Genomic DNA, 54864 nt, shown 5'->3' on the forward strand with positions numbered 1-54864 from the left:
CCGCATCGCCGCGGCCGATCCGAGTGTGGACTTCGCCCTGCTGTTGGTGTGCGCGTTCGTGCCGATGGCGGCAATGGAGGCGTGGTTCATGATCGGGATGGAACTGTTCTTCACCCCCGACTGAACCTGCTATTCGGGTTGTTCGAGGGCGTCGGTGATGCGGTCGTGGACCGGAGGTTTCGAGGTTCTGGCCGGCGATGCGGGCGGCGGCGTGGGCGCGGGTGTATTCGTCGTCGCTGAGCTGAATGTGGTGCGGTGGGGTCTGGTGTGGGCCTGTGGGCGAGTTCCGTCGGGGGTGCTCGCGCATCTCGCTGATGAACCGCGGGTGTTCGTGCCGGCCGAGGCCCGGTCGCAAGCATCGGCTCCCCGGAGCCTGGTGGGGGCAGGTCAGGTTCGGCGACGCTCGGCTGGCGTGGGTGGCGTGCTCGGTGCTTCGGCGGGAACATTATGCGGCACACCGCATGTCGGTGGCGGTGCGCTTGGGTGCGGGGGTGGGGGTTCGTGTCAGGGGGCGAGGGTGTGTCCGCTTCCGGTGGTTTTGGCTTCATACATGGCGGCGTCCGCGCGACGGATGAGCGTTACCCGGGTGTCTTCCGGTCCGGCGAGTGCGATGCCGACGCTGGCGGTGTACCGCAGTTCGCGTCCGGTCGAGTCGGGTCCGATGTGTAGTTCGGTGATGCGGGTGGCAAGGGCGATGGCCTCGGTGGTGGTGGTGTCGGGGCAGACGATGAGGAATTCGTCGCCGCCGATCCGGGCCACGGTGTCGGTGGGGCGTATGACCGATTGCAGTTGTTCGGCCAGCCGGATGAGGGCGTCGTCGCCGACGGCGTGGCCGAGCCGGTCGTTGAGGGTTTTGAACTCGTCGAGGTCGATCAGCAACGCGGCCACCGTGCACCCGCTTCCGCGTGCGGTGTCCAGGGCGGCGTCGATTTGCTGGTGCGCCAGGGCACGGTTGGGTAGCCCGGTCAGTGAATCGTGCAGGCTCAGATGCCGCAGTGCCTGCTCTGCCTCGATGCGCCGGATCGCCGCGGCCAGCACCGCGGTCACCGAGCGCAGGAACATCACCTCCCGGTCGGAGTAGTCGCGGGGGCGGGCACTGTGTGCGGTGAGCACTCCCCACACCGTCTCGGCGCCGATGGGAACGCAGACCCCGCTCCGTAGCCCCCGGGAATTCATGGCTTCGGTGGCGAACCGGTGCTCGCCGTACCGGTCGGGGCAGATGATGATCTGATCGGTGGCGGCCGCGTATCCGGGCTGCGAATCGGTACCGGGGGCGAAGGTTTCGGGAACGGGTGGTTGACCGCGGTAGGCGAGCACCCGCAACGTGCCGCCCGGTTCCTCGGCCCGGGCCACCGAGGCGCAGTTGACTCCGACCAACGCGGCGGCTGCGTCCGCCGCGGCGACGAGGACGTGGTCGAGGTCGCCGTCGACGGCGAGCTGACTCAGGTCGGCGAGGGCGCGTTGTTCGCGGACCCGGTACGCGGCCGCCTCCAATGCGGTGTGCAGGCGCTGTTCGTGCTCCTGGGCGGTGCGCAGGTCCTGGGCGATGCAGGCGATCACCGCCGGGCGCTGGTCCTCGGTGCGCTCGATCACGTAGGTGGACAAGGTGACCGGGATCGGTTCACCGGTGAGGAAGTGCCGGAACTCCGACCGGCCCTCCCATCGGCCCTGTTCGAGCAGGGCTGATTCCATGTCGGGGGCCTGGATGAATCCGACGTCGGTGAAGAATTCCGGTGCCCAGCGGGCGGCGACGGCGGCCTCGTCGGTCAGTCCCATCAGCTGCATCCCGGCGGGGTTGAGGTAGCGCAGGCGTCCGGTGTCGTAGTCGGCGAGTGCGACCATGTTCTGGGCTTCCTCGATCGCCGACAGCAACATGCGGGCTTCCGCTGTTTCCGGTTTCATCCTGGCCGTTCCTCCCAGCCTCGATGTGCGTTGCCGCCATGGTGTCCACCCTTGCAGGTCGAGCCTTCGCATTGCTTGTGCTGATTCGAGTGAACACCGTCGAGGTTCGATCAGTCGATGGGCGATGCGTCCAGATCGCGGGTGCACCGTCCCTCGCTTGCATCGTGACGGTGCCGGTGGTCGGGTCCAGTTACGTTTTCGGGTTCGGCGCCTCTTTTGACCTGGAGCGAACTCAACGAAGATCAGCGTCTTGCCCACCGGACCCGTACGGGTTCATCGTGGTGTATGACCGAGAATCCGGGAACTCGCCGCTTTTTGACAACTGGCGACACGGTGATGCTCCAACCTCAAGGGGTCTCGAAGTTCAAAATCCTCAGCATCGATGAGGACGGCCATGCACACGGTGAAGAATCAATCCCACTGAGTGATCCCCTTGCGGTGTCTCATGAGGTCAGCTCCCGATACGGTCGTTTCTGACGCACTGATCCGTGATCCACATCAATTCGAATGCAAACAGTGCTGGTATTGCCTGCATTGCAGGTGTGAATCCTCTTGGGGCCGTGCGCGGGCAGATCATCTCGGCATGGCAGGGTCAGATGTCTCGAGCAAGTCTTAGTCGATGGCCGGTGCCTATCTCCCTGATGCAGCGCCTCAGCACTGGTGCGGTGCCTCAAAACTGCTCGAATGAGAGACAATCCGAAGAAGTGTATAACTATGCAAAATTCATGCCGATACGCTCGGACCTGCTGTCAAACAGGACCAACCGGTCTTGACCTTTCGCCGATCAGCAGCGGACGATGAAGGTTCCAAGATTTCCACCCATCTACCCGCCGGAATCCGCGGCCCCACCGCACTACGTCAGCAAGACCACAGCTTCACGACGGCCGGCGTGTACGTCGGTTGAAGAGTCAATTCGAAAGGCAACCTGCCATGGGCAGCACGGACCTCATCACCTACTTGAACTACATGTCTACCTGGGAGACCGAATCAGATGAAAACATCGACGGCATTATTTCTGAGCAGGCTCTCTTTGTAAATCTTGGAGAATTCGATTCAGACACGGCGGTCAACGCCGAATTCTCGACGCTGTACGATTTGTCGTGCGAGGTGCGTGACCTGACCGTTGCGAAGGACGCTACCCAGATTGCCGCCGACGGAGCCGCGGTAGCTGCAATCTGGTCTTTCGGACTTGGGATGGCAGCGTTCGCCGCTCTCCAAGCTGCCGAGATAATTCAGGAAAAAGTTATTTCATCGAAGTCAACCGATCTCAACAATAAGTTGACATCGGTCGACGCTGACATCTCCGCTCAAATCAACTCGCCGGTGAGTGATTACGTCGCTAAATACAAGCAAAACAACAATCTGATTGCGAGCAAGGCTCCGGTGGGCCTCGACACGCGAACATGTCGCGGCCTTCTACTGCAATTCTTAGCGCAGGTGCAGAGAAATACGACGTTGGATGTTGGGACTTTCAAGCAGTACGCTGAGTCCGCGCGGCGTCTATACAACAGCGACGAGATAAACGCGGTCTACGATGCTTTGGATACGCTGAATCTCAGTCAAAAGACTGATGCCGACGTCAAGAAGTTCATGGACTTTCTGGCGGGTTTTAATTTCCCTGGTGAGACTGAGATATCCATGGTTCAAAATGCGTGCATAGCGATTATGTTTTATAAATTGAAAATTGCGAACGCCACCATTAGGGAACAAGCAGAAGCTGCCGGCCTTCCTGTGGAGGAAGTAGACGCCACTGCTTTTGGCGCCATGGATGCTGTCGGCAAGTTCATCGCTGTTGTCGCAGTCGTCATGTCGGTAGCGGACGTTGTGTTTGAAATCCTGGACATTGAGAACGTAGTCACACAGTGTGAAAAGATGTGCGATCAACTGAACGGGCCCATTAAGCAAAGCTACCTCGACTATTTTAACGGAATAAAAACGTCAGCGCGTGCATACAAGGCGGCAATCCAGCCCGACTCTGGCAATAGTGCCGGACGCGACATCCAGCAGATGCAGAGTCAAATACAGCAGTGGGGCTCGATCACCCAATTCGGGGTCCAGATCGCAGAGATCACGGGTACGGCAGATAATCCCGATCAGAAAAGCGGAACAGCAACCAAGACGGACCACGGGTTCTCGGGCTACAACGGGAGCTGGGAAATCGGAAACTGGGGAGACACGCTCAGATTCACCACAGCCCCAGCACTAGCCGATCGGGTGTCTGGGTCTTAATTCTGCCGATCGAGAATCATATGAGTCGCCCGGTTTCCCTCACCGGCGGCGAAGGTGCCGGGTCTCCACCGCGACGATACTCCCAGACCTTGGCATGGCGTGGTTGTCTCACGGATCCGCGTCTCGGAAATGGCCGTTATTGGGAGCTGTCGCATGAGACACCACAAGGAGAGCGCCGCCGATTCAGATCGTCGTGTCTCCGGATAGATAGTGTGCCGGTGATTGTCGCTGTCGAAGGGCCCAGTGCCGCCGGAATGCGCAGCGGTGGACACAGGCGCTGACTTTGGAGGACGCCACCGGTGTGGCGGTGTGCGACAGTGACCCGCTGAAATTGCATTACAGCTGGTGCCTGGCAGCAGTGGGTGCCGAACCGGTCACGCGGTTCGAGCACGAACTGGCCGCTGTCCGGCAGATGTTCGCTCAGCGTCGTCTCGGATCGGAGAAATGATCAGAACTTGTGGATCGGGGAGGGCGTACCTTCCCGGAAGATGATCTGCAAGGTATCCGAACTCTGATCAAGACCAGCGCGGCAACGCTGGCGGGAAGGTACGCCCGTGCTCACGGTAGTACACGACGACGACCGGACCAACGACGACGACGGGCGGTCGTTACTCGACGAGATCGTCCGCGACGGTGCCCGGCAGATGCTCGCAGCCGCCCTGCAGGCGGAGGTCGCCGCCTATATCGAACAGTTCGCTGACCAGGTCGACCAGAACGGTCGCCGCCTGGTGGTGCGCAACGGCTACCACCACGAACGCGGTGTACTGACCGCCGCCGGTGCGGTCACCGTGAAAGCCCCTCGGGTCAACGACAAACGCATCGACCCGGACACCGGAGAGCGGCAGCGATTTTCGTCGGCGATCCTGCCGGCCTGGGTGCGCAAGTCCCCGCAGATGAACGAGGTACTGCCCTTGCTGTATCTGCACGGGCTCTCCACCAGCGACTTCGGGCCGGCGCTCGAGCAGTTCCTCGGATCCGGTGCCGGGCTGTCGGCGGCCTCGATCACCCGGTTGACGACCCAGTGGCAGGACGAGGCCAAGGCCTTCCAGGGTCGGGACCTCTCGGGCACCGACTTCGTCTATCTGTGGGTCGACGGTATCCACCTCAAGGTGCGGCTCGAGCAGGACAAACTGTGCCTGCTGGTGATGATCGGGGTCCGCGCGGACGGCCGGAAGGAGCTCGTCGCCCTCACCGACGGGTATCGCGAGTCCACCGAGTCGTGGGCGGACCTGCTGCGCGGCTGCCGACGCCGCGGTATGACCGCTCCCGTTCTCGCGGTCGGTGACGGCGCTCTGGGGTTCTGGAGGGCGTTGCGGGAGGTGTTCCCGGAAACCCGGGAGCAGCGGTGCTGGTTCCACAAGCAGGCCAATGTTCTTGCTGCGCTACCGAAGTCGGCGCATCCGGGGGCGCTCGCGGCGATGAAGGAAATCTACAACGCCGAGGACATCGACAAGGCCCAGGTGGCGATCAAGGCCTTCGAGCTCGACTACGGCGCGAAGTATCCGAAGGCGGTCGCGAAGATCACCGACGACATGGATGTGTTGCTCGAGTTCTACAAGTATCCGGCCGAGCACTGGGTACATCTCCGCACCACAAATCCCATCGAGTCAACTTTCGCGACGGTGCGGCTCCGGACGAAGGTCACCAAGGGGCCGGGTTCGCGTGCGGCGGGACTTGCCATGGCTTACAAGCTGATCGACGCCGCCCAGGCGCGCTGGCGTGCGGTCAACGCACCACATCTGGTCGCGCTCGTTCGTGCGGGCGCGGTGTTCCACAAGGGCAAACTGCTCGAACGACCCACCGATATCAGCCCCAACGCCGGGGCGATCGAGCCCGCAAGCACCGGATCGGAGGTCGCTTGAAACAACCTCATCCACAGGATTTGACAATATCTCCTCGGATCGCCGAGCTGCCCGCACTGTGACGCATTAACACCCTCTAAGCCCTTTGGATCGATCGCGGTTCTGCGAGGGGAGTTCACCGATAGACGATCCCCTGTTGGAGGGATTGCTGGGTCTGCCGGTTATGGCCTCAATTGCCGTCTCGCTCTGGCAAATAGGGAACAGTTATAGGCACGCGAGAGCTAGCCTATTTAGGCGGTCGGGACAACCGGATGGAGACGATTGTCGATGTTCACGTCCGTAGGAGATAACTGGATCCTCAACTGGAGTCCTTTCCCCCAGGATGTTCGGGTATGGCTGTGGACGATCGCGGCGCAGCTCTACGACATGGGAATCAGGTTCTGAGATCTCGCCAGTGGGTGCCCGGTTTGGCTCGTCAGTCCCGTAGGCGGATCCATGACCGGTCGCCCGATCCTTGACGTGCATTTCATCCGGCGCGCCCGCGCAGCAGATAGATGACCGGCAAAATGCCACCCGAGTTCACCAGGGCGAGCGCGAGTGCCCACATGGACTTCGAGCCCCGGATGGCCGAACGTGGACGTTGGGCAAGATCGATCAACGTGGCGATCTTCAGGCCTGTCTCGAAGGCGCCGCCAATGAGGAGTGCTTGCCGAAGACGTGGATCGAGGTCACTCCAACGCTTCTTGGTCATGGGATCATCGTGCGCCTGATCCCTGACCAGGAGCAAGGCCGATGGCCGGTCGCTGCGCCTCTGGTGCTTCGCCCATCTGAGGGGTTCTCTTCGGCAGCGGTTGCGGTCGAGCGGTCCCCTGTGCGCACTGGCAGGGTGGTGACCATGCAGATGCCGACAAGGATGTGCTGGACCTGCTCGACCACGCTTGGGAACGGTTGTGGAACCGTATGGTTGGACTGACTGATGGGGAGTGGTCGTGGCGGCCGGTTGGCGCTGACGACAAGATCACCATTCGGTGGCGGTTGTTTCACATCGCTGAAGTCCTGACCCAATTACGCAACTGGACGTGGCTCGCAGTCACGCCGCCGGTGGCAAAGGTCGATAACGGTGGCGCGGACTGCGCGCAGGATGCCCTGGCCTCGATGGACTTGGCGTATGCCGCCTTTGGCGAGCTCGTCACCTTCGAATCCGTCGACCTGACCGCGGCGATCGGTCCGGCCGCCGGGCCATACGGTTCGGCAACCCGAAGGTCGTTTGTCCTGCGCATCGCGGACGAACTGATCCATCATGGCGCCGAGGCCGCGCTCTTGCGCGATCTTTATGCCAGCCGTACGTGTCACTGACTGAGCGACCCGAATTGGAGCGCTGTGATTCAGATCAGCGTAGGTGTTACGCAGCGGTTGGCTCGTCTGCAGAGGTGTTTTCGTAGTGGGCGGGCACCTGTATGCCGGCGGAGCTGGCCGCCGATGGCGCCGGGCCCGCTGTTTTCTACGCTCTTTCTGGAATCGTCGTCCGGTCGGCGAACCTGCACCGGGATGAAGTGGCGTCCCACCGCATGCCTGCGGCAGTCGGCCCTCGTTCCGTAAGCGGATCCGCTTGTGAAACGCGCCGCAAACTCCGACATCCGTTTGAACAGCTTCTGCCGGTGCGTCGACATGACGCCGTACGGTTGCTGACATGACTGCTGCGCCTCCGTCGTGGATCGAACTGATGGGTCGACACGCGGCGAGCACGCTGCTCTACCTGTCGGGTTCACTGACCTACCGATACGTGTCCCATACGGGGACCGTTGAGGACGGCGCCTGGGAATTCCTGCAGGACCGGGCGATCGCTGGCGAATCGAGAAGGCCGGCCAGCCCATACTGATCCGCAAAGGCGACGTAGCGTTCAGTTGGGCCGGCGACGAGATGCACCGACAAAAAGCGCATATTCACCTGCACATCCTCAAGCCGATCAGCCCGACCCTGTTTGTCGGCCCCTGGTGCTTCGATGCTGGGCTGACGATCGTCCAGCAGTCGACGCTGATGACGAGCGGGCTCTACACGAGCCGCAGGGCGCGTGGCTGCCGTCGATCGGCTATTAGGCGTCCTGGCGCAACAATGCACCCCTTACCTCACCGCGAGTTCGATTACAAGTGGGATACCGGTGTCGAACCAGTAGCGGTGGAGGTCCTTGATCTTGGCCCGGGAGGGACGCCCGCGCAGATGAAGGCTGCACTCACCGTAGTCAACGAGGTGAACCGTCTCGCAGATTGCCTCTCGGGCCTGTCGCAACTCGATCGGGTCGCTGATCTCGCGCGCGACGCCGGCAACGGTTCGACGCCGCAGCCGAAGGCGAATGTTTGGGTTTCCCCGGATGTTCCACATCCAGGATGAGACGGCTAGGGGCCTCTCGATTGCCAATGCGGGAGGGCGGAGCATCACGACGTACACCTTGTCGTGGCACCGGATCGCGCGAACGTAGTTCCGTCGCTCCTTGCCACTCTTGCGACCGGTCGTCGTGAGCACCCCGTGCCCATGGGGTGTGGAGATAGCGAAGATCCGGAGCATAAGCGCGCTGAGGATGCGACCATCCCTCGCCGATTTCAGCAGCGATCCGTGCTTAGGTACTTCGCGGATAGCCGGCGGCCCGGATCGCGGCGGCACGAACGGTCACCGCTTCATCACCTGATGTGGAGCCGTTGCTCGGGGCCTCCGTCATCTTCAGCCTCTTCATGTCCTCCGCAGTGGTTTGATCAGCATCGCAGGTCATCCTTGACTCTCGCACCTGATGGCGCGCAGTACTGACCGATGGCGACGCCTATCGAAGCACACCGGTTGCCGATCGGCGTACGGAACGAGCACCGACTGCTGCCGGAGTCCGCTGTTCGCCGAACTCGTCCCGGTGCAGGTTCCGCTTCCGGCACGGTAATGATCGCCGGATTGGCGGCAAGCCGCGGCGGCTTACGGGCGAAGGGCACCTGTTGGACGGTCCTGGTGGTCACCGGGAGCTGCTCGACCGCTGTAATTGCGTCGCGCTTGCATGCACCGCATTCGTTTGCGGGAGCACTGGTCGCATTCCCTTGCCCTGGTCGTTGACCAGCCACACGGTAGGGGGCACTCTCGCTCAGGCGTACTCGGGGCGACCGCCCACGCTGTACGTGAGGGCAACGATGCCCGTACCGAAGACGCGGGAGTCGATCAGGTCGAGTGCGAAGTCGGGGCCGTGCTCGGGGAATAGCCGTTTGCCCTCGCCGACGATCACCGGAAACTGGACCAGGTCCAGCTCATCGACCAGCTCGTTCTCGAGCAGCCACCGCGCGAGCGCCGCGCTGCCCACCACGAGCAGTTCTCCGCCAGGCTGCGCCTTGAGTTCGCGCACGCGAGCCGCGACATCGCCGGAGATGACCGTGGTCTGCTCCCACGTGGGGTCCGTCACGGTGGTGGAGACCAGGTACTTCGGCTTCGAGCTGATCGCCTCGCCGAAGCCGTCGTCGTCGCTGCGGGCACCCCAATATGTCTCGAACAGACCGTACGTCTTCCGGCCGAGCAGGAACGCGTCCGGTCGTTGCCAGGTGTCGAGGATGTACTGCACCGCCTCGCCGTCGTTGAGCGGGAGCGCCCAGCCGCCGCGGGTGAAGCCGGGATCCATCTCCTCGTTATTGCCGCCGTTCGCCTGGGCGACGCCGTCGAGGGTGACCTGCAGGCTGATAGTGAGTTTCATGACTAATTCCCTTCTCTCAACAGCAGGACGAACGGGCTCCGCCGACTACGGACAACGCTCAAAAGCCGGTGAGCCTGTGACCGGTGTTCCGCAGCCATTCGCCTTCCCCGGATCGTCGGCGAAGCCGTCCAGCGAGAGCATCTTGGAGAGCAGAACACGGTCGATCATGCGGGGCGTGGCTCGCGCCCGGCATCCTTGACCAGGTGATCCCCGACCTTCAATTCCTTCCAGAGTGCCCGGTCGACTCGGATCTTCTCTGTGGTGCCAGTTTCAGTCTGGACGGTGACCTGCCGATAGAGGTTCGAGCCGTCCAGCAATTTCCGCGACTTCTTGACCACCGTGCCGGTCCAAGCGTCTACGTGTCCCATGCGGTTTCCCTTCGTTGTCGGACACGCAAAGATTATCAACGATAGTCTTGCTCGCCAATGCCGATATTCTGGGACGATGCCGTACCCCTCGCGCACCGACCGCGCCTCGATCGTGGCAGCCACGATCATGGTCCTGGACGAGCGCGGACTGGACCACGTGTCGCTCCGCGCGATCGCAACGCACCTCGGCATCCGCCAACCGGCGCTGTATCACCACTTCGCCAGCAAGGCCGAGCTGCTCGATGCCGCCGCGAACGAGATCCTCGCCCGGCGGCACACCGACCGTCTTCCCGCGGACGGTGAGTGGTGGGACGTGTTCGTTGCTCGGAACGCGCGGAGCCTGCGCCGGGCGATGCTCAGCATCCGCGACGGCGCCCGCCTAATCGCATCGTCCGGCTCGCGAAGCCCTCATCTCGACGCCGCGATGGCTCAGGTGAGCCTCCTGGAGAGCGCGGGCTTCACGGCCACGGAGGCCATCCTTGCCCTCATTGCGGTGGCGCGTTACACGATCGGCTCCGCGATCGAACAACAGACCGCCCGCGACGGTGGGGACATCGCCATCGAGACCAATCGAACCGACAGTGCTGCGAGTCACCTCATCGAAAGCACTCGACACGTCGTCGCTCTCGGCCAAGACCACGAATTCGAGACCGGGCTCGCCGCCCTCATCCGAGGACTCACCCCCACCACTCCCGCTCCTCCCGCGTAGTCAGCCGTTTTCACGACCTGTGATTGCCCCCGGACATGTGAACTGATACCTCTGAAGAGGTGACCGGTCATCGATGGTTGAGCGGGATCGAACGTGGACTGACGAAGAGGGTGCAGTCCTGCCGGATAGTCCGTTCTTGCATGAGAGTCGAGGTGAGGGTGCCGAGCGGTAGGGCGGCATCCGAGGGGGTAACCCTCGACTGGCGTTCCGGACAGGCGGCGGTGTTTCAGCCGAGCGTGGGGGCGGGCCCGTCGGTCACAGGGCGGTCTGTGTGCTGGAGTTCGGTGTTGATGCGTCGGGCCTCGGCGAGCTGGTCTTCGAGGATGATGATGCGGCATGCGGAATCGAGCGCGGTGCCCTGGTCGATCAGTTCGCGGGCTCGGGCGGCGATGCGGAGCTGGTATCGGGAGTAGCGGCGGTGCCCGCCCTCCGAGCGTCCGGGGGTGAGGAGCTTCGCGGCGTCGAGGCTGCGGAGGAATGCCTGTGTCACGCCGAGAATCTCGGCGGCATGGCCCATGCTGTAGGCCGGGTAGTCCTCGTCGTCGAACTTCCCGGCTGGGCCGCGATCGGGCGAATCCTCCTGAATGGGGTGACACCTTTCAATGGACAGGGCCCCCGGCGCCGTGAGGCACCGGGGGCCGGTTTCATTTCCTAGTTCACTGCACTTCTTCCGGCTGCCGGGCCTTCGTGCTGCCCGGTCGCCGGCCGGAGATGCCGGGGCCTTACACACTCACATCAACCCTTGCCCGGCACATCCTGGTCTTGCGGTACTTCTCTGCGGGCAGTTCATTCTCTCCCGCACCTCGTGAACTCTTTCCTTGCGACGAGAGGAACTCTATAACGGCGACGCCTCAATGTCTACAGTTACCACTACAGAAATTGTAGAGTGGGTTGACCAGGGATTTTCATACGAACCCGGGAGGCCGGGGGTGGTTCCGTCGACGTCGACGGGCGGCCCCTCGACGGATCCGCTAACGGGATCGAGCTGCGGTGCGGGCTCCGGCGTAAATGCCCCGTCAACATTCCTGTTGTGCCCCAACCACTCCTGACGTGGGGTGTCAGGGAGTCCTGATCGCCCGTCACAGCAGGGCACCGGCACGGCCCGCCTCGCTTCGTGATGGCTGAAGAAATGCCAGCAAATTGAGACAGTTTGCGGTGGCCATGCCGTGAGACAAGCGACAAGTCCGCAGGCCGCAGCGTCTCAAAATGCCACCGGCGGCGACAACCTACATAGGGAATCAGAAATCGTGGCCAAATCTCATCCAAGTTGGCCACTCGGCGGCCAGTTGGCCAAGGGGATGAGACGGCATGTCTGCGGCTGCCGGACGGCGCCGCGGCCCGCATGCCATGCTCGGGGAATGGCGAGAACGTGGTTGTCGGTGACGGTGGAGCTGCTCGGCGGGCGCGGCGAAGAATTATGGCCGTGGCCCGGGCGCATCTTCGCGGTCGGACCGTCGCACACCTTCATGGACCTCGCGAATGCCGTCAACGACGCCTTCGCCCGGTGGGACCGGGCGCACCTGTCGATGTTCACCCTTGCCGATGGACGTGTGGTCACCGACGTGGAGACGGGGGCCGAGATGGCTTCGTCGATGGGTGGGCCGATCACGGAGACGGTGGACATCGTGTCGGCCAAGGTCGTTCGGACCCTGGTGCCGGGAGCGGAGTTTCAGTTCACCTTCGACCTGGGTGATGACTGGACCCACCGCTGTGTGGTCGGGAAGGAGAAGGTCGACCCCGTGGAGGTGTTGGGTATCCGCCCTGAGGCCCCGATGCCGTATTGGGGCTGGGGCGCCATCCCGGACCAGTACGGGCGGCGGTGGGATGGCGACGACGGGGACAGCCGAGCACCGCGCCGACCGAGCCAGCCGCATCCGATGCTGTTGCACGCGTGGCCCGCACGGGACCAGGTGCCCTCGCTCGAGGTGTCGGAGTTGCGCGAAGCCATCGCGGCAGCCGATGCCGCGCGTTTCCTCGGCGCGGTGAGAGGGCGTGACATCGACGACGCGCTGCAGCAGGTGGGGGCCGGGATACCGATGGCGCTGCAGCAGCGACGGGAGCAGGCCGAGCCGGTGGCGGTGTCGGTCATCAACCGGCTGACCTGGCGCGGCGGCGCGGGTGACGAGGTGCTGGCCGAGGACCTGCTCGGGTGTCTGCGCGGGGAGCCGCTGTCGGGGCGGGTGGTGCCGGTCGACCTCGAGATGCTCGGTAGCGCATTGGAGGGGGATCTGGGTATGTCGACCGGTGGTTACGTCGACCTGCGCACCGGGGATGTGTACGACGAGAGCAGCACCGACCCGATGATGGTCGGGGAGGATGCCGCCGTCGAGGTGGAGGCGCAGCCCGACCGGTGGCTCCGGTTCAATCGAACCGGCTCGCGGGACGGCTGGCGTGACATGGCGGCCTTCGCCGAGCGGCATCATGATGCGGCGCTGCGGGAGCGGTTGGAGCGGGCGATCGAGGGCAAGGGCGCGTTCGGCCGGTTCCGCGACCTGGTGCACCAGGAGAGCCTCGCCGACCAGTGGTACGCCTTCTCCGCCGACCGCCAATTGGGTCGTGCCCGCGAGTTCCTCGCCGGCGAGGGCATCCGCGTGGGCTGACCGTCAGCCCACCCCGTGTCACCTCTGTCTCTGGCCCCTCCGCGTACGGATCGAGCTGAGAGGCGAGGGATCCGGCGTACATGTTCCCGATCGTCGTTCCTTTTGTGCCCCAACAACTCCGTAGCTGGGTAGCGTAGGCGAGTTGGGCGTCGGTGACCACGCTGGGCCGGCCGGTGCGGCGGCCTTCCGACGCGGTCAGTGTCACCCGCCTCGACCCGAGGGCGCCGCGGACAGTGGTCAGCACCGATGACCTCGTGATGCGGATCGACGAGGAGCAGTACGCGGCGGATCGGGGACCGTGCCTGGAGGCGGAGCGAGTGCGGGAACCGGTGCGGGCCGTGGTCGGGGACCATGCTGCGGTGTGGCCGGAATTCACCGCGGCAGCCGAGCAGGCGGGGATCCGGGCGTATCTGTCGGTTCCCCTGATCGTCGAGGGTGCCGGCCAGGGGGAGCTGGTGGGGTCGTTCAATGTCTACAGCTATCGGGCGGAGGCCTTCGACCCGTTCGACGAGAAGTTGATGCGGTTGTTGACCATCGCGGCCTCGGCGGCGATCGGCAATGCCCGGCGTTGGCGGGGGGCAGCGGAAACGGTCGGGCAACTCGAGGCGGCGCTGGTGTCCCGTTCGGTGATCGATCAGGCCAAGGGGGTGCTGATGGCGTTGCATCGGATCACCAGCGATGAGGCCTTCCACCGGCTGGTGGAGCGTTCGCAGCGCACCAACACCAAACTGTCCGACGTCGCCGACGACCTGATGCGGTCGGTGACCGGTGACCGGATACCTGCTAAACCCTTGTCGCCCAACGTCAAACGGGAGTGGCCACGCTATACCCCGGCGCTCGATTCTCGATTCCGCTCGCACCAGACTGGCTGCGACGATTCCTGACGCAGCACCCCCAAGGGAGGGTCGATAGCGGTCACCGGTAGCGAAAGCGGCACCTCAGCGTGCTCCTGGCACTTCCGGCAGGGGTGCGGTCCAGGTCAGGCGGGTTCCGCCGGTGGTGGGGGTGGTGAGGGTGCAGGTGCCGCCGGCCTGTTGGGCGCGGGCGGTGAGGTTGTGCAGGCCGCTGCGCGTGACGGCCGGGGGGATGCCGGTGCCGTCGTCGGTGACGCAGAGGGTGAGGTCGTCGTCGACGGAGACGGTGACGTCGACGTGGTGGGCGTGGGCGTGGTGGACGACGTTGCTGAGCGCTTCCCGCAGCACCGCTTCGGCATGGTCGGCGAGGGGGCCGGTGACCACGCTCAGCGGGCCGGTCATGCGCACGGTGGTGCGCAGTCCGCTCTCACCGGTTTGTTCGGTGATGATCGCGGTCAACGCCGGGCGCAGCGCGAACCCGTCGTCCTCTCCACTTTGCAGGTCGAAGATGGCGGTGCGGACGTCGGTGATGATGTCCTGAACGTCGTCGATCATCTCCGACAGCCGTTGCCGGGCCTCGGGGACGCGGCTGCGGCCGTGGGCGCTTTGCAGGTGCAGTCCGTGCGCGAACAGTCGTTGGATGACGTGGTCGTGCAGATCCCGGGCGATCCGGTCCCGTTCGGCGATCAGGGACACCGCGGCCAGCTGGCGTTGATCATCGGCCAGTTTCAACGCGAGGGCGGCCTGGTCGGCGAACGCCGCGGCCAGTGGCAGTTGGCGGTCGTCGAACGGTTCCCGGCCACGGTTGCGGACGAGGGCGAGGACCCCGGTCACCGAGTCCGCGGACACCCGCAGCGGCAGCAGCAGGGCCGGACCGTGCGGGCCGGTATCGCTGATCTCCGGCACCTGAGCCAGTGTCCCGGTGCGGTAGACCCGGCCGGTGGCGGTGTCGTCGACACCGATCCGCATACCGGGCACGCTCGGATCGGTTCCGGCGTATGCGGTGACGGTGAGGGTGGTGACGTCGGCGGAGGCTTGGTCGAGATCGTCGGGTCGGGCGATCAGGACGTGATCGGCGCCGGCCAGGTGGCGGGCCCGGCGGGCGATCAGGTCGAGCACCTCGCTGGGGTCGATGGCGGCGAGCAGTTCGCCGCGGATCTCGCTGGTGGCCTGCTGCCACTGCTGGCGCTGGCGGGCTTGTTCGAACAGGCGGGCGTTGTCGATGGCGATCCCCGCCGCCGCGGCGAGGGCTTGCAGCAGGATCTCGTCGCCCTCGGTGAAGGACAGACCTGCGGCTTTGTCGGTGAGGTAGAGGTTGCCGTAAACCTGCCCGCGGATGCGGACCGGCACGCCGAGGAAGGTGCGCATCGGCGGGTGATGTGCGGGGAACCCCACAGAAGCGGGGTGCCCGGCGATGTCGTCCAGACGGAGCGGTGCGGGGCGCTCGATCAGCAGGCCGAGAAGCCCGTGCCCGGTCGGCAACTCCCCGATCAGAAGCCGAGTCTCGTCGTCGACGCCCGAGTAGACGAATTCCTGCAACCGGTCTCCGCTGTGGTTGAGCACGCCGAGGGCCGCGTATCGGCAGTCGACCAGCCTGATCGCGGCGTCGACGATCCGCCGCAGGGTCGCTGCCAGGTCCAGCCCAGAGGAGATGGTGAGTATCGCCTCGAGCAGTCCGTCGAAGTGTTCCCGGGAGGCGGTCATCTGCTCGATGCGGTCCTGCATCTCGGTCAGCATCTGACGAAGCCGCATCTGCGAGAGTGTGTCGAGCAGGAGTGATTCGTCATCTCCTGGCATCGTCTACCGGCTTTCTGCGCCGCATTGTCACGTCCCCGCCATAGACGCGGGCGCTGCCGACGGTGGCGCGTGCACCCCCGAGGGTAGCCCCTTTTTGTGGAGGTCAAACCCGGTCACGGGTGGCCGCTGCACCTTTTTGCTGTCCGAGTGACAGGCGCAACGACTTAGGACTCTAACCACGAGGGGAAGAAACGGTCATGCTGAGGAGGTAGACGCACGCACCCGACCGTCGCGCCTGGAAAGAAGACCACAGCGTGATGCGTACCTCCGGCCGTGACGGCACCCTGACCCCGACCGAATGCGTCCACGCGTTGCGGTCGGTGCCCACGGGTCGTCTGCTCTACACCGAGGACGCCCTGCCCGCGGTCCGGTTGGTGACCTTCGCCGCCCCCCATTCCGAGATCATCATCGCGACCGACAACGAGTCCTGGTTCGGCCGCTTCGATCGGACGTTTCTGGCGTTCGAGGCCGGCCACGTCGAGTCGGGAAGCCGCGCCGGGTGGAGTGTGGTCGTTCTCGGTCACGCTCGCACCGCCACAGGCTCCGAATATCTGTCCGGGTTCGACCACACCGGCCCCTCCCCGTGGACCATCCAATCCTCCGACGGTTACCTCGTCCTCGACATCGAGCACGTCACCGGGCGACGAATGACCCTGCCCCGGCTGGCAGGCGACCAGCGATAGAGCTCCCGCTGCTTGGTGACCGTGGTCGGACATGGCCCCGGTAACGGCGTGATCACCACCGACCTCTCCGGCACTGGGCCGGAGACGGCGCGCTACGCGCAAGCATCTGACCAGATTCCCCTTTTTGGTGCACCGGAGGCCACCGGCACCGGCACCTTCGCGGCGGTGCAGCCTGACAGGGTAATCGACATCCCGCACACCCGAATTCGTTCTCGGCGAGAAAGTGTCGACGTCACCGTTCAGGCACTCGACTCTTCGTCTCGGGGCACGCTCAGCTCATCGCATCGGACGGGGCGGCACGTGCCACCGTCGTGTGGGTGACGATGCTCCCACTCGGTGCGGTCGCAGCGAGCCCATTTCCAGGGGGCGAAGGGCACCCGTCCGGGCGTCCTTGGCGGCCGGTGTCCGCATGCCGTCCACGCACCCGCCGTGGACCGCGGCCGAGAAGGTGCTCTCTCTGTCACTTCTGCCGATGACCTTGTGCTCTACGCCGCGCGCCCTGGGTGCGGAAGACTCGGATTCAGTAAGGATGGCCGAGGAGGCGCGGGATGAATATCCATCAGTCATCCGCATCACGCTGGTGGAGACTGACTCCGTGGAGCCGAAATCCCCTCATGCGGGCCAGGGACCGTCTCGATGCCGTCGTCGCGGCGGTCGTGATCACCTTCGTCCTGATCATGGTCCCGTTCGCGGCGGCGTTCGGAACGGTGACCAACACCCGCCTGAACGATCAGTCCCGCGCCGACCTGCAGAGCGGACATGCACAATCTGCTGTTCTCATCGACGATCCGCACCAAGTCCTCGTGGGGGGTGCGGCCGGTGACGCCCCGGACACCGAAGACCATGCGAGGGCGCAGTGGACTGCGCCCGATGGCACCCTCCAGTCCGCCGACGTGGAAACCCGGCACGGCGCCCACCGCGGCGACATTGTCTCGGTGTGGATCGGTCCTGACGGCCACGTGGTCGACGAGCCCCGATCGGGCCTGGAGAACGCGGCGATCGCCGTCAGCGCCGCATTGTCGGTGTGGGCCACCGCCGCGGCTGGTTCCTTCCTGCTGCTCTGCGGGGTCCGGTGGGTGAATACGCGAAGCCGGATGCGCCAGTGGGATCGAGAATGGAACGATGTCGGCCGCACACCGGGATGGCCGGTCAGCTGACGATCTCCGCCCGGCGGGGCCACTGGATCGGATTGTCATCGGCGGGACCACGAGGCTGCCGACGGGGCGAGATCATCGAATTCTCGTGCACCGCAACACTCCTGCGGGGGTAGCCGGACCGCCTTCATGTCAGATAGGCGACGGTTTCTCGTCGGTGCCAGCCGAGCCGGCGTCGTCCCCGTCAGCGAACATCGCCTGGATCCGTTGAAGGATCTCCGGCGTGCTCAGTGCTCGGCGGGTGGGAATGCAGTGATGCGGTGCGCTCACCGAAGAAGCCTGCAGGCGTGTCATGTGGGTACTCTCAGTCGCACAGATGTGGCCGAGCGGTGGCCAAGGCGCGGGCACCGATCCCGGTCACTATCAGTGTTCCTACCCACGCGACGGTCCGGCTAGGGGACAAAGTCCTTTCCGCCGACCCCACCGGACCCGGGGCGGGGGGCCATCATCATGGTCACCGTCGGCATCATCCAGTTCTTCCAGGGTGTCGCCGCCGGCGCCGAGAACGAAGTGTTCCTGCTCGGGGTGGGATACGTTGACACTCACCACCTGGGGCCGGCTCCACATCATCCGCGATTCCCCGCAGCCGTGGCCCTCACAGTCCGACACCCAGCGGACAACAAGGAGAGCGTTTCCGGTCAATGACATCGAAATAGGGGACAGCGGGCCGGACCTCGGCGGGCTCCGGGCCCGGGGCGTGCTTTCCGAGGACGAGTTCAACGCCGAAGCCAAGATCCTGGCGTCGTAGCACCCGGCCGCGGCACCCGCCCGAGGGAAGGGAAGTGCAATTTCGACATCCGCAGGAGCCGAAGAACCGGTGGCGCATCCGAGCCGGCCCGAACGCGCACGACGAGGGGTGGACGCCCGCCGAGACACCCCGCTGGCCGCGCTCGCGGAGCATCATGTCGCCGAGCGGCGCGACCCGGTCGGCCTCCTCGAGCAGCAGGCGGCGGACCGGGTCCCCGAATTGGTCCCGCTCCGGTACGGGCGGATGGCGGCCACACCGTTCACCTTCTACCGCGGCGGCGCCGCGGTCATGGCCGCCGATCTGTCCCGCTCGCCCACCACGGGCCTGTCGGCACAGCTCTGCGGGGACGCGCACCTGAGCAACTTCGGTGTGTTCGCCACCCCGGAACGCAAGCTGGCGTTCGATGTGAACGACTTCGACGAGACGTATCCGGGGCCCTTCGAATGGGACGTCAAACGCCTGGTCGCCAGCCTCGCGGTCGCGGCCAACGAGAACGGCTTCAGCGGCAACAAGCGCAGGAAGATAATCCGTGCCTGCGTTGCCGAGTACCGCGAAACCATGGCCCGGCAGGCGGAACTGGCAAACCTGGCGGTCTGGTACTCGCACAGCGAGCCCACCGCGGACCTGACCGAGCTCCGTGACGAGCTCGGCAAGGCGAAGAGGAAACGGGCGCGCGCTGCGCTGGAGAAGGCCCGCCGCCGTGACAGCGTGCAGGCCCTGTCGAAACTGACCGCCGTGGTGGACGGCCGAAGGCGCATCGTCAGCACCCCACCACTGATCGTTCCGATCGAGGAGTTGTACGGCGGTGAGGACGTCGAATCGTTGTATCGAGACATCCAGCGGCGACTCGACACCTATGCCCAGACCCTGCAATGGGATCGGCGGCTGCTGTACGACCAGTTCCAGATGGTGCAGATTGCCCGCAAGGTGGTCGGGGTCGGCAGTGTGGGCACCCGCACCTGGATCGTCCTGATGGCCGGAGCAGACACCGGCGATCCGTTGTTTCTCCAGGTGAAGGAGGCGAAGCCGTCGGTGTTGTCGGCGTACGTCGAGGGCCGGCCGTTCGCGACCGAGGGCGAGCGCGTCGTCCACGGCCAGCGGTTGATGCAGGCCGCCAGCGACATCTTTCTGGGCTGGGAACGCGGGCCGGATCGCGATGGCGTCGAGCACGACTTCTACATCCGGCAACTGCGTGACGGCAAGGGGTCGGCGGTGGTCGAATCCCAGACCCCCGACTGATGAAGCTGTACGGGCGGATGTGCGGGCGGGCCCTCGCCTTCGCCCACGCCCGCGGGGCGACCGGATCGCCATCGCCGCCTACCTCGGGGACGGCACCGATTTCGACCATGTGATGGCGGAATTCGCCGACACGTACACCGACCAGAACGCCCGAGACCATGCAGCACTGCTCGAGGCCATCACCGCGGGCCGCATCACCGCCGACACCGGACTCTGAGTCGCGCCCGACACGGCGTCCGAACATCATCGGTGATGGCAGGACTACGAGACCGTGGGTAGACGCGCGTCAGTCGCCCTCTGGCCCTTCGCCGGAGGCCGGTGGTGTCGGGTCCGGGATGCGCCTCATGCGGAACGAATTGAACACCCCGATGAGACCGGCGAGGATGGGGATGAGCAGGGCGATTTGAAGGGCGAGCGGTCGTGCGTCGGTGTTGATGCGGATGATCTCGTCCTGAATTTCCGGGGGCTGGTCGACGAGCAACTGTTCGAGCTGGGTGTTGCTCATGACTTCGGCGTCGTCCTCGAGCACCTGCGCCACCTGTTGCTGCTCGGCCGGCGGGAGCACGGTGCTCGACTCCGCCATCGCGGTGAAGGTGAAGGACAGCGTTGCCAGCATGATGGCGCCGGCGAACGCCAGCCCGAACGAGAGCCCGAACGATCCCGCCGCGGAATTGACGCTGGCGGCCTCGCTGATCCGCTCCTCCTCGATCGGTGCCAGCGTGTATTTGTTGAGTTGCGACACCAGCAACCCCAACCCGGATCCGGCGATCACCAACGGGATCACCAGGCCCCAACCGAACTCTGCCCGGGGCACGATCGGGATCAGCGCCGCGATCCCGATCGTCAGAAGCACGAATCCCCACCGGATGATGCTGCTCGGGCGCCGGTCGCCCGCCTTCTTGCCCGCGAGCACCGCCACTGCGAACATGCTGAGCGAGAGAGGTGCGAGGGACAAGCCTGCCTGCATCGCGTTGTACTCGAGCACCATTTGCAGGTAGATCGGCAGCGCGATCATCGTGCCACCCAGGGCGATCTGCTGGAGCATCTGCCCAGAGATGCCCAGTCGGAAGACCTTGGAGCGGAACAGGTCCGGGTCCAGCAGTGCCGGCTTCCCTTGACGTTTGCGCCGCACGAGCCAGTACGCCAGCACAGCCATCGCAATCGCACCGATCACCAGGAGCGCACCCACGGATTCGCCACCCTCCTGCCACACCAGGATTCCGAGCACGATCCCGCCCATGCCCAGAACGGAGAGGGCCGCGCCCACCAGGTCGATGACTCGGGGTCCGGTGTAGGGCACGTCGCGGACCAGTTTGATGCCGGACAGGACGACCGCGATGATGACGACTTCGAGCACGAACCCGACGCGCCACGAGAGGTAGGTGGTGATGAAACCGCCGAGCAGCGGTCCGACGGCGGCGGCGATCGCGGCCGCCGCCCCGACCAGGGCGTAGACCTTCTTCTGAGCGGCGCCTTCGAAGTTGCCGTGGATGAGGGACTGCATGGCGGGCAAGAGGAGTGACGCGCCGATTCCACCGAGTATTGCCCAGAAGATGATGATCGCGGTCAGGCTCTGTGCGAGTGCCATCGCCGACGCACCGACTGCGTAGCCGAGCAGGCCCAGCACATACGCCCGTTTGCGTCCGATGAGATCGCCGACCTTGCCACCGATGAGGATGATCGCGGCGGATACCAGCGCCTCGAGTGCGATCGCCGCCTGGACGCCGCTGACGGTCGTGTCGAGGTCGCGAACCACCGAGGAGATCGACACGTTCATCAGTGATGTGTCGACGACGAGGACGAACATCGCCATCGCCAGCAGCAGTCCGAGCAGGCGTTGCGGGCCCGCTGCCTTCTCGGAGGGATCGCTGGTCGTCGGTCCTTCGGTCATCACAGACCCACCGCCGCGGCTGTCATGACGTCGAGCCGGACGGGCGTGTGAGCGCGAGACCGTGTCGGCCTGCCGATCGGTCGCCCGCGCTGACCTGCGGACACGAGGTGGGACGGTGATCGACGGGGAGCTACCCAAGACGTCATGGCCACCTCCTGCGCGCACACCGCCCTGGTCAGGCCATCGAACCCGGGACGGGAAAGAGGTGGGGGTAGGCGCGAGCGCGACGTCCATCCCGCAACACTGAGTGTCTCATGTGTGGGGCGACCTATCTAGAACGCAAGCCCCGGGCCGGGCATGAGCCAAACGGCTTTCCAGATACCCGACGTGCTCGGACAGTTTCAGAAGCTACAGAGCCGTTCCGAGGACCGATCGTCGCAACTCGGAGCCGACGGGCCGACATCGTCGTTGGTTTCTCCCCGGTTCGGACCGGCCGCCTGCGCCGCGGCGGTTACGGTGAGTACACACCTCGCCGAGGTCAGGAGTCGTCGTGCCCAAGCTGGAGATCAAGCGCAAGTGCGAGCTCTCCCGGAAAGAGGTGTCCGACCGGCTCATCGCGCTCGGACAGGCACTCGCGAGCGGCTCCGAGGTGGAACTGGGCTCGGGCGGCGACTCGATCGAAATCGTCGTCGCCGACCGGGTCCGGTGGGAGCTCGAGATTGAGGTCGAAGGCGACGAGACCGAGATCGAAATCGAAATCAGTTGGCGCGACGATCCGTCCGAGGAGTCGACGGCCGACGCGGAACCGGAATCGGAGAGTCCGCCTCCGATCACGAGTCCGGCTCCGGCCAAGACCACCGCGCGTCGTGGGCGGCCGCGCAAGACCACCGCCAAGTGATCTGTGCACATCGCCGCTGAGCCGGTACCCGGTGGGCTCGTTACCCGGCGGGCGGCAGCGCGGCGGGTACGGCGGACGGCGAGACCGATTCGGTGATGTGCCGGCGGGCTGCTTTCTCGACGAGGAGAGGCACGAAGTCACGTACTCGCCCGTTCACGAAGCGTTTGTGCATGTTCCGCACGGTGTTTTCGATGTCGACCGGTGGGATCGAGGGGTATCGCGTGATCAGGCGGGCGATGACCTGTTCGATCTGCAGCATTTCGTCATCTCCGCGCATTCATTCATCGTCTGCCCCGGAACGGACAAGGGGCAACACACGAAATGGCAACGACACGTAGGGTGGTCACCGGTTGATATCGGTGCTGCGCGAACTCATGTCGGTGAGATCGGTTCGAAGGGCCGGACTTCGTCGTCGCCGGGCCGGACCACCCCGGCCGATGATTCCGGCACCTCGTTCCACGCGCCTTCGAGGTCGCGGAGGGGCTCGGAGACCACGAAACGGGTCTCCCCGCCCAGGCGGTGCAGGACCTCGACTTCTGGGTGCAGTGCGCGCAGCTTCGCGACCTCGGTGGAGAAGAACAACGACCTCGACTGCCGCTCACTCGAATAGCGGAAGATCCACAGCGATTCGCCGTCGGTGGTCGCGACGGTCATCTGCACCGGATCCTCGACCCCATGGGCGCGGCCGACGTCTTCGACGAAGCCGACCGCACGGGCCACGGCATCGAAGGGGTCGTCGACGAGGCCGAACGTCAGGGCGAGGAAGAACAAGGTTTCCGAATCCGTGGACCCCTCGATGTCGAGGAACAGGGCCGGGTCGACGGCCATCACCAACTCGCGCCGGGTCTCGTGGAACCCGCGCAGTGCGCCGTTGTGCATCCACAACCACTGCCCGTGCCGGAAGGGGTGACAGTTGCTGCGCTGCACCGGCGTCCCGGTCGAGGCGCGCACGTGGGCGAGCAGCATGGGTGTTCGCACCTGACCGGCGATCTCCCGCAGATTGCTGTCGTTCCAGGCCGGTTCGATGCTCTTGTAGACCGCCGGTTCGGTGCCCTCGCCGTACCAGCCGACACCGAAGCCGTCACCATTGGTGGTCGTCGCCCCGAGACGTGAGTGCAGACTCTGGTCGATCAGCGAATGTTTAGGGCGGAACAACAGGTCCTCCGCGAGGATCGGCTCCCCCGAGTACGCCATCCACCGGCACATACATCAATTCAAGCAGAGCCGACCCTGTCTGCGACAGCCCTGACGGGCACAGACCCCGGCCCTTCGTGAAGTGCGCGCACGGCCCCCGAAGGCGATGGCGGCACAGGATCAGCACGCGAAACAGTTTTCGCTCCTCGGTGGGGTCGACGCCGGATCGAGGGGCGGTCGTCGAGCCTGCGGGCTCGCGCTGAGTGTGTCAGCTGAGCGCCTTTGCCTTGAGGGCGTCGAACTCGGCTTGGTTGATGGTGCCCGCGTCGAGCAATGCTTTTGCGTCGGCGATCTGTTCGGCAGCCGACTTCCCGGCCACCTCCCTGATGTAGTGGTCGGTCGCCTGCTTCGCCGCGCTCTGCGCCTCGAGTTGCCGTTCCGCCATGCCGGGGCCCCGGGCGATGAGGTAGACGAACACACTGAGGTACGGCAGCACGATCAGGAAGATGATCCACAGAGTCTTGCTGAGACCGGACATGCCGCGGTCGCGGAACAGGTCACCGAGGACGTGAAACAGGATCATCAGGTAGGCGACGAACGCGAACACCATCAGCGTGTACCAGATCAGTTCCCACAATGAATCCAACATGGTGTGACTCCTTCGAGTGCGGCAGCCCCGCATGTGAGCTGCCTGGGTGCAGAGCGATTCTCAGATGTGCCCGCTCACCAGGCAAGCATCCACCTCCCGGGGCCTGTCGTCGCTGGTTTCTGCGCAACTCACTCTCGCGGGCGCAGCCTGTGCGATCACCGCAGTCGAGGCGAGTGCGGCCCCGTCGCCGACCAGGATGTCGTCGAGGTGATCCGGGTATCTCGCTGCCAACACCTGCATTGCCGGAGGAGAATGATTCTCGCCAGGTAGTTTCGCGCCTTGACACGTAAAGGAACGGTCATGTCCGAGGACTCGGTGGTCAAGCAAGGTGTGGCAAAGGGAACGTCGATGGGCGGGGCGGTTCTTCTCGTCACCGTCGGCGTGCTCGAGTTCTTCCAGGGGATCTCCGCGATAGCCAAGGACGACGTGATCGTCGTCGGCATCGAGTACACCTACCAATTCGACGTCACTACATGGGGATGGATTCATCTCGTGCTCGGCGTGATCGTTGCGGCCGTCGGTGTGGCACTGTTCACCGGGGCCACCTGGGCACGTGTCGGCGCGATGGTGCTGTGCGCCTTGTCGATCCTCGTCAACTTCCTGTGGCTGCCCTACTACCCCGTGTGGGCAATCACGATCATCGCGCTGAACGCCGTCGTGATCTGGGCGGTCGCCACCTGGAACCCCGAAGTGATCTGATCCGCAATGGAAGACGGCACGAGCACCGGCCCACTCGACAAGGACGAACGCACCGAACTCCTCCGGTTGCGCGACGAGGTGGCGACGCTGCGCGGACAGGCCGCGGGCGCCGCCGCCGGTGTTCCGGCAGAACCGGTCGCCCGCCCACCCCGGAACGGATTGCGCTGGACGGCCGTCACGATTCTGCTGGTCCTGGTCGCCGTTCTCGCACTCGCGTCGGTCACCGCACGCTTCACGAGAAGTCAGATCCTCGACACCGACCGCTACGTGAGCACGGTCGCCCCCCTCGGTGCGAATCCGGCCCTCCAGGCGGACATCACGAACCAGATCACCGACGAGATCTTCACCCGAGTCGACGTCGAGGGGCTCACCAAGGACGCACTCGAAGCACTGACCGACGTCTCGAATCTCGCAGCGAACGCTCCCCGGCTGGACGCGGCCGTGATCGGCCTCGCACCGGTGATCACGAGCCAGGCAAAGAACTTCGTCCACGACACCGTCAGCTCACTCGTGCAGTCCCAGCAATTCGAGGACCTCTGGATCCAGGCGAACCGTTCGGCGCACAACGCGCTCGTGGCGGTGATGACGGGGAACTACGGTCTCAGCTCGGTGGAGGTCGACCAGAGCGGCACCGTCAGCATTTCTCTGAGCACCGTCATCGAGAATGTGAAGGCCGCGCTGACCGAGCGCGGTTTCGCGTTCGCCGACAAGATCCCCGCGGTCGACAAGCAATTCGTGCTGTTCCAGTCCCCCGAACTGGTGAAGGCGCAGCGCGCCGTCAATGCCCTCGACAAGGCGTCGGCGATCCTGCCGTGGCTGGGAATCGCCTGCGCCGCCGCCGCGGTCGCCGTCGCCCCCACCGGCCGGCGGCTGCGCGCGCTCTCCCTTGCCGGCCTGTCCATCGCCCTGGGAATGCTCGTCCTCGCGATCGGGATTCTCGTCGGACGCGCCATCTACCTCGACAGCGTCCCACCCGACATCCTGTCGCCCGACGCGGCGGCAGCGGTCATCGACACCGTCCTGGTACCGCTGCGGACGAGCCTGCGTGCGGTCGCCGTCCTCGGTCTGGTGATCGCGATCGGAGCCTTCCTCGTCGGTGGCTCGGCGTCCGCGACCGCCGTGCGTCGCGGCTATGGGCAGGCACTGGACTTCGCCCGCAAGTCCGGCGCCGGCCGACCGCCGAACGAAGTGGAACGGTGGGCCAACCAGCTTCGGGTTCCGCTGCGCTGCGCCATCATCGGCGTCGCGGCTCTGCTGCTGATGTTCTGGCGCTATCCCACCGGACTGGTCGTGTTGTGGATCGTGTTCATTGCCCTCCTCGCGCTGGCGGCACTCGAACTGCTCATCCGCCCGGCCCGCACGGCCACCGCGCAGGACGATGGGACGAAGGAGGACTCGGGATCTACGCCGGTGCCTTCGTCGTGAGCGCCTGGAACTCGGCGTCGGTGATCGTCCCGTGGGTTCGCGCAGGTACCGCGATCGGATCGGGTTGGACAAGAATCTTAAGGGTGGAGGAGCTTGCTGTACTCGCGTCGGTGCTCGGGGAGATCAACCGCCGCCTCGCCGAACTGAGGTGTGAGGGCGGGGAGCTGTCGGATGGTGATGATGCTCGCCGCCAGATCCTGGTGCGGGACCGCAGTCGCACCATCTTGTACCGCACGGCCGTGCGGACCGGACACATCGATCTGATCTCGCATCGCAGATACCGCACCCTGATCGCCGAGTACACACCCGACGGCCGGACTCGGCCAGGAATGGCGTGCGACGACGAATCCTGAACAAGGAACCTGGATTAGACGAACACCGCATGAGCAGCAAGCACTTCCGTCGCAGATTCTTGCGTCGAAGATGCGGAACACACGCGCGTGTTGACCCCGCCAAGCGACACCGACGTCAGCGGTTCCAGAGTTGGAGGAGTCGGCCTGCAGGCTGGGGGAGAGGATTCCGTGGTCGGTTCTCAGTCGTGGGTTGGGATCGGCGCCGTGGGCGCTGATGCTGGGATACCTGGCTGCTGCCGTTCGATCTCGTGCCCGATTTCATTCCGGTCGACAATCCTGTCGCGGGGACACCGGCCTCGCGCTCGTCCCGATGGCGCCGGACGCCCACTGGCTGCTCGCTTCGCCGAAATAGCTCTCGCCCTGCTGCTCTTCTCAGGTTTTTCGGTGGTCGGGCCGCGGTCCGCGCCACCGCGGCAGGGGTGGGGTCGTGGGGAGTCAGCGCACCGTACCGGGTGTCGTCCCGGGGGCGGTGTCGGTGGTGGTGGTGCGGCGGCCGAGGAGCAGACCGAGGGCGATCATGGCGGCTCCGAGGGCGAAGTGCAGCCAGTTGTCGGCGGTGTTGACCGGAACGAAGTTGGCGGCGCTGTCCATGTCGATGAGCAGTCCGTAGAGCCAGAGCACCAGGTAGATGAGGCCGCCGCCGACGAGGAACGCTTTCGCTGTGGCCGCGGTCCTCGCCAGGATCAGACCGGCGATCCCGAACAAGAGGTGGACGATGTTGTGCAGGATGGAGACCTCGAAGATGCCGAGGAGTTTGGCGCCCGAATGGTGGCCGGCGAAGGTGAGCATGTCGTAGTCGGTGGTGATGCCGGGTATGAAGCCGAGGATCCCGACGAGCAGGAACACCGCGCCCACGACCAGGGCCGCGAGCTGGATCGGGGTGCGGGTCATCGTGGTGGGGGTGGAACGCTGAGTCATCGCAGATCAACCTTTCTCGTCGTGCACGGTAAACGGGGGCGGAGCCGCCCGCGGCCGGAGCGGGAGGGGTTCGCTGTCACCGTCTCCGACCGCGAGCGACGAACACCGCCGACCGGGGCCGGTGCGTTCGGGGATGTGTATACCGTTGCGCGCCCGTTGATCCGGGTACCCGAAGGCGGGCACTGCTACGCGGTACGTGATATGAGCTGTGGGCAGGTCCACGAAGCCGTTCATCGGTTTCGGGGCCATGCCCACCACAACTGACGGGCTACGCCTCGCAGCTGTGGGCGAGAACCGTGTGCGGGGGACTCCGCTGGGTGATCGCCTCTACTCGAGGCCGACCACCTCGTGCGCGATGGTGGCCAGTCGGGTCTGGGCGGCGGAGACGATGCCGTGCCGGTTCTTGTGTGCCTCCTCGTACGCGACGATTACCCGCACGTCGCCCGGTTCGGTGAGCTCTTTCACCGCGGCGACCGCCTGGGTGACGTTGAGTTGGTCGTAGTCGTCGATGGGCAGCTCCTCGGGTTCGAGGACACCGTTGGCGGCGCGGGCGGAATGGATCGCGTCGGCGACGGTGTCGGCGCCTTGCCGGCGGGTGACCTGTTCGGCGGTCTCGAGGGCGGCGTCGCGGGATGCGGTCAGGGTCTTGACCGCGACGTCCCCGGCCCGGGCGCCGCGGTTGAGGAGCTGGTTCAGGGCGGGTGGGGTGGTGCGGACGGTGTCGAGGGCGCGGTTCAGGCCGCGCGCGGACCAGGTGACGGGGGTGTTGACCAGTCGCACCGTGGCGCCGGCGGCGGCCTGCAACGGGGTGCGGCGCAGCTTCGACGCGGCCACCATCCCGACGGCCAAGCACACCCAGTTCTACTCGATGCTCGGCACCCGAGGCATCTGGCACGACGGCTGGAAGGCCGTCACCACCCACCCGGCGATCAGCGGCTGGGCCCGGTTCCCCGACGACACCTGGGAGCTCTACCACACCCAGGTCGACCGCACCGAGCTCCACGACCTCGCCGCCGAGGAGCCCGGGCGGCTCGCCGAACTGATCGGCCTGTGGTTCCACGAGGCCGGCGCCAACCAGGCGTTCCCGCTCGACGACCGGTCTGGGGTCGAGATCCTCACCACCGCGCGCCCGCAGCTCGCGCCGCCGCGCAACCGCTACGTCTACCGGCCGGGTGGCGCCGAGGTCCCCGAGTCGGTCGCGGTCAACATCCGCAACCGCTCCTACTCGATCGGAGCACTGGTCGATCTCCCCGAACCCGGGGCATCCGGGGTGCTGTTCGCGCACGGCAGCCGCTTCGGTGGGCACGCCCTCTACGTCAAGGACAACCGCCTGCGCTATGAGTACAACTTCCTCGGCAGCGAACAGCGCATCGTCGCCACCGAGGACCTGCCGACCGGCGACAACCTGATCCTGGCCGCCACGTTCGACAAGGACGGTGAGGACCCGCCCGGCACCGCGAACGGCACCCTGACCCTGTTCTACGGGGACCGGAAGGTCGGCGAGGGCCGGATCAAGACGCAGCCCGGCAAGTTCAGCATCGCCGGCGAGGGGCTGAGTGCCGGCCGCGACACCGGGGAACCCGTCACCGACGACTACCCCGGGACCGCCCCGTGGGCGTTCACCGGCGGCACCCTGCACCGGGTGGCCGTCGACGTCAGCGGCGAACCCTACGTCGACCTCGAACGCGAAGCGGCCGCCATGCTCTCGCGCGAATAACACCCAACCCGCGTCGAGCCGAGCGAGCCGCTCCGCGCCCGACGAGGCGGAGCCACCCACCGGGCGATACGGGTTTTCGCCCGGTGGGTGACCCGTGCCGACGGACCTAGAGAACCGCACCCACCGAGGAACGGAGCAGGCAACCGCAGGGGGTTGCTTGCCCGGGCTGCCACCGTGCGGTGGTCGTGCGTGTAGCGATAGCTGCGGAACGCAGGTCGAACTCTCTGCCATCCAAGGATGACCAAGCACCCATCGAGTCTCGAGTGGAGTACTGCTTGATTGTCGACATCCACTCACCTACCGCGAGGCGTCAGGTCACGGAAGCCGTCGAGCACAGGCATGCCTTTTCCCGGCCCCGGCCCCGGCCCCGGCCCCGGCCCCGGCCCCGTCGCTCGGCGTCGCTTCCGCTCTCTTCATTTTCGAAGGTGTAGCGAATAGTGAACGGTTTGTTCGTGATGAAGAGGATGACGCAGTCGCTTTCCTCGGTCGCACCGTGGTACATCGTCATCCCCTCGGGGAACCAGACGAAGGACCCCGGGCCGAAGTCCCCCTTGTGGGTCCGCAGGGTCCCGCTGAGCACATACATGCCGTGCGCACAGTTGTGGGTATGCCATGGGTTGATGAATCCGGCGTCGTAACGCAGAAGCATGCAGGACATTCCGGTGTCGGGATCTGACGTGAACGGCTTGAGCGTCAGACTCCTGCCGAGCTGTTCGATCGGCAGCTCCAGCCAGTCCATCGAATTGGAATCGAAGACCTCGAGCTCATGTTGTTCGGGTTGGCTCGACATGCTGATTACTTCCTCTTCATAGGTGTTGTGCCAGTACGCGCGTCGCGAAAAGACCCGGGGGACCTCAGCAAATCGGGTCAGCGACGCACCGCCCGTCCAGGGCGCAGGACGGACGGTACGAATTGGTCGGGGCCCACGAACAGGTTCCTCGCTCCGTGAGTGTGTGGACATGCCCGGCGCCTCGCCGGACTTGTCGGTGACGGTGGACATTCCGCCTGCTCGACCGGATTCACGACGCACTCCGGCATCAACCCTCGGACCACACGGAAATACGGAGATGCGGATAAGCAGAAAAGCGGAGACGAACGAGGGGGCGGGCGCCCTCGCTGCCCTCCTGGCAGGAACTCGTCGCATCGTGACGGCTCGGGGCGTGCCCGCCCGTCGGGGTCACTCGGCGTTGCCGGTGGGGAAGAAGACCGATCCGTCGCTGCCGACGCATCCGCCCTGGACGGGTCCCGGCCCGAAGGTGCCGTTGACCTGGCCGGTTCCACCGCCGGGGTTCGATCCGACTCCTGCCCCGCCGACTCCGACTGCGCCGCAGGTGTAGCTGTTGGAATCGCCCTGGTCGTTGTGGAACTGAACCTGCGTCCCTGGTGTGTTCGGATCGCCGTGCATGTGTGGGGCGGCCGTGGCGACGCCCGGAGCCGTGAACAGGGCGATGGCGGCCGCTGCGATGACCGCACGCCTGGTGATCGTTGTCATGGTGGTCACTCTCGATTCGGTTTCAGCCGACACCAGTGCGGGAGTCGTGATTTCCTCGCCGGCCGGGCGCGTGGAGCGCCGTCATCTGGTGATGGACCCATTCGTCCCGGGCTGGACGGCGAGATACCCCTGATGTACGACCGATCAGAGGCCCCCCGCGGCCGATCTCGACTTCGAGGGCATCGATCCGGCGTCACACGGTCGCCGCCGTAGTCGTTGCCGCCGCGCTCCGCTCCTTGGTGCTGGGAAACCCCAGCGGTTTCGCGAAGGGAAACGCGACCGTCTTCTGCTTCGGCGGCACGGCGCCGTTCTTCTTCACCGGCAGCGTGGCGGTGAAGAAACCCAGTTGGTCGGTCCCCGGGGCACGGCCCCTGGCTGGTTGTTCCACCGGCCAGGGTCGGTCTACCCGGTGGAGCCGTGCGTGCTCGGGTCGGCGGTCAGGTCGTCGGTGTCGGCGAAGACCAGGCGCCCGTCGTCGAGGGCGACCGCCCACCGGTGCACCGGCGCCCAGGCGTGCCCGCGTTCGTCGGTGTCGGTCAGCTCGGCGTAGTCCTCGATGATCCGACCGGTCTGGTCCGCTTCGGACGGCCGACGCACCAGCACCCGCGCGCCCACGCAGAGCGGACCGGGTTCGGGTTGCGGTTTGTGTTTCTTCTCGGGCATCGGTCTGCACCTTCCGCTCGCACCGACCCGGATCATAAGCACCTCGCCGACGAAACCTCATGCTCGACGCTGTCAGGGGGCACCCAACGATCGACAACGATCCGACCCGGGCTCCTGTGATTGCCTCGGCCAACGGCGGTTCCGGACCGTCGGGAGGACCGCAGGGACCGGCGCTGACCGCAGATTCGGCGTTGCGTGCGGGTTCGTGCGGGCGGGCCTACTCGTTCCCGTCCGCGCGCCCCGCGGGCGGCGATAGCGTTGTGTGCAGCACTGCACTCCGGGCCCAGGCGAGGGCCCGTGAGCGTTCCGAGTCGAGGAACGGGATGTGAGTGACCATGGTGGAGCGAACGGGTGTGCGTCGCGAGGTTCTCCCGATTCCCGGTCGGCCTTGTCTCGGCCTGATCACCTTCGCTGGCAAGGATCGTGTTCTGGAACCACCCGACCGGGGCCGTGGTCGGCTGGACCGTGCTGCTGGTCCTCTCGCGCTGCTGCTGCTCGCGATCCTCGTCCGGCCCGTCGTCGCGCGGGCCCGGCAGCACGGCGATGAGGCGGTGCCGGCATGACGTGGGCGCTACCGGCGATCGCCGCCATGTTGCTCGCCTACTCGGCGGTCTCCGGCCGGATCGCGGGCACCCCGATCACCGCTCCGATCATCTTCACCGTCGGCGGCCTGATCCTCGGCGCGAACGCGTTCGGGTTGATCGATGTGCACGCCGGCGCCGAGGTGGTGAAACTGCTCGCCGAGGTGACGCTCGGGCTGGTGCTGTTCTCGGACGCCTCCCGGGTGAACCTGCCCACCCTGCGCGCCGAGATCTCACTTCCCGCCCGACTGCTCGGCATCGGCCTGCCGCTGACCATCGCGGCGGGTTTCGGCGCCGCACTGGCGACACTCGGTGACCTCGCCTGGCCGGAAGCGCTGCTGCTCGCGGTGATCCTCGCCCCGACCGACGCCGCCCTCGGGCAGACGGTGGTGACGCTGCCGATCCTGCCGTCGCGGGTGCGGCAGGGTTTGAACGTCGAGAGCGGGCTCAACGACGGGATCTGCGTGCCCCTGTTCCTGGTCGTGCTGGCGGTCGCACAGGCCGAGGCCGGCGCGATCGGCGGCGGCGCCGCCGCCCGCCTGCTCACCGAGCAGATCGGGTACGGCATCCTCGCCGGCGTCGTGGCCGGGGCGATCGCCGCCGCGCTCCTGATCACCGGCGCCCGCCGCCGCTCCCTCGACCCGTTGTGGGCGCAGATCATCCCGGTGACGGCGGCCGCGCTCGCCTACACCGCCGCCGTGCCCCTGGGCGGGTCCGGGTTCATCGCCGCGTTCGTCGGCGGGCTGACCTTCGGCGCGGTCCGCCACCGCGCCACCGACCACCACGAGGGCGGTGGTACCGGTGGCGAGGCCGAGGGAGAGGACGAGGAGGCCGACATGCTCGACGAGGCCGGCGACGTGTTCAGCGCCGTGACGTTCATCGTCTTCGGTGCCGTGCTGCTCGGTCCCGCGCTCGGGCATCTGTCCTGGGCGGTGCTCGGCTACGCGGTGCTGAGCCTGACCGTCGTCCGGATGGTCCCCGTCGCGCTGTCGCTGATCGGGACGCACCCGCGCGGACCGACCGTCGCCTTCGTCGGCTGGTTCGGCCCGCGCGGACTGGCCACCATCGTCTTCGTCATCCTCATCCTCGAAGAACCGGACGAGCTGCCCCACGAAGGGCTGCTCGTCACCACCGCCGTCATCACCATCGCGCTCTCCGTCCTGGCCCACGGCCTCAGCGCCGCACCCTTGGCCGACCGCTACGCCGCCTGGTTCCGGCGTCACCCCCGCCGCGAGGACCAGCCCGCACCCGGCACCCCCGCACCCGGCACGCCAGGATGACGACGGGGACATGACGATGAGCGAGACCCGATCCGCCGCCCCCGACACCACGACCGGAGCCCGCCGCTGGTGGGCGCCGGCGGCGTTCGCACTAGCGATCCTCGCGGTAGCGGTGCCGCTGGTGTCCGCCGGACTGCTCAGCACCGTCGGGGTCCTCGTCGTCGGAGTCGGCGGCGTCGTCGTCATGGTCGCCGCCCTGTACTGGTTCCTCGCCAGTCGCGGTGTGCTGCGCTGGATCTCGCTGACGATCGCGATACTGTCACCGATCGTCGTCCTCGTCCTCTTCATCCGCGCCCACCTGCTCGCCGAGGTCGTCACCTCCATGGTTCTCGCGCTCCTCACGGTGCCCTGCGCCCGCGCCGCCCTGCGCGGACGAACCTCGGACACCGCCGTCCGCGAGGCGCCCGCCCCACCGGTACGGCATCCGGTGCTGATCATGAACCCGCACTCCGGTGGCGGCAAGGTCGCGAAATTCGACCTGCAACGCAAGGCCGAGGAACTCGGCGCCGAGGTGGTCCTGATCGAAGGACCCGGCACCGTCGACGTCACCGAACTGGCCCGGCAGGCGGTCGAGGCCGGCGCGGACCTGCTCGGCGTGGCCGGCGGCGACGGGACCCAGGCCCTCGTCGCGGGGGTCGCAGCCGAGAACGATCTGCCGTTCCTGGTGATCAGCGCCGGCACCCGCAACCACTTCGCGATGGACCTCGGACTCGACCGCACCGACCCGAGCCGGTGTCTCGACGCCCTCCGCGACGGCGTCGAGCTCGCCGTCGACCTCGGCCGGATCAACGGCCGCCCGTTCGTCAACAACGCCTCCTTCGGGGTCTACGCCGAGGTGGTCCGCAGCCCCGCCTACCGCGACGACAAGACCGGAACCGTGCTCCAGATGCTCCCGGACCTGCTCGCCGGACAAGCCGGTGCCCCACTCGTCGCAGAAATCGGGAACCTCACCGTGCGGAACCCACAGGCGGTGCTGGTGAGCAACAACCCCTACGGCACCAGCGATCTCGCCGGCCTGAACCGTCGAGACCGGCTCGACCGCGGCGTCCTCGGCGCCGTCACCGTCTCCGTCGCCAACGCCCACCAGGCGATCGGGCTGCTGCGCCGCGCGAACGTTCGGGGCCTGACCCAGCACACCACCACCGAGGTGATTGTCGACGCCGACACGCGTCAGACCCCGGTCGGCGTCGACGGCGAATCGCTGCTGCTGACCACCCCGGTGCGGTGCACGATCGAGCCCGGCGCCCTCCGGATCCGGGTACCCCGTGACCGCCCCGGGGTGCGCCCCGCCGAACCCACCGTCGACTGGGTCCGGCTCCGCGAACTGGCATGGCACCGTCAGACCCCGCCGTTGCCGACGCAGGGAGACCAGTCATGACGGCCGAGCAACACGACGAGTGGATCGACGGGCGCCGCTGTCTCGGTCTCGACGTCCTCGCCCGTTCCCGCGGCGACAATGCCGCCACTACCGAACCCAAGCTGGAGGTGACACCCGGAGCTCACCGCATAACCCCACGAGGAGTCACGCGACACCTCGTACACCACGTCCTGGGACTTGACCACACGGAATTATCCGGCGACTCGGGTGGTCCGGCGCCGACGACGCGGTGGTGTGTCACCAGTGTGACTTCGCCGGCTGCACCAACCCCACACGCATGTGGTTGGGGACCAACGCCGTCAACCGCACCGAATACCACCTACGCCCGCCGCAACCTCGCCAGCCCGCTTGCCGATGTCCGCGGCCCGGCCGGACGGATCCGCGGATCGCCGCCGCCATCCGCACCGGACTCGCCTGCGGCGAAGCCACCGACAGGATCGAGGAACGGATCAGGTGTGCCGAAGCGGCCGGGCTGCCCCTGACCCTCTGGTGAGTAGACCGGAACGGCGACGTCGCGGTCGTGCGGGGGACGACATCGTCGACGAACACCCCGTCCTCTGCGAGCGCCGTCCCCGGGAGTAGCTGGGGCAGAACAATGGTGATGAGGATGGTCGCGGGTTGCCGAGGCCGGTTGCCCGATGCACTCGAACGGGGGTCAGAGCCGAGCCCCTGATGATGCGCGGCGAAGGCGGCGTGCCGGGCAGGTCGTCGCGCGCAGCAGCTATTGTCCGACGCCTCGGACGAGGCGTATCTCACCCGCAACGGGTGAGACACCGCGCCGGCACCAAGCCCTAGGCTCGAAAAGGGTCGGGTGGCCGGCGATCGGTCCCTCGATCACGGTTTGTCGCGTGGGGCCTCTCACCGGTCCGTCCCGGCAGATGCGGGGTCTAGTCCACATCAGGTTGTCGAGAACGGGCTCAAGGCTGGACAAGCGAGGAGCCGCTGGGGAGGTCCTCAGGGGCTGTATTTGAGAGTCGCCCGATCTGCTCTTCCCGCTGCTGTCTTCAGAAGCGAGGGTCAACGGTGGGCTGCCGAACAGCCTGCGGCGCAGTATGAGTCAGGACCGGCGCAGCAGTTCCCGCCGCAGCCGGCGGCCCCACCGGCGGCGGGGGTCGACCGGATCTCCGCTCTGAAACAACTCGGCGAACTCCGCGATCACGGGGTGCTGACCGATCAGGAGTTCAACACCGAGAAGGCCGGGATCCTGGCCTCCTAACCGCATCATCGAGTGGACGGAGCACCGCTAATGGACGGCTTCTGGGATTTCTTCTGGTTCGTCACCGTCACTTTCCTGTTCGTGGCATACCTGATGGTGCTGTTTCAGATCATCACCGACCTGTTCCGGGACCACGAGACCTCGGGGTGGGTGAAGGCGATCTGGATCGTGTTCCTGTTCGTCGTCCCGTTCCTGTCGGCGCTGATCTACCTGATCGTGCGGAACGAGGGCATGACCGAGCGGTCCGCGGCGGCCTTCGGTCAGGTCAAGCGGGCTCAGGACAGCTACATCCGGGAGGTGGCCGGGCAGTCTCCGGCTCAGCAGATCGCGGATGCGAAGGCGCTGCTCGACTCCGGCGCGATCACCGAACCGGAGTTTCAAGCGATCAAGTCCAAGTCACTGGTGTAACGGCGGCGCCGGTCCCGGTTCGGCCCCTGGCCTGGGCGGCGCGGCGGCGGTCCTGGCGGTGTTTCCACTGTTCGCCAGGCCGCCCGATTCCGTTCGGTCTTCGAGGGGGGAACGACTCGCATGAGCGACGCCACCAGGCATACCTGCATCGAATACGACGTCGACGGATTGAACTGGAGAACGCGGGCGTTGTGTCGGGATGGTCACTTCGACCAACTTTTTGTACGGGGTGCAGCCCAACGCAAGGCCGCGCTCCTGTGTCGGCACTGCCCGGTGCTGATGGAGTGCGGTGCGTATGCGCTCGACAAGCGTGTCGAGTTCGGGGTGTGGGGTGGCATGACGGAACGGCAGCGTCGGGCACTGCTCAAACAGAATCCCGAGGTCGTGTCCTGGTCCGCCTTCCTCGGCCCTCGGACCTGACGATCGTCCGTCCCGACAGCTCGGACCTGACGATCGTCCGTCCCGACAGCATCGAGGAGCGGATTCGGTATGCCGAAGAAGCCGAACTGCCCCTGACCGCGCTGGCACCACCGGTCTCAGCCCGGATTGGTGGGTTGCCGGTGATCGGTGACGAGGATGTACACGCTGACCGCGATCACCCACGCCGGGAAGACCAGCACCGCCCAGATACTGAAGCTGACAACCAGCAACAGGCTCAGTGCGAGCAGGTAGGTGGCGATCACCAACCATCGCGGCATCAGCCCGGTGCGCAGCCACATCGTGGCCAGCGAGATCATGAACACCGCGGCCATGCGTATCGCGTAGACGTTGTTGATGTGCAGCGTCACCTCCCGCCCGAAGTAGACGATGTCGTCCTGGGGAACGTTCGCGTTCCGGGAGACGGCCAGGAGCCCGCCCGCGATGGCCATCGACACGAACGTCATGGCGAGGAACAGCAGCCCGCTGCCCAGGAAGACGGTCGAGAAGAAGCGGTCCTCGAGGTCGCCGAACCGGTCGCGGAGGACCCCGATGAACCACAGGAACGCGATGCCCGCGATGGGGGCGAGGAACAGGGCGGTGGTGATCTTCGAGCCGCCGCGTACCCAGGGCGCCGCGGTGGTGGCGGGGACCGCCGTGGCCAGCAGGATGATGCTGGTGGCGAAGAGCACCCCGAAGATGATGCCCGCGATCGCCGCGGACCGCGGCGTCCGCAGCGGCTGGAACTGGACCCCGCTGCGCGGATCAGCCATGGGTTCAATCATGACCGAATCAGGGTGCGGGAACCAGCAGGCAGTTCCCCTGCCGTGCACCGCGACGCAGCGGCAACCGGCGCACGGCCGATGCCCGGTTGCCCCCGGCGCCGCCGCGGGTTGGCGCTCTGTCGCCGTAATCGGCCGTCGTCACGGGCGATGAACCGTTGGTTCCCGGCGGTGGTTCCGGCTGTTGCCGACGAAGCTATCTGGTAGCCGGGCGACGGCGGAAGTGTCGTCGAAGCGGTCGCACCGACAACCGCTTCCAGGCGACCTGGTCGACCTGCCGAGCGAGCACACCCCCGGCCACAGCACCCGGTTACCCCGCAGGCCAGCCGGTTGCCTGGTGGAACAGCGGTCAGAAGACGACGGTGACGAGCGTCCTGATAATCACCAGGACGGCGGCGATGGCGAACACGCCGATACCGGCGATCCAGGCTCTGAAAACGTGTTTCAGCGGGAGTTTGCCGACCAAACCGGCGTCCAGGTCCGGGATGGCCGGCTGCGCCCTCGAGAACGCCGCACCGTGCGCGACCCACTCGCCGGCGCCCAGTTCCTGCTGCTCGAAGCGCTCCAACCACTGCGTATCCGTGAGCAGGGCGCGGCGGTGACTCACCATGAGCCCGAGCGAGAGCAGCGACAAGGTCAGCGCGAGCAACGCGGCGGCGATCCGGCCCGCAGCGGTGTTGTTCTGGTTCAGCGCGATATTGAACAGGAACGCTTGCGCGGTCAGACTGAGCGCCGGCGCCTGCCAGAGCAGCCTCTCGTAGTGCAGCCGCCGGTTCGCCACGGCTCGGTACAGCTCCTCGAAATGAGGTGGAAACTGCGGAGGAGGATCGGTCACAATGCCACCCCCGTCACACGGTCTCGTCGCGCGGTCGGCGTGATTGCTGTCGACGGGCGACGAGGATGGTCACGCCGACCACCAACACCCACACCGGGAACACCAGAGCCACCCGCGGTCAGGTGTATTCGACGCGCATGGTGTCGATCTGGCCGGTGAACGGGAACGGGGCCCGGTCGGCGTAGTCGAGGGACACCGGGGAGCCGAGGCAGCTGCCGATGTCGAGGCATTCGTTGGCGGTGAAGATAATCGGCGCGCTGATCGGGACGACGCCGTCGGCGACCTGTTCGCCGTCGACGCAGACGGTGATGTGCAGCGGACCGGCGGGGCGAGGTTCGGTGTATTCGGTGATCACCTCGATGGTTCGGCGGCCACCCACTATTGGTGTCTCGGCTCTAATTTTGGTGCGCATGAGGATGAACAGGTTGTACTCGTAGCAGAGGTGGCCGTCGTCGAGGTAGCAGGTCAGTCCGCCGCCGGCGCCGCCGAGCGCGTAGAGGACCCCGTGGGCGTGGTCGGGGACGGTGACGTCGAGGGTGACCCGGTTGTTCTTGTTGCCCAGCGCGGGGGCGCAGAATTCGGGCATCCGGGTGATGGGGCCGGGGAACTCCCACCGGGTGTAGGGCGGGGTGATGCGCTGTTCGGGGTGCAGGACCGGCACCCACAGGCCGCCGCCGATCGGCAGGACGTGGTTCTTCGCCGCTTCGATCGCGAAGATCTCCTTGAGCTGGGCGAGCTTGCCGGGGTGCTCGGCGGCGAGGTCGTGGTTCTGGGTGTGGTCCTCGTCGAGGTGGTACAGCTCCCAGACGTCGTCGTCGGGGGTCCAGTCGGTGATGCCGGGCGGCAGGCCGGGCAGCCACGGCACCCGCGGTCCGAACGCCGACGCGATCCAGCCGTCGTGGTAGATGGCGCGGCTGCCCATGACCTCGAAGTACTGGGTGGTTTTGCCGCCGGGTGCGTCCCGGTCGAGGAGGGTCTCGGCGAACCCGGCACCGTCGAGCCCGTCCTGGGGGAACCCGTCCACCATCCGGGGCGGGGTGATCCCGACGATGTCGTAGAGGGTGGGGACGACGTCGTTGCAGTGCAGGAAGTGCTCGCGCGGCTGTGGGTCGGGGGTGATGGTGGCCGGCCAGCGGACCGCCAGCGGGTTGCGGGTGCCGCCGAGGTGCGAGGCCAGCAGCTTCACCCCCTTGAACGGGGTGCTGCCCGCCCAGGCCCACCCGGCGTGGTACTGGTTCTCGGTCTTCGGGGACCCGAGCGCGCCGAGTCCGCCGAGCTGGTCGAGGGCGGCGATGTGTTGCGCCGCGGTGGTGGGGATGCCGTTCTGGGCGATCAGTTCGCAGATGGTCCCGTTCTGTCCCTCACCGGAGGAGCCGTTGTCGCCCCAGATGTAGAAGATCAGGGTGTTCTCGCCGTAGCCGAGCCGGTCCACCTCGTCGACGAGGCGACCGACCTGGGCGTCGCAGTGTTCGGCGAACCCGGCCGCGACCTCCATCAGCCGCCGCTGGAACGGTTTCTCGTCCTCGGGGATGTCGTCCCAGGCGGCCATGTCCGGGTGCCGTTCGGTCAGTTCCGCCTCGGGTGGGATCCAGCCGGTGTCCTTGGCGCGGGCGAAGACCCGCTGCCGGTAGGCGTCCCAGCCGTCGTCGAACTTGCCGGCGTACTTGTCGGCCCAGTCCTTCATGATGTGGTGCGGCCCGTGCAGGCAGCCGCTGGCCCAGTACATGAAGAACGGCTTGTCCGCGTCGAACGCCTTGTGTTTGCGGAGCCAGTCGATCGCGTCGTCGGCGAGGTCCGCGCTGAGGTGGTAGCCCTGCGCCGGGGTCTTCGGGGGCGCGACGAGGGTGGTGTTGCGGACCAGGTTGGGTTCGTACTGGGAGGCCTCGCCGGCGAGGAAGCCGTAGAAGTAGTCGAAGCCCAACCCGGTGGGCCAGTTGTCGAACGGCCCGGCGGCGGTGGTCTCCTCCGCGGGGGTGTTGTGCCATTTACCGAACGCGGCGGTGCTGTAGCCGTAGTGCCGCAGGACCGTCGCGGCGGTGGCGCTGGAGCGCGGGATGTGCCCGGAGTAGCCGTCCCAGTCGTTGGCCAGCTCGGCGATCTGGCCGTTTCCGACGCGGTGGTGGTTGCGGCCGGTCAGCAGCGCCGCCCGCGTCGGCGAGCACATCGCGGTGGTGTGGAACCGGTTGTAGGACACCCCCTCGGTGCTGATCCGGGTCAGGGTGTCGGTGCGGACCTCGCCGCCGAAGGTGTCCGGGAGTCCGGGTCCGGCGTCGTCGATCAACACGATCAGCACGTTGGGTGCGTCCTCGCGCAGTCGGCGTTTCTTCGGCGTCGGCCGGTACACCGATTCCTGCATGGTGCGTCCGGCGATGCTGCCGGACGGGGGTGGGGGGAACGGCAGCGTGTCGCCACCGGGGATCGGATCGGCAATGATGCCCATCGTTCTGCCCTTTCGAAGGCGTACCAAGATTTGGCGCCGTGACCCAGACCGGCAGCGCCGTCTGACACAAACAATCACAGCACGAATCCGTCGGTCCCGCGATGATCCTTTGCGGACGGAAGAACCCACGCCGGCCCGTCCCGATCACCGGCCGGCGACCCGAACTCGCGCGCTGGTGCGGGGGCGGTCTCAGCGAGGACGTCATGGCGGCGGCAGGCGATGCATGTCTGGGTCGACGCGCCCAAGGGGGGCGGCGAGCGGCCGGGCGCCATCGCTATCAGCTGATCGGTGAGGCTCGGTGACAGAAGGGAGTCGCCCCGCAGATGATGCTCGAGGTCGATTTCGGCGGCCTCGGGCGTGTCCGAGCCTCACGGACCGAGTGGTCCTGGCGGCGTGTCGTGGTCAGTGGCCGGTGAGGGTGCGGTCGGTGTCGATGTGGACGTCGAGGTGGACGCCGACCTTGCTGCCGAGGTTGACCAGGGCGTCGAGGGAGAACTTGCTCAGTTTGCCGCGGTGCAGGTCCGAGATCCGCGGTTGGGTGACGCCGAGGTTGTCGGCGGCCACGGCCTGGGACCAGCCGAAGCGGTCGATCTGTGCGCGGATCGCGGTCATCAGGTCGGCGCGCAGCTGCCGGTTGTAGGCCTCGCCGGGGGTGTCACTGATCGCCTCCCACACGGAGGTGGTTTCGGTGATGTCTTTGTCGGTCATGATGTCTCCTGTGCGTATGCCTGGGCTGTCTTGTAGCGGCGTCGGCCGAGGTCGATGTCTGCGTTCGAGGTCTTCTGTGTCTTTTTGTGGAAGCAGTGCAGTACGTAGATCGCCTCGCCGAACTGGGCGAGGTAGAACGTTCGGAAGGCGCCGTCCGGAGTGCGGACCCGGATCTCGCGGCATCCGGGCCCGACGTCCTTCATCGGTTTCCAGTCGTCCGGATCGAGCCCCTGTTGAGCCCGGCCGAGTTGGTAGCCGAGATCGTCCTGTGCGGCGGCGGGCAGATCGCGCAGGTCGTCGAGTGCGCTACCCACCCATCGGATCGGTTTCTCGTCACCTCGGTTCACCTCCCTAGGTTATATCAGTACGAATATATGCTGTTGTGTGAGGTGGAGGCCCGAAGGTGTTGCGCGTCGTTGAAGGTGACGACGACGGCGTCATTGAGGTTGACGACGATGCGGTGCGAGAACGGCCCCGCTCGGGGGTGGTGAGCGGGGCCGTGGTGGGCGTGGTGACGGGGTGGTCGTCAGGTTGACGCGGTGGTGGTCGGGTTGATGCGGGTCGGGTTCAGTCCGCGGCGATCTCGCTGATGGCGATGCGGGCGGCCTTCTCGTCGACGATGGCGTGGTCGGCGGCGAAGGCGGCGGTAAGCGCGTGCAATGCGAGGTTGTTCACCGCGCGCGGGTATCTGCGTGAGGCGCCCACGGATGAGCCCGATCGCGTCGTCGGAGAACAGGGTGTCGTCGCGGCCGGCGATGCGACAGCGGTGACGGATGTAGTCGGCGGTGTCGGCTGCGCTCATCCCGGCGCTCGTGTAGCGCACGGCGAGGCGCTGGTCCAGCGCGGCGAGCACACCGAGTCGGAGGCGGTGCCGCAGGGTAGGTTGGCCGACCAGCACGACCGCGAACGGGGAACGAAGAGTCCCGCTCGTGGTTGGTGAGCAGGCGGATCGCTTCGCGCCGGTGGTTTCCGATGCGTTGCTGCTTCCGGTTCATGAGATGAACCCGAAATCGCTTCCGCAGCAAGTTAATACAGACAGCGAGGCGTCTGTGTCGACTGCCGCTCGATCGGGCACGGACGTGGCCTCGATCACCGAGATCGTCGGTGCGGCGCGGGCGATCCTGGTCACGACGAGGCGGAGGCGCTGTGCCGTCCTGGCGGGCGGTGGGCCCCGGCACGCCCACAGGGCCGTGTCCAGCTCCCAGGCACGCCTCCAGCGGCGAGCCCGTCCGGTTCCTGATCCGGCCCCCGATCCGGTCATGATCGGGACTCCGGGAGCAGGCAAAACCTGGACCGGGAACCGGCACGGCAGTATCAGCGGCATGGTGGAGATGCTGCCGTGGCCTGCGTGCGTGATGCGGGGGTGTGGTCCTGCTGCTCGTGGGGTGCAGTGATCGCTCGATCAGCGGCACGAGCGGATAGGGGCAGACGCGGAAGCGTCCCGATCCGTGAAGCAGAATGGGATGCCATGGACGATGTGGAGTTGGTCGAGCAGGTGCGGCGGCGTTGGGAGCAGGGTGTCCCGCCGAAGGTGATCGCGCGTGCCCTGGGCGTGCGGCCGTCGGTGGTGGCGCCGTTGGTGCGACGAATCGCTGCCGAGGCGCAGGCGTCCCGAGGATTGGGGCGGGTGCTGGGGTGCTGGGTCAATTGTGGCTGGAGTGTCGGGCTGGGCCTCGAGGGTCGTCCGGAGTGGGCGGAACTGGATGCTCCCGCCGGTGAGGCCGAAGGCTTCGCGCAGGTGTTGGTGGCACGAGAGGGCCGGCGTGGTCGGGCGACGCTGCGGGGCTACCTGGCCGACGTGCACTGCCTGGGGGTGAAGAACACCCGTGACCCCGAAATCATGGACGCGGGCAGGATCCCCAGCGCCATCCGCAGGTACTACGCGGCGTTCGACCGTCCTGCGGTGGAGATTCCGATCGAACTCGGCCGTGAACTGATCCTGGGGGCGGCGGCGTATGCGCGCGGGCTCGGTTTCGAGCCCGCGGACGCGTTCGATGGTGATGCCGCCGCGTTCCTGGGTGAGTGGGGCGGGCCGGGGCGGATCGAGTTCGGTAGGGACGGTCGGCCGTTCTACCTCAACGGGCCCTACGACAATCCGGCTGCTGTCATTGCGACCCTCGAGCGGTCCGTGGGTGCGGGGAACTTCCACGTCTCGGTGGCCGCGGGACCGATGTGACCGCCGCGGACAAACCCGACGTCGAGGGGAACGCCCGACTCCATGGGCCGTGAGCCGAGCACCAGCAAACGCCGGCACGCGAACGGCAAGCGCCGCGACCAGCCGGACACCACAGACGGACCGGCATCGGTGTTCGATGGGATCAGGGTGGGCGGGCGGCGGATGTTCGTTGTCGGCTACACCGCGGGCGGCGCCCCGTACGGGTGTTTCGAGGACGAGTCGGACGACGACGCATTCGACGGTGTCGCCGCCGATCCGTTCGGCTAGCCCGGACTGTGGCCCCGGGCCGGTCGGCCCATCCTGTCCGGCCCACTCGACTCGACCCGGTCCTACACGTGCGCTCTCGACGCCGGCACCCACATTTCGAGTGTGGCGGTGCCGAAAGTACATGGCGAGACCGGATTTCGGTTGGTCCGGCGGGCCTCTCGGATCTACTACCGGACCCGAGCGACTGCGAGTACCCCGCACAGTAATCGGCATGACCGATCACCTCTACCGGTGGCTGGTTCGCCGGCACCGGACCTACCTACGTCCCTATTGGATGCCCCGATGGCTGAGATTGTCCGCACGCCGATAGGCCCGCACGCCGATCCGCACCCAGCACATCGACAAGGCTCAGCTCAACCAACCAAGCAGGGCTCTGTGGCCACGCGGGCCGCAGCATCGGCCACGCGCCACCATCCAGCCCGATCAGAACGAGCGAACCGTAGTGGCAGAACGAGCAGCTCGGGCAAGAAAGAGGAGCAATGGCGGTCAGGGGACAGTACCCGCCGCCGGCGGTTACGAGGCCACCTGCGGCGTCCCCATTAGGGTCTCAAATCCGGTGACCTATCGCCGCAGCGCTCTGACCTGCTGAGTCGGACTTGTCCACGGCTATGTCACCGACGTTTGTCTCAGATTCGTGGCATTTCTGCGGCAACCCCACGTTGTGGCACGGAAGTGGCTCCGTTTCCCGTCGCAGTTAAGCACCGAGTTCGGCACACTAGGGGCATGGCGGATCAGCAACAGGAGCAGTCGTGGTCAGCCCGGTACGTGTCACTGTTAGCGGCCGAACTAGCCGCCCGCGGCGTGCACTACCCGGACGAGATGCTGGCGGTATTTGTCGACAGAAACGCCGCCGCGGTCGCCGCGATCGCCGGTATCACTGAGCGCGACGCCCAGCTGACGATCAACGCGGACGCCGTTCCTGCGTGGGCGGACATGTTTGCGGGGATGGCAGCCGATTTCGCCGCGGACGTGGACGTCGCAGAGGTGCCGCTGGTGCGTATCCCGATGGCGACGGCGGCGAAAACCTCGGCCGCGTTGACCGAATGCCACGCAATGCTCATGTACTTCATCGAAACGGAACAGGAGCTGGCCTCCGACGACGAGGCCGCCGCAGACGTCCTCACCTTGCTCGTCGCTCAGGGGGACACAATTTCTCGGTTGTCGCGGCACCTGGCCACCGTGATCGCCGATGCGGCGTTCACTGCCGGTGATGTCCTCGTTGAGGAGGACTTCTACGAAGCGGTCCTCGAGGTGCTCACCGACATCCTCGAAGGCGACGACGCCGAAGCTCACGATCAACTGCTCCCCGGTTGGTATTGCCATGACTGGCGTGACCCCGATCCCCTCGCAGGGCCGTGGGAGTCGTGTGGGAACCCAGCACACTCGCTCACCGGGATACTCGACGCCGCGGTCACCGAACTCCACGACACCCACATCCACGTGGAGTAGCCAACGGCCGTTGGGGAACAGGGAACCAAGGACGTTATGGGCGATGGCGAACTCATCGAGAACCTTGTCCGCCGTCCGAGGGCGGTTCGACTCCGCACCTTCGTGGCCCTGATCGTTGCACCCGGTGACGCAGCAAGCCGTGATTGAACGGCCGTGTCACACCCGAATGGCGGATCCGCCATCGCTCCGGCATCAACCGCGAGATTCCGCCACGAAAAGCGATTCCCTTGCCTATGACATTTCGAGACGCTGCGACCTGCGCGTTCATCTTGGGTCTCACGGCTATGGCGACCGCGATCTGTCTCAACTTGGTGGCATTTCTTCAGAGGACAATCTCGCTCCCACCAGCTGGCCGTGTCCCATGGTTCCGGGGCGTTGTGCGGAGTTCGCCCGGGGCAAACGGGAACGCGCAGCTCAGAAAGTCTCGGTCCACGCCCCACTTCCGGAACGTGCCGATCACCGCACGAACCCAAGGTTCCTGTTACGGAGCGGTATCTAACGGCCACGCCACCGGTTGGTCAGGATTTGACGAAGTGGGCGTTGATCACGACGTGGGTGGCGAGGCTGGCACAAATTTTCGTGTAGGTCAGGCCCCTCGTTATAAACACGCACAGCCCTCGACGTTAGTGGTGGGGAAGGCAAGACTATAAGCACTGAGTGGTCCGCATCGACCCCAGCCCAGAACCCCAGCCCAGAGAGGGGCACTGCCATGCAGTCCGACGAACCTAACCAGGAGCAGAGCCTGCGGAGCGACCAGATAGCGCTTTCGCGCCGCACAGTTGTCGCCGGTATCGGCGCTGCAGCAGCCGCCTTGGCCGCTGGTAGCGCGCTGTTCGGTAGAACGCGCGCGTCAGCTGCGCCCGGGCCCAGCGCCGGCCCAGCTGTGAAGCCCGCGGGTGCACCCGTGAAGACCGGCAGCGTTCCCGTCGGCAACGTTCCCGTCGGTGGCGGCGCGGTGCTCGGCGATGCTGTCGTCACACAGCCCAGCGGCGGTGACTTCCGCGGGTTCTCGTCGACATGCACGCACGCGGGGTGCACCGTCTCCGACGTCTCCGGCGGTACCATCAACTGCCCGTGCCACGGCAGCAAGTTCAACCTCGATGGGTCTGTGCACACCGGTCCAGCGTCCGCTCCGCTCGCCCCACGGAGCGTCTCCGTTCAGGGTGACTCGGTCGTAGTCGGCTGAGGTATGTGACCACTCAGGGACCGACCGCTTCCCTTGTTGTACTCGCGGATGCCCGTTCGGCCACATCTCTCCGATGATGCCGTTGGCGGACGCGGCTCTCGCGATGCCCCATCGCGTCACGTTCGCCACGGGCGCCGCGTTCGTGCCGACGCTGCGCGCGCTCGGTTTCGACCTGGCAGGCAGGAATCACTACAGAGGCGACGGCTGCTGCCGCAGTCCGGTTTCGCGATTCGAATCCGGAGTCAGGTCCCGACTGAAGGATCGGGATGACCGCGTTCGTCGAGGTGGGTGGGATACGAACCGGACCCGACCTGTTGCCGATCGTTGTCCGGTCATCGCTACTGCACCACCACCGAGGACTACGCTCTGACGGTCATCGACGTGTCGGGAGTTGGGGCAACTGTGTCGACGTGGACGGGGAGTCCCGGACAGACGGTGCGACCCACCGCGACCACCAGCCTGCCTGTCGATTCGATCAGTGTCGAGGTGCGGGCCGGGGACAACGATCAGGTCCTGCTCTCAACGGTGTTGTGAGCAGTGGCGTGTACAGGCCCTGCCGCGTAGAACCCGGATAGGCGATGACCTCGTCATCCGACGGTCAGGTCGCCGTGCATGTTCGGATGGTACGTGCAATGGAATGGGTAGGTTCCGGGTGCCGACGGCACCGTCAGTGTCGCGGTCTCGCCGCCCTCGATCTCGACGTCGAACGCGCCGCCGGTGTCTGCGGTCATCGTGTGTTCGGCCGTGTCATTGTTGCGAACAGTGACCTGCGTGCCGGGTGCCACCGTGGCGGGCACCGTGTAGGCAAATCCCGAGATGACGATCTCGTTCGCTCCCGCCGCCACGGCCCCTTCCGATGACGGCATCGACGTAGTGTCGGTGAGCACCGGGGTGGGTGCGTAGTCGACGGTGCTGCCGCCGTCATTGCTGCAGGCGGTGAGCGCACACGCGGCGAGGAAGGCAGGCCCCAGCAGAGCTGTGGAGAGCTTCATATCCGATACCACGATTCATCGGCCCATTCCGTTCACTAATATGCGTGCGAGAAAATTTCGCCCGCCCCGACCCGTGCGGCACGGGCAGGGTCATCGACTGCCGGCGGTGACGCTGTGGCAGCACTACGGGGATGTTCCGCAGCCGCGGGTGTATCCGCACGGCTCGTTCACTGCCGGCGGTCGGTGCTTGACGGCGTTTCGTTGGCGGATCCGGGTGCTGACGGGTGCCGTGGGAACGGAGTATCAACCGTGTCGGGCGACTCGGTGAACGGGTCCCGTGTGGTTGCCACGTGCACACGGCGGGATGCCGGTCCGGTCCGGGGCCGCTTGGGTGAGGTTGGAAGCCGTGTGGTGTGCTTCTTGAACTGTGTGTTTTGCGGTATGTTGTCGCAACTGCGACCATATGTGTATGGGTGAGATGTCGGTGTCGGCGGCGGCCGCCGAGCTGGGCGTGTCCGGCCGGCAGGTCACTCGTCTCGCGCGGGCGGGGGAGCTGGTGGTGACGCGGGAGGTGGGGAAGGCGTTGCTGTTGGATGCGGGGTCGGTGCACCGTGTGGCGCAGGCGGACCGCCATCGAGGCCGGCCGTGGAACGGGGATGTCGCGTGGGCGGCGTTGGCGATGTTGTCTGGTGTGGGGGTGGATTGGATTTCTCCGTCGCAGGCGAGTCGTTTGAGGCATCGGCTCCGCCGGGCGAGCGCGACCGAGGTGGCGTTTCTTGCCCGCCGGCGCGCACGCGTGCACCGGATGCGGGGATGGGGCGATGATCTGAACACTCTTGTCACCGGCGGGTATGCGGCGGCCACCGGTGTCAGTGCGCTGACCCAGGTTCCGGGGGCGGCGGGCCGGTTCGGTTTGTCGGGAAGGGGTGGTGGTGCTGTGGACGGGTATGTGGTCGGCGACGACCTCGACGGTGTGATCGATACCTTCGGTTTGGTGGCGGACGGTCAGGGGGACGTGACGTTGAGGGTGGTCACTGCGCTGGACCGGTTTTTCACAACGACGACGTTGCCGGTGGCGGCGGTTGCGGTGGATTTGATGGAGTCGCTCGACACTCGGGAGCGCAGCGCCGGGGCGTGGGTGCTGGGGGAGTTGCTCGATGATTTCCGGTGAGCAGCGGCCGGTGTGGACGGTGCAGGCACCGGTCGGTGGGTGGGGGCCGCCGTGGCCGCAGGCCGCCGAGATCGCCCAGATGATTCCGTCCGAGCAGTGGACGTTGATCGGCGGGTTGATGGTTCAGCTTCATGCGGTCCGCGCGGGTGTGCCGCCGACCCGGGCGACCGTCGATGTCGACATGATTCTGCATATCGAGACCGGTGCCGCGACGTTCGGCGGGGTCCGCGCCCGGCTCGAACAGCTCGGATACGAGTTGCAGATGCCGGTGAGGGGGCGGGTGCACCGTTTCGTACGTTCCGGTGGTGTCGAGCAGGTCGATGTGATGGTCGCCGATCACCTGGCACCCCGGTTTCGGCCGAGGGTGTCGGGACGTGAGGTGTTCGCCGTTCCTGCGGGCACGTCCGCGTTGCGTAAGACGGTGGACTGCCTGATCGAGATCGACAGCATGTCAACCAAGTTGAGTGTGCCCGACGTCCTGGGGGCGTTGGTGCTCAAGGGCGCGGCCTACTTCGAGGATCCCCGCGATCGGGGGCGTCATCTCGACGATGCCGTGGTGTTGGCGGGCGCCATCGAGAACCCCGTGGTCGATCGGGCACGGATGAGGGGAAGCGATCGCGGCAGAGTCCGAGCCCTGGCCGATCCGGATCACCGGTCGTGGCTGTCGATGCCCGAGCAACGCCGGAGACGAGGACGTGATGCGTTGCAACTGCTGGTTCAGGAGCCGAAAACGAGAGCTCCTCAGCAGCAACGAAATACACGATAATGAGACACTTTGTCGACTGCCGCTCTACCGGGCGCGGACCTGGCGTAGATCGCAGGTCCCCCCGACGGCGGTGCGGGGCGATCCTGGACACCGAGGCGGAGGCGCTGAACGCCCTTCTGACGGTGGTAGGCCCGGATCGGAACCTGGTGTCGACGAACCGGACCCGCTGACCCTTGGGTGGCTGCCTGGGACCTGGAAACGACCCTGTGGGCGCTGCCGGGGATCGGCCAGGAAGAAGGCAACGAAGCTGATCGCCCGCAAACGCCCCCGGCTGTATCCGATCTTCGTTTCGGTGGTCAGTGAGGTGTTGGGCACCGAGCGAGCACATCTGAACCCGGTCCGGGAGGCCCTGCGCGCAGACGACGGCGCGTTGCATCACCGGTTGCTGTCGATCCGGAAGGAGGCCGGCCTTCCCGACGAGATCTCCGCGCTCCGTGTGTTTGATGTGATCGCGTGGATGGACGGCAAGAACCGCCGCCTGGGAGAGCCTTCTGACCAGGAAAGATGACACGTCCCGGTGCTGTCTTCGACAGGTGCACGAGGATGACGCTTATGCGGATGAAGTTTCACGAGCAGCTCGACGCGCTGACAGACCGTCTGGCGTCGATGTGCCACCTGGCGGGGGAGGCGGTCCGGGCGGCGACCGAGGCCCTGGTGCTGGCGGACCTGCCCCTGGCCGAGCGGGTGTTCGACCTCAACGAACAGATCGAGGAGTTACGCGGTCCGTGCGAGGACCTGGCGATGGCGCTGCTGGCGTTGCAGGGCCCGGTGGCGCGTGATCTCCGTCAGGTGGTCACCGGTGTGCACCTTGTGACGGATCTGAGCCGGATGGGCGGGCTGGTGCAGCATGTGGCCGAAAGCGTCCGCCGCCGTCATCCCGAGCACGTCGCTTCCGGTGAGGCGGAGGAATTGCTCTCCCAGATGGGGCGGGTGGCGGCCGAGTTGGCCGGCCTCGCCGAACGGGTCCTGCGCACGCACGATCCCGAACTGGCCGCCGAGATCGGCAGACGCGACGACGAACTCGACGACCTGCACCGCCGGCTGCTCACCCTGATCGAGGATCCGGCCTGGACCGGCACCATCCCGGCCGCGGTCGATGTCACCTTGTTGGGCCGTTTCTACGAGCGCTTCGGCGACCACACCGTCGTGGTCGGGAGCCGGGTGATTTTCCTCGTCACCGGGGAACAGATGACCCCGTAGGTCGTCGCCGTCACGGGCCGCATCGCCGCGGCCGATCCGAGCGTGGACTTCGCCTCGGGGGGCTCTCGTGAGGGGGTTTGGAGGGAGGTGTTGTGGGGATTTGCCATTCGATGAGTGTGCCTGTGTCTGTGGCGGGGCGGATGGTGGCGGTGCCGTTGAGTTCTTCGGCTCGGTGGCGGATGTTGGCGAGTCCTTGCCCGGGTCGGTGATCGAGGGTGATCCCGGTTCCGTTGTCGCTCACGCGTAGTGCGAGGTGGTGGTCGGAGGCGGTGATGTGGATGCTGCAGGCGGTGGCGTGGGAGTGGCGGGCGGTGTTGCTCAGGGCTTCGGTGAGCGCCGCTTCGAGCGCGAGGCCGGCTTCGTTTCGGGTGAAGGTGTCGACGGGCCCTTCGATCGTCAGGTCGGGGGTGAAGCCGAGGGCGGCGGTGGCGCGTTCGACGATGTCACCGACCGCGCCACTGAGCGAAGCCGCCGGGGTGGTCAGGTCGTGGTGGTGGTGGTGGTGGTGGTGGAGGTTGAAGATGACGGTCCGCAGGCCGCGGACGATGCTGTCGGTTTCGTCGATCAGTGGGTCCAGGTCGGGCGCGCGGCGGGGGTGTCGCCGGGCCAGTGACGTCAATGCCAGCCCTAACCCGAACACCCGTTGGATCGTCAGATCGTGCAGGTCGGTCGCGACTCGGGTTTGCTCCTCGTGCTGTGTGCGCTCCCGTTCGGCGCGGACGAGTTGGTCGCTTTGGGCGAGCAGACTGATGCGCATCCGGTTGACGGCGTCGGCGATGACGGTGATTTCTCGGGGTCCGTTGCCACCGATCGGCCGGGTGTACTGCCCGTTTGCCACGGCGGTGATGTCGGTGAGTAGATTCGTGATCGGCCTGGTCAACATGGGCTGCGTCAGGTATCCGGCGACGAGAACGGTCACGACGGCCAGTGTCAGCGCAACAGTGGTGGCGATGTTCGCGGTTCGCTGCGCGGAGTGGATCTTCTGGATTTGGTCGGCGACGAGTTCGTCGGTGCGAGTGTCCAGGGCGTCGAGGCGATTGCGCAGGGTGTCGAAGAGTTGTTTGTCCGACGTTGTCACGGCGGCGCCTGGGTCCGGTGGTAGGGGTGCGGCCCGGCGGGCGGTGATCTCGGGTCCTGCCGCCTGCGCCGTCCAGTCCTGTGCTGCCTGCTTCACTGCTTCCAGCGCCGCCCGGGCGGGGCCGTCGTCGGCGAGGTCGGCATCGAGGGCGGCCAGTAACTTCGTGGCGTCGGCCCGGCCGGCGTCGTAGGGCTCGAGGAACCGGGGGTCGCCGGTCACCACGAAACCGCGCTGCCCGGTTTCTTGATCGACGAACGCCGTCCGCAACATCGCCACAGCCTGTTGGGCGGGGATCGCATCCTGGTCGTCGGGAACGGACGGTTCGGCCGCAGGTCACAACTTGGGGTGTCGCACTGAAACATGTTCCTGTCGGCCTGGTCGGGCGGACAATGATCATCATGGACGACAGTGAAGAACACGACATCGACGTCGTCCGAAGCCGACTGATCCAGCGGTACCCCGATCTCGACCCGGAGGTGGTCGAGGACCTGATCGTGGTCGTGCTCGCTCGGTTCGACGGATGCCGCATCCGGAATTTCGTCCCGCTGCTGGTCGAGCGGGCCGCCACCCGCACACTCGATGCCACCTACAGTCACCCACCGGCGTATCCGGAAACGGTGCGCACACTCGAAGTTCCGACCACCGCACACCCCGAGCCGGCGGTGCGGTCCGCGCCCAACATTCGAGGAGTGCGGCGTATTTTCGCGCCTCGCTCACCACGTCTGTCGTGAGCGGTGACACGAGCTGACCAGGCCCCGGCGCGGAAACGGAGACGGCGGCTGGGTGTGAGCCTAATCCTTGGACGAAACCGGAGGCGCCGACTTCGACGGTGCGGGCGCATGCCCCGACATCGAGATCAACTACTCGTCGAGTAGTTGAAATGACCCTACTCTGCAAGGGATTTCGTCGACCACGGGGTGGGGCCGCGAACTCGGCGACGCAGGCCCCCGCCAGCCCGGTACCCCAGATCGGTTGGCGGGGTGCAGGAAATTGCGATTACGCAGGATGCGTCACGCGATCCCGGGCGCGCGGCGCCGGACCACCTTTAACGGGAGGCGGCACCCACGAGGACGACGACCGCGGTCAGGACCGCGGCGAGGGTCATCGCCGCGGCCGCTGGCACGCCGAGGAAGCGCCGGTCCGCGGGCCGCTGCTGATGGGCGAGCTTGAGCGCCACCCACGCCCCCTGCGCGAGGACCCCGGCCACGAAGGCGAGCAGCACCGGCATCAGCCCGTCCGGGATCGGCACGGCACTCGTGACGAAGGCGCCCGCGACCGGGCTCAGGCACGCCACCGCGATCCACGGGGACGCCCGCCGGCGCGGCGGCGCCCCCAGCAGGGCGCCCAACGCCAAACCCTCGCTGGCCGCGTGCACCAGCAGGGCCACGACCACGAAGACCGAGCCGGTCAAGGCCAGGGTCGCCCCCTCCAGGAAGCGGTGCAGGCCCAGCCCGCAGGCCGCACCGATGCCGCCGCCGCGGCCCGGCTCGCACGGGCAGCCGACCCGGACCACGCCGCCCATCGCGCCGAACGAGGCGAGCGCGGTCACCTGCACCGCCCACAGCGGCAGCCTGGCAGCCTGCGCCTCGTCCCACGCGTCGGGCAGCAGGTCGAGCACCGCGATGATCAGCAAGATCCCCGACGCGGCGGCCAGCAGCAGCGCCGACCGATCGGAGCCGCGCCAACCAGGCACCGGCCACCGTGGCGACGGCCACCAGAACCACAGCCACCAAAGTTTCGGTCGAGGGCGGGCTGCAACCCGGCAACATCGCCGCCATGGGCGCTCGTTGCGTACAGCACGGAGAGCACGCCCCCTCCCCGATGAGGATGGTTGTGCTTGCCTTGGCCGGGCGAACCGGCTCCGTATCTCACTATTCCACCGCCGACCACCCCACGCTCAAGCCTGGGTTGAATCCAGGAATGACCTGCCCAGAAGTCCCCGATGTCCGGACGCGTGGGGCGCCCGAACCGGACTAGCGTCAAAGGGGAACCACCAACCACCTCGATGAGGAGGGGGCATGACTTTGACCCGCGAACTGTTCGACACCATGACCGCCAAGTCCGGGCTGAGCAGCGAAGTCCTCGCCGGCGCCGTGGACGCCCTGCAGGAATGCGAGGAAATCGTCGCGGCCTGCTCGATGGGCATGCTGCGGCGCGCAGGACGCCCTGGAACTGGCCCCCGCGATCAGCCGGGACCTGGACTGCGCCGACATCCTCGGCGTCACCCGCCGCGTCCTGACCCGCGGCAGCGGACCCGACCACACCCTGATCGCCGCCCAGGTCGAAGCCTGCCTGCTCGCGTGTGAGCGCAGCCACGAGCTGTGCAGCCAGCACGCGGACCACCACGCGCACTGCCGGATGTGCGCGGATGCGACCGGTCGCTGCGCCGACATGTGCCGGAAGGTTCTGAGTTCACTGCGTGCATAGGAGAATTCACCTATCGCCCACGCGGGCTGCCGGGCACCTGCGGAACGTGCGTGGGCTACGGCCGCACTTGGTTCCACCCACGAACACACGCCGGATGCATCACCGGGCCTCATGGGGCCTCGGCGCGCACGGCGGTCGAGCAACGCCCCGGATTTTGCGACTGGTCCATCGCAGGACCTCGTGAGGTCGTTCCACGTCGTACGGAAGAGTTCTGGCAGCTTCGAGCCGTTTCTCTGCAGACACAGACGATCACCGGCACTACCGCGCCGGAGGAGCCGTCGCCCTCGACGGCGCTGACCGCGGTCGGGATCGGAAGGTCAGGGTGCGCGGGTCAGGACGAGGTCGGCTGCGCGCCACGCGGCGCGTCGGTGGGTGTGCGTCGTTCGGCGAACTGCAGGAAACAGGAAATACGTGTCGGCGTCCGGGTTGACGATGGTGGGCAGCAGCCGCCGCCACGCCGCGGTGACCCGGCGGGGTAGGTCGTCGAGGGCGCCGGGCGGCGAGCACCCGGGCACCGTAGGCCATCTCCACCAGCTCAAGCGCCCGGCGGACCAGGTTCCGACACTGCAGGGTCCAGGCCTCGAAGAC

Annotated in this window: 59 protein-coding genes and 4 pseudogenes; 34 read left to right on the top strand and 29 right to left on the bottom strand. The window is 66.4% G+C overall.

Annotated features, from left to right (window positions below; all coding sequences use genetic code 11):
- Nucleotides 1–504: 504 nt before the first annotated feature.
- The gene (locus CJ179_RS37375; RefSeq protein ID WP_095864840.1) at nucleotides 505–1902 is read right to left on the bottom strand and encodes a diguanylate cyclase domain-containing protein; all 1398 of its coding nucleotides are present in this window, start codon (nucleotides 1900–1902) and stop codon (nucleotides 505–507) included.
- Between the two features lie 930 nt (nucleotides 1903–2832).
- On the opposite strand from CJ179_RS37375, the gene CJ179_RS37385 reads away from it, so the two are divergent.
- The 3 genes from CJ179_RS37385 (at nucleotide 2833) to CJ179_RS37395 (ending at nucleotide 5993) form a co-directional block, all read left to right on the top strand.
- Nucleotides 2833–4131: a hypothetical protein gene (locus CJ179_RS37385; protein WP_095864842.1), complete on the top strand. Its 1299-nt coding sequence runs from the start codon at nucleotides 2833–2835 to the stop codon at nucleotides 4129–4131.
- A gap of 283 nt (nucleotides 4132–4414) precedes the next feature.
- Complete coding sequence (locus CJ179_RS53345; protein ID WP_257015987.1) at nucleotides 4415–4579, top strand: hypothetical protein; 165 nt, start codon at nucleotides 4415–4417, stop codon at nucleotides 4577–4579.
- Between the two features lie 106 nt (nucleotides 4580–4685).
- Nucleotides 4686–5993 carry an IS256 family transposase gene (locus CJ179_RS37395; RefSeq protein WP_095864843.1) on the top strand — a complete coding sequence of 436 codons (1308 nt, stop codon included), beginning with the start codon at nucleotides 4686–4688 and terminating at the stop codon, nucleotides 5991–5993.
- 466 nt (nucleotides 5994–6459) lie between these two features.
- On the opposite strand, the gene CJ179_RS37400 is transcribed toward CJ179_RS37395, so the two are convergent.
- Nucleotides 6460–6684: a DUF5652 family protein gene (locus tag CJ179_RS37400; protein WP_095864844.1), complete on the bottom strand. Its 225-nt coding sequence runs from the start codon at nucleotides 6682–6684 to the stop codon at nucleotides 6460–6462.
- Between the two features lie 164 nt (nucleotides 6685–6848).
- On the opposite strand from CJ179_RS37400, the gene CJ179_RS37405 reads away from it, so the two are divergent.
- Nucleotides 6849–7289 (top strand): DinB family protein, encoded by a 441-nt coding sequence (locus CJ179_RS37405; RefSeq protein WP_095864845.1) that lies wholly within the window; start codon nucleotides 6849–6851, stop codon nucleotides 7287–7289.
- Between the two features lie 334 nt (nucleotides 7290–7623).
- On the top strand, nucleotides 7624–7812 hold the full coding sequence (locus CJ179_RS50930; RefSeq protein ID WP_143548984.1) for a hypothetical protein: 189 nt from the start codon (nucleotides 7624–7626) through the stop codon (nucleotides 7810–7812).
- A 242-nt stretch (nucleotides 7813–8054) separates the two neighbouring features.
- Here the strand turns inward: CJ179_RS50930 and CJ179_RS37410 are convergent, their stop codons facing one another.
- The 3 genes from CJ179_RS37410 to CJ179_RS37420 form a co-directional block, all read right to left on the bottom strand.
- On the bottom strand, nucleotides 8055–8495 hold the full coding sequence (locus CJ179_RS37410) for a nitroreductase family deazaflavin-dependent oxidoreductase (protein ID WP_257016007.1): 441 nt from the start codon (nucleotides 8493–8495) through the stop codon (nucleotides 8055–8057).
- A gap of 556 nt (nucleotides 8496–9051) precedes the next feature.
- Entirely contained in the window at nucleotides 9052–9648 is a 597-nt protein-coding gene (locus tag CJ179_RS37415; RefSeq protein ID WP_095864846.1) for a dihydrofolate reductase family protein, read from the bottom strand.
- 164 nt (nucleotides 9649–9812) lie between these two features.
- Nucleotides 9813–10016 (bottom strand): hypothetical protein, encoded by a 204-nt coding sequence (locus CJ179_RS37420; protein ID WP_095864847.1) that lies wholly within the window; start codon nucleotides 10014–10016, stop codon nucleotides 9813–9815.
- A 76-nt stretch (nucleotides 10017–10092) separates the two neighbouring features.
- Between CJ179_RS37420 and CJ179_RS37425 the strand changes: the two genes are divergently transcribed.
- Nucleotides 10093–10725 (top strand): TetR/AcrR family transcriptional regulator C-terminal domain-containing protein, encoded by a 633-nt coding sequence (locus CJ179_RS37425; RefSeq protein WP_179377814.1) that lies wholly within the window; start codon nucleotides 10093–10095, stop codon nucleotides 10723–10725.
- A gap of 226 nt (nucleotides 10726–10951) precedes the next feature.
- On the opposite strand, the gene CJ179_RS37430 is transcribed toward CJ179_RS37425, so the two are convergent.
- Nucleotides 10952–11215, bottom strand: coding sequence for a MerR family transcriptional regulator (locus CJ179_RS37430; protein ID WP_257015988.1), 264 nt, complete (start codon nucleotides 11213–11215; stop codon nucleotides 10952–10954).
- Nucleotides 11216–12083: 868 nt separating this feature from the next.
- On the opposite strand from CJ179_RS37430, the gene CJ179_RS37435 reads away from it, so the two are divergent.
- Nucleotides 12084–13325, top strand: coding sequence for a UPF0158 family protein (locus CJ179_RS37435; protein ID WP_095864849.1), 1242 nt, complete (start codon nucleotides 12084–12086; stop codon nucleotides 13323–13325).
- Between the two features lie 152 nt (nucleotides 13326–13477).
- A complete protein-coding gene (locus CJ179_RS37440; protein ID WP_373560181.1) occupies nucleotides 13478–14209 on the top strand; it encodes an ANTAR domain-containing response regulator in 732 nt (243 codons plus the stop codon).
- A gap of 54 nt (nucleotides 14210–14263) precedes the next feature.
- Here CJ179_RS37440 and CJ179_RS37445 read toward each other — a convergent pair whose 3' ends face one another.
- Entirely contained in the window at nucleotides 14264–15976 is a 1713-nt protein-coding gene (locus CJ179_RS37445) for a GAF domain-containing protein (protein ID WP_095864850.1), read from the bottom strand.
- Nucleotides 15977–16233: 257 nt separating this feature from the next.
- Here CJ179_RS37445 and CJ179_RS37450 point away from each other — a divergent pair, with 257 nt between their 5' ends.
- The gene (locus tag CJ179_RS37450; protein WP_095864851.1) at nucleotides 16234–16659 is read left to right on the top strand and encodes a pyridoxamine 5'-phosphate oxidase family protein; all 426 of its coding nucleotides are present in this window, start codon (nucleotides 16234–16236) and stop codon (nucleotides 16657–16659) included.
- A gap of 548 nt (nucleotides 16660–17207) precedes the next feature.
- The gene (locus CJ179_RS37455; protein ID WP_095864852.1) at nucleotides 17208–17816 is read left to right on the top strand and encodes a hypothetical protein; all 609 of its coding nucleotides are present in this window, start codon (nucleotides 17208–17210) and stop codon (nucleotides 17814–17816) included.
- Nucleotides 17817–17945: 129 nt separating this feature from the next.
- Here the strand turns inward: CJ179_RS37455 and CJ179_RS52310 are convergent, their stop codons facing one another.
- Nucleotides 17946–18107 (bottom strand): hypothetical protein, encoded by a 162-nt coding sequence (locus CJ179_RS52310; protein ID WP_218834896.1) that lies wholly within the window; start codon nucleotides 18105–18107, stop codon nucleotides 17946–17948.
- A gap of 241 nt (nucleotides 18108–18348) precedes the next feature.
- Between CJ179_RS52310 and CJ179_RS51720 the strand changes: the two genes are divergently transcribed.
- Together CJ179_RS51720 and CJ179_RS37460 are read left to right on the top strand one after the other, a co-directional pair.
- Nucleotides 18349–18561, top strand: a complete 213-nt coding sequence (locus CJ179_RS51720; RefSeq protein WP_179377812.1) for an SHOCT domain-containing protein — start codon at nucleotides 18349–18351, stop codon at nucleotides 18559–18561.
- Between the two features lie 39 nt (nucleotides 18562–18600).
- A pseudogene (locus CJ179_RS37460) lies at nucleotides 18601–20017 on the top strand (DUF2252 domain-containing protein).
- Nucleotides 20018–20086: 69 nt separating this feature from the next.
- Here the strand turns inward: CJ179_RS37460 and CJ179_RS37465 are convergent.
- Nucleotides 20087–21691: an MFS transporter gene (locus CJ179_RS37465; RefSeq protein WP_095864853.1), complete on the bottom strand. Its 1605-nt coding sequence runs from the start codon at nucleotides 21689–21691 to the stop codon at nucleotides 20087–20089.
- 490 nt (nucleotides 21692–22181) lie between these two features.
- Here CJ179_RS37465 and CJ179_RS37470 point away from each other — a divergent pair, with 490 nt between their 5' ends.
- A complete protein-coding gene (locus CJ179_RS37470; RefSeq protein WP_095864854.1) occupies nucleotides 22182–22529 on the top strand; it encodes an amphi-Trp domain-containing protein in 348 nt (115 codons plus the stop codon).
- A 40-nt stretch (nucleotides 22530–22569) separates the two neighbouring features.
- Here CJ179_RS37470 and CJ179_RS37475 read toward each other — a convergent pair whose 3' ends face one another.
- The 4 genes from CJ179_RS37475 to CJ179_RS52315 all read right to left on the bottom strand — a co-directional run bounded on the left by CJ179_RS37475 (nucleotide 22570) and on the right by CJ179_RS52315 (nucleotide 24552).
- Nucleotides 22570–22806 (bottom strand): three-helix bundle dimerization domain-containing protein, encoded by a 237-nt coding sequence (locus tag CJ179_RS37475; protein WP_095864855.1) that lies wholly within the window; start codon nucleotides 22804–22806, stop codon nucleotides 22570–22572.
- A 95-nt stretch (nucleotides 22807–22901) separates the two neighbouring features.
- Complete coding sequence (locus tag CJ179_RS37480; RefSeq protein WP_095864856.1) at nucleotides 22902–23723, bottom strand: class II glutamine amidotransferase; 822 nt, start codon at nucleotides 23721–23723, stop codon at nucleotides 22902–22904.
- A gap of 208 nt (nucleotides 23724–23931) precedes the next feature.
- Nucleotides 23932–24312 (bottom strand): SHOCT domain-containing protein, encoded by a 381-nt coding sequence (locus CJ179_RS37485; protein WP_095864857.1) that lies wholly within the window; start codon nucleotides 24310–24312, stop codon nucleotides 23932–23934.
- A 60-nt stretch (nucleotides 24313–24372) separates the two neighbouring features.
- Nucleotides 24373–24552 carry a hypothetical protein gene (locus CJ179_RS52315; protein WP_095864858.1) on the bottom strand — a complete coding sequence of 60 codons (180 nt, stop codon included), beginning with the start codon at nucleotides 24550–24552 and terminating at the stop codon, nucleotides 24373–24375.
- 60 nt (nucleotides 24553–24612) lie between these two features.
- Here CJ179_RS52315 and CJ179_RS37495 point away from each other — a divergent pair, with 60 nt between their 5' ends.
- From CJ179_RS37495 to CJ179_RS37505, 3 genes are all read left to right on the top strand, one after another.
- Complete coding sequence (locus CJ179_RS37495) at nucleotides 24613–25011, top strand: hypothetical protein (protein WP_095864859.1); 399 nt, start codon at nucleotides 24613–24615, stop codon at nucleotides 25009–25011.
- A 6-nt stretch (nucleotides 25012–25017) separates the two neighbouring features.
- A complete protein-coding gene (locus CJ179_RS37500) occupies nucleotides 25018–26436 on the top strand; it encodes a hypothetical protein (RefSeq protein ID WP_095864860.1) in 1419 nt (472 codons plus the stop codon).
- An 83-nt stretch (nucleotides 26437–26519) separates the two neighbouring features.
- Nucleotides 26520–26789, top strand: a complete 270-nt coding sequence (locus CJ179_RS37505; RefSeq protein ID WP_095864861.1) for a hypothetical protein — start codon at nucleotides 26520–26522, stop codon at nucleotides 26787–26789.
- A 435-nt stretch (nucleotides 26790–27224) separates the two neighbouring features.
- Here CJ179_RS37505 and CJ179_RS37510 read toward each other — a convergent pair whose 3' ends face one another.
- Together CJ179_RS37510 and CJ179_RS37515 are read right to left on the bottom strand one after the other, a co-directional pair.
- A complete protein-coding gene (locus CJ179_RS37510; RefSeq protein WP_095864926.1) occupies nucleotides 27225–27680 on the bottom strand; it encodes a DUF4383 domain-containing protein in 456 nt (151 codons plus the stop codon).
- A 354-nt stretch (nucleotides 27681–28034) separates the two neighbouring features.
- Nucleotides 28035–28553, bottom strand: a pseudogene (locus CJ179_RS37515) (ferritin-like domain-containing protein); the annotation flags it as partial.
- On the opposite strand from CJ179_RS37515, the pseudogene CJ179_RS37520 reads away from it, so the two are divergent.
- Nucleotides 28516–29424 (top strand): annotated as a pseudogene (locus CJ179_RS37520) (arylsulfatase); the annotation flags it as partial. The pseudogenes CJ179_RS37515 and CJ179_RS37520 overlap by 38 nt on opposite strands.
- A 310-nt stretch (nucleotides 29425–29734) precedes the next feature.
- On the opposite strand, the gene CJ179_RS37525 reads toward CJ179_RS37520, so the two are convergent.
- The 4 genes from CJ179_RS37525 to CJ179_RS37540 all read right to left on the bottom strand — a co-directional run bounded on the left by CJ179_RS37525 (nucleotide 29735) and on the right by CJ179_RS37540 (nucleotide 31579).
- Nucleotides 29735–30424, bottom strand: a complete 690-nt coding sequence (locus CJ179_RS37525; protein WP_218834897.1) for a cupin domain-containing protein — start codon at nucleotides 30422–30424, stop codon at nucleotides 29735–29737.
- Between the two features lie 177 nt (nucleotides 30425–30601).
- A complete protein-coding gene (locus tag CJ179_RS37530) occupies nucleotides 30602–30916 on the bottom strand; it encodes a hypothetical protein (RefSeq protein ID WP_095864927.1) in 315 nt (104 codons plus the stop codon).
- 193 nt (nucleotides 30917–31109) lie between these two features.
- Entirely contained in the window at nucleotides 31110–31304 is a 195-nt protein-coding gene (locus CJ179_RS37535; RefSeq protein ID WP_095864863.1) for a hypothetical protein, read from the bottom strand.
- A 14-nt stretch (nucleotides 31305–31318) separates the two neighbouring features.
- Nucleotides 31319–31579: a hypothetical protein gene (locus CJ179_RS37540; RefSeq protein WP_095864864.1), complete on the bottom strand. Its 261-nt coding sequence runs from the start codon at nucleotides 31577–31579 to the stop codon at nucleotides 31319–31321.
- A gap of 329 nt (nucleotides 31580–31908) precedes the next feature.
- Between CJ179_RS37540 and CJ179_RS37545 the strand changes: the two genes are divergently transcribed.
- The 7 genes from CJ179_RS37545 to CJ179_RS37575 all read left to right on the top strand — a co-directional run bounded on the left by CJ179_RS37545 (nucleotide 31909) and on the right by CJ179_RS37575 (nucleotide 36862).
- On the top strand, nucleotides 31909–32142 hold the full coding sequence (locus CJ179_RS37545) for a hypothetical protein (RefSeq protein WP_095864865.1): 234 nt from the start codon (nucleotides 31909–31911) through the stop codon (nucleotides 32140–32142).
- On the top strand, nucleotides 32139–33440 hold the full coding sequence (locus tag CJ179_RS37550) for a sodium:proton antiporter (protein WP_095864866.1): 1302 nt from the start codon (nucleotides 32139–32141) through the stop codon (nucleotides 33438–33440). Before CJ179_RS37545 ends, CJ179_RS37550 begins: the two co-directional genes overlap by 4 nt.
- A 16-nt stretch (nucleotides 33441–33456) precedes the next feature.
- Nucleotides 33457–34818 (top strand): diacylglycerol kinase family protein, encoded by a 1362-nt coding sequence (locus CJ179_RS37555; protein WP_095864928.1) that lies wholly within the window; start codon nucleotides 33457–33459, stop codon nucleotides 34816–34818.
- Nucleotides 34819–35095: 277 nt separating this feature from the next.
- Nucleotides 35096–35311 (top strand): hypothetical protein, encoded by a 216-nt coding sequence (locus tag CJ179_RS52320; protein WP_306454270.1) that lies wholly within the window; start codon nucleotides 35096–35098, stop codon nucleotides 35309–35311.
- 474 nt (nucleotides 35312–35785) lie between these two features.
- On the top strand, nucleotides 35786–36034 hold the full coding sequence (locus CJ179_RS37565; RefSeq protein ID WP_095864867.1) for an SHOCT domain-containing protein: 249 nt from the start codon (nucleotides 35786–35788) through the stop codon (nucleotides 36032–36034).
- 30 nt (nucleotides 36035–36064) lie between these two features.
- Nucleotides 36065–36442: an SHOCT domain-containing protein gene (locus tag CJ179_RS37570; RefSeq protein ID WP_095864868.1), complete on the top strand. Its 378-nt coding sequence runs from the start codon at nucleotides 36065–36067 to the stop codon at nucleotides 36440–36442.
- Nucleotides 36443–36562: 120 nt separating this feature from the next.
- The gene (locus CJ179_RS37575) at nucleotides 36563–36862 is read left to right on the top strand and encodes a WhiB family transcriptional regulator (protein WP_095864869.1); all 300 of its coding nucleotides are present in this window, start codon (nucleotides 36563–36565) and stop codon (nucleotides 36860–36862) included.
- 116 nt (nucleotides 36863–36978) lie between these two features.
- Here the strand turns inward: CJ179_RS37575 and CJ179_RS37580 are convergent, their stop codons facing one another.
- From CJ179_RS37580 to CJ179_RS53350, 6 genes and pseudogenes are all read right to left on the bottom strand, one after another.
- Nucleotides 36979–37632 (bottom strand): hypothetical protein, encoded by a 654-nt coding sequence (locus tag CJ179_RS37580; protein ID WP_095864870.1) that lies wholly within the window; start codon nucleotides 37630–37632, stop codon nucleotides 36979–36981.
- 358 nt (nucleotides 37633–37990) lie between these two features.
- Complete coding sequence (locus CJ179_RS37585) at nucleotides 37991–38422, bottom strand: hypothetical protein (protein WP_257015989.1); 432 nt, start codon at nucleotides 38420–38422, stop codon at nucleotides 37991–37993.
- Between the two features lie 172 nt (nucleotides 38423–38594).
- The gene (locus tag CJ179_RS37590) at nucleotides 38595–40916 is read right to left on the bottom strand and encodes an arylsulfatase (protein WP_257015990.1); all 2322 of its coding nucleotides are present in this window, start codon (nucleotides 40914–40916) and stop codon (nucleotides 38595–38597) included.
- Nucleotides 40917–41318: 402 nt separating this feature from the next.
- Nucleotides 41319–41624: a helix-turn-helix domain-containing protein gene (locus tag CJ179_RS37595; protein ID WP_061043273.1), complete on the bottom strand. Its 306-nt coding sequence runs from the start codon at nucleotides 41622–41624 to the stop codon at nucleotides 41319–41321.
- The gene (locus CJ179_RS37600) at nucleotides 41621–41971 is read right to left on the bottom strand and encodes a type II toxin-antitoxin system RelE/ParE family toxin (protein ID WP_095864872.1); all 351 of its coding nucleotides are present in this window, start codon (nucleotides 41969–41971) and stop codon (nucleotides 41621–41623) included. The genes CJ179_RS37595 and CJ179_RS37600 overlap by 4 nt, the downstream gene beginning before the upstream one ends.
- A 220-nt stretch (nucleotides 41972–42191) precedes the next feature.
- Nucleotides 42192–42598 (bottom strand): annotated as a pseudogene (locus tag CJ179_RS53350) (ExeA family protein); the annotation flags it as partial.
- A 494-nt stretch (nucleotides 42599–43092) separates the two neighbouring features.
- Here CJ179_RS53350 and CJ179_RS37610 point away from each other — a divergent pair.
- From CJ179_RS37610 to CJ179_RS54220, 4 genes are all read left to right on the top strand, one after another.
- Nucleotides 43093–43800 (top strand): hypothetical protein, encoded by a 708-nt coding sequence (locus CJ179_RS37610; RefSeq protein WP_095864874.1) that lies wholly within the window; start codon nucleotides 43093–43095, stop codon nucleotides 43798–43800.
- 42 nt (nucleotides 43801–43842) lie between these two features.
- A complete protein-coding gene (locus CJ179_RS37615; protein WP_095864875.1) occupies nucleotides 43843–44067 on the top strand; it encodes a hypothetical protein in 225 nt (74 codons plus the stop codon).
- A 723-nt stretch (nucleotides 44068–44790) separates the two neighbouring features.
- Nucleotides 44791–45516, top strand: coding sequence for a hypothetical protein (locus CJ179_RS37620; protein WP_095864876.1), 726 nt, complete (start codon nucleotides 44791–44793; stop codon nucleotides 45514–45516).
- 904 nt (nucleotides 45517–46420) lie between these two features.
- Nucleotides 46421–46702 (top strand): ubiquinol-cytochrome c reductase iron-sulfur subunit, encoded by a 282-nt coding sequence (locus CJ179_RS54220; RefSeq protein WP_373560089.1) that lies wholly within the window; start codon nucleotides 46421–46423, stop codon nucleotides 46700–46702.
- Between the two features lie 587 nt (nucleotides 46703–47289).
- Here CJ179_RS54220 and CJ179_RS37635 read toward each other — a convergent pair.
- Entirely contained in the window at nucleotides 47290–47694 is a 405-nt protein-coding gene (locus CJ179_RS37635; RefSeq protein ID WP_095864878.1) for a cupredoxin domain-containing protein, read from the bottom strand.
- A 409-nt stretch (nucleotides 47695–48103) separates the two neighbouring features.
- On the opposite strand from CJ179_RS37635, the gene CJ179_RS37645 reads away from it, so the two are divergent.
- Genes CJ179_RS37645 through phoU form a run of 4 tightly spaced genes read left to right on the top strand, consistent with a single transcriptional unit; the run spans nucleotide 48104 to nucleotide 50771 of the window.
- Complete coding sequence (locus CJ179_RS37645) at nucleotides 48104–48805, top strand: hypothetical protein (RefSeq protein ID WP_095864930.1); 702 nt, start codon at nucleotides 48104–48106, stop codon at nucleotides 48803–48805.
- Entirely contained in the window at nucleotides 48792–49571 is a 780-nt protein-coding gene (locus tag CJ179_RS37650; RefSeq protein ID WP_257015991.1) for a hypothetical protein, read from the top strand. Before CJ179_RS37645 ends, CJ179_RS37650 begins: the two co-directional genes overlap by 14 nt.
- Entirely contained in the window at nucleotides 49504–50079 is a 576-nt protein-coding gene (locus tag CJ179_RS53355; RefSeq protein ID WP_257015992.1) for a DUF6308 family protein, read from the top strand. Before CJ179_RS37650 ends, CJ179_RS53355 begins: the two co-directional genes overlap by 68 nt.
- Before the next feature lie 44 nt (nucleotides 50080–50123).
- On the top strand, nucleotides 50124–50771 hold the full coding sequence (phoU, locus tag CJ179_RS37660) for a phosphate signaling complex protein PhoU (RefSeq protein ID WP_095864880.1): 648 nt from the start codon (nucleotides 50124–50126) through the stop codon (nucleotides 50769–50771).
- Between the two features lie 10 nt (nucleotides 50772–50781).
- Here the strand turns inward: phoU and CJ179_RS37665 are convergent, their stop codons facing one another.
- Nucleotides 50782–52143, bottom strand: coding sequence for a CHASE3 domain-containing protein (locus CJ179_RS37665; protein ID WP_257016009.1), 1362 nt, complete (start codon nucleotides 52141–52143; stop codon nucleotides 50782–50784).
- Between the two features lie 104 nt (nucleotides 52144–52247).
- Between CJ179_RS37665 and CJ179_RS37670 the strand changes: the two genes are divergently transcribed.
- On the top strand, nucleotides 52248–52580 hold the full coding sequence (locus CJ179_RS37670) for a three-helix bundle dimerization domain-containing protein (protein WP_095864932.1): 333 nt from the start codon (nucleotides 52248–52250) through the stop codon (nucleotides 52578–52580).
- Nucleotides 52581–52894: 314 nt separating this feature from the next.
- Here the strand turns inward: CJ179_RS37670 and CJ179_RS37675 are convergent, their stop codons facing one another.
- On the bottom strand, nucleotides 52895–53542 hold the full coding sequence (locus CJ179_RS37675) for a hypothetical protein (protein WP_095864882.1): 648 nt from the start codon (nucleotides 53540–53542) through the stop codon (nucleotides 52895–52897).
- 325 nt (nucleotides 53543–53867) lie between these two features.
- Here CJ179_RS37675 and CJ179_RS37680 point away from each other — a divergent pair, with 325 nt between their 5' ends.
- On the top strand, nucleotides 53868–54155 hold the full coding sequence (locus CJ179_RS37680; RefSeq protein ID WP_218834898.1) for a hypothetical protein: 288 nt from the start codon (nucleotides 53868–53870) through the stop codon (nucleotides 54153–54155).
- 438 nt (nucleotides 54156–54593) lie between these two features.
- Here the strand turns inward: CJ179_RS37680 and CJ179_RS37685 are convergent, their stop codons facing one another.
- On the bottom strand, nucleotides 54594–54791 hold the full coding sequence (locus CJ179_RS37685; protein WP_095864883.1) for a hypothetical protein: 198 nt from the start codon (nucleotides 54789–54791) through the stop codon (nucleotides 54594–54596).
- Between the last annotated feature and the right edge of the window lie 73 nt (nucleotides 54792–54864).

Source organism: Rhodococcus sp. ACS1 (assembly GCF_002300155.1).
In the GTDB taxonomy this organism is placed as follows: domain Bacteria; phylum Actinomycetota; class Actinomycetes; order Mycobacteriales; family Mycobacteriaceae; genus Rhodococcus_F; species Rhodococcus_F koreensis.

Excerpts from the sequence above, each read along its gene's own strand:
- CJ179_RS37445 (WP_095864850.1), bottom strand. The coding sequence starts at position 15,976 with ATGCCAGGAGATGACGAATCACTCCTGCTCGACACACTCTCGCAGATG.
- CJ179_RS37645 (WP_095864930.1), top strand. The coding sequence starts at position 48,104 with ATGGGTGAGATGTCGGTGTCGGCGGCGGCCGCCGAGCTGGGCGTGTCC.
- phoU (WP_095864880.1), top strand. The coding sequence starts at position 50,124 with ATGCGGATGAAGTTTCACGAGCAGCTCGACGCGCTGACAGACCGTCTG.
- CJ179_RS52310 (WP_218834896.1), bottom strand. The coding sequence starts at position 18,107 with ATGACACGCCTGCAGGCTTCTTCGGTGAGCGCACCGCATCACTGCATT.
- CJ179_RS37435 (WP_095864849.1), top strand. The coding sequence starts at position 12,084 with ATGGCGAGAACGTGGTTGTCGGTGACGGTGGAGCTGCTCGGCGGGCGC.
- CJ179_RS37590 (WP_257015990.1), bottom strand. The coding sequence starts at position 40,916 with ATGGGCATCATTGCCGATCCGATCCCCGGTGGCGACACGCTGCCGTTC.
- CJ179_RS37420 (WP_095864847.1), bottom strand. The coding sequence starts at position 10,016 with ATGGGACACGTAGACGCTTGGACCGGCACGGTGGTCAAGAAGTCGCGG.
- CJ179_RS37540 (WP_095864864.1), bottom strand. The coding sequence starts at position 31,579 with ATGCCCGAGAAGAAACACAAACCGCAACCCGAACCCGGTCCGCTCTGC.
- CJ179_RS37465 (WP_095864853.1), bottom strand. The coding sequence starts at position 21,691 with ATGACCGAAGGACCGACGACCAGCGATCCCTCCGAGAAGGCAGCGGGC.
- CJ179_RS37455 (WP_095864852.1), top strand. The coding sequence starts at position 17,208 with ATGAATATCCATCAGTCATCCGCATCACGCTGGTGGAGACTGACTCCG.
- CJ179_RS37530 (WP_095864927.1), bottom strand. The coding sequence starts at position 30,916 with ATGACAACGATCACCAGGCGTGCGGTCATCGCAGCGGCCGCCATCGCC.
- CJ179_RS37425 (WP_179377814.1), top strand. The coding sequence starts at position 10,093 with ATGCCGTACCCCTCGCGCACCGACCGCGCCTCGATCGTGGCAGCCACG.
- CJ179_RS37450 (WP_095864851.1), top strand. The coding sequence starts at position 16,234 with ATGCGTACCTCCGGCCGTGACGGCACCCTGACCCCGACCGAATGCGTC.
- CJ179_RS37495 (WP_095864859.1), top strand. The coding sequence starts at position 24,613 with ATGTCCGAGGACTCGGTGGTCAAGCAAGGTGTGGCAAAGGGAACGTCG.
- CJ179_RS37570 (WP_095864868.1), top strand. The coding sequence starts at position 36,065 with ATGGACGGCTTCTGGGATTTCTTCTGGTTCGTCACCGTCACTTTCCTG.
- CJ179_RS37375 (WP_095864840.1), bottom strand. The coding sequence starts at position 1,902 with ATGAAACCGGAAACAGCGGAAGCCCGCATGTTGCTGTCGGCGATCGAG.
- CJ179_RS37415 (WP_095864846.1), bottom strand. The coding sequence starts at position 9,648 with ATGAAACTCACTATCAGCCTGCAGGTCACCCTCGACGGCGTCGCCCAG.
- CJ179_RS37480 (WP_095864856.1), bottom strand. The coding sequence starts at position 23,723 with ATGGCGTACTCGGGGGAGCCGATCCTCGCGGAGGACCTGTTGTTCCGC.
- CJ179_RS37385 (WP_095864842.1), top strand. The coding sequence starts at position 2,833 with ATGGGCAGCACGGACCTCATCACCTACTTGAACTACATGTCTACCTGG.
- CJ179_RS37410 (WP_257016007.1), bottom strand. The coding sequence starts at position 8,495 with ATGCTCCGGATCTTCGCTATCTCCACACCCCATGGGCACGGGGTGCTC.
- CJ179_RS37670 (WP_095864932.1), top strand. The coding sequence starts at position 52,248 with ATGGACGACAGTGAAGAACACGACATCGACGTCGTCCGAAGCCGACTG.
- CJ179_RS52320 (WP_306454270.1), top strand. The coding sequence starts at position 35,096 with ATGTGGTTGGGGACCAACGCCGTCAACCGCACCGAATACCACCTACGC.
- CJ179_RS37635 (WP_095864878.1), bottom strand. The coding sequence starts at position 47,694 with ATGAAGCTCTCCACAGCTCTGCTGGGGCCTGCCTTCCTCGCCGCGTGT.
- CJ179_RS37650 (WP_257015991.1), top strand. The coding sequence starts at position 48,792 with ATGATTTCCGGTGAGCAGCGGCCGGTGTGGACGGTGCAGGCACCGGTC.
- CJ179_RS37680 (WP_218834898.1), top strand. The coding sequence starts at position 53,868 with ATGACTTTGACCCGCGAACTGTTCGACACCATGACCGCCAAGTCCGGG.
- CJ179_RS37510 (WP_095864926.1), bottom strand. The coding sequence starts at position 27,680 with ATGACCCGCACCCCGATCCAGCTCGCGGCCCTGGTCGTGGGCGCGGTG.
- CJ179_RS37475 (WP_095864855.1), bottom strand. The coding sequence starts at position 22,806 with ATGCGCGGAGATGACGAAATGCTGCAGATCGAACAGGTCATCGCCCGC.
- CJ179_RS37580 (WP_095864870.1), bottom strand. The coding sequence starts at position 37,632 with ATGGCTGATCCGCGCAGCGGGGTCCAGTTCCAGCCGCTGCGGACGCCG.
- CJ179_RS37555 (WP_095864928.1), top strand. The coding sequence starts at position 33,457 with ATGAGCGAGACCCGATCCGCCGCCCCCGACACCACGACCGGAGCCCGC.
- CJ179_RS37595 (WP_061043273.1), bottom strand. The coding sequence starts at position 41,624 with ATGACCGACAAAGACATCACCGAAACCACCTCCGTGTGGGAGGCGATC.
- CJ179_RS37500 (WP_095864860.1), top strand. The coding sequence starts at position 25,018 with ATGGAAGACGGCACGAGCACCGGCCCACTCGACAAGGACGAACGCACC.
- CJ179_RS37575 (WP_095864869.1), top strand. The coding sequence starts at position 36,563 with ATGAGCGACGCCACCAGGCATACCTGCATCGAATACGACGTCGACGGA.
- CJ179_RS37525 (WP_218834897.1), bottom strand. The coding sequence starts at position 30,424 with ATGTCCACCGTCACCGACAAGTCCGGCGAGGCGCCGGGCATGTCCACA.
- CJ179_RS37550 (WP_095864866.1), top strand. The coding sequence starts at position 32,139 with ATGACGTGGGCGCTACCGGCGATCGCCGCCATGTTGCTCGCCTACTCG.
- CJ179_RS37610 (WP_095864874.1), top strand. The coding sequence starts at position 43,093 with ATGGACGATGTGGAGTTGGTCGAGCAGGTGCGGCGGCGTTGGGAGCAG.
- CJ179_RS52315 (WP_095864858.1), bottom strand. The coding sequence starts at position 24,552 with ATGCAGGTGTTGGCAGCGAGATACCCGGATCACCTCGACGACATCCTG.
- CJ179_RS37615 (WP_095864875.1), top strand. The coding sequence starts at position 43,843 with ATGGGCCGTGAGCCGAGCACCAGCAAACGCCGGCACGCGAACGGCAAG.
- CJ179_RS37400 (WP_095864844.1), bottom strand. The coding sequence starts at position 6,684 with ATGACCAAGAAGCGTTGGAGTGACCTCGATCCACGTCTTCGGCAAGCA.
- CJ179_RS50930 (WP_143548984.1), top strand. The coding sequence starts at position 7,624 with ATGACTGCTGCGCCTCCGTCGTGGATCGAACTGATGGGTCGACACGCG.
- CJ179_RS37485 (WP_095864857.1), bottom strand. The coding sequence starts at position 24,312 with ATGTTGGATTCATTGTGGGAACTGATCTGGTACACGCTGATGGTGTTC.
- CJ179_RS37620 (WP_095864876.1), top strand. The coding sequence starts at position 44,791 with ATGGCGGATCAGCAACAGGAGCAGTCGTGGTCAGCCCGGTACGTGTCA.
- CJ179_RS53355 (WP_257015992.1), top strand. The coding sequence starts at position 49,504 with ATGCGTTGCAACTGCTGGTTCAGGAGCCGAAAACGAGAGCTCCTCAGC.